At 45.8% G+C, this 56107-nt stretch carries 50 protein-coding genes and 1 other RNA gene; 35 read left to right on the forward strand and 16 right to left on the reverse strand.

Features of this window, described 5'->3' with window-relative positions; all coding sequences use genetic code 11:
• Window positions 1-110: 110 nt before the first annotated feature.
• Window positions 111-1802, reverse strand: a complete 1692-nt coding sequence (gene ribBA, locus QUB20_RS12370; protein WP_333246430.1) for a bifunctional 3,4-dihydroxy-2-butanone-4-phosphate synthase/GTP cyclohydrolase II — start codon at window positions 1800-1802, stop codon at window positions 111-113.
• Between the two features lie 170 nt (window positions 1803-1972).
• Here ribBA and QUB20_RS12375 point away from each other — a divergent pair, with 170 nt between their 5' ends.
• Together QUB20_RS12375 and QUB20_RS12380 are read left to right on the forward strand one after the other, a co-directional pair.
• Entirely contained in the window at window positions 1973-2551 is a 579-nt protein-coding gene (locus tag QUB20_RS12375) for a site-specific DNA-methyltransferase (RefSeq protein ID WP_333239317.1), read from the forward strand.
• Between the two features lie 139 nt (window positions 2552-2690).
• Window positions 2691-4043, forward strand: a complete 1353-nt coding sequence (locus QUB20_RS12380) for a DUF4339 domain-containing protein (RefSeq protein ID WP_333246428.1) — start codon at window positions 2691-2693, stop codon at window positions 4041-4043.
• Between the two features lie 322 nt (window positions 4044-4365).
• On the opposite strand, the gene QUB20_RS12385 is transcribed toward QUB20_RS12380, so the two are convergent.
• A complete protein-coding gene (locus QUB20_RS12385; protein ID WP_333239321.1) occupies window positions 4366-4518 on the reverse strand; it encodes a hypothetical protein in 153 nt (50 codons plus the stop codon).
• A 109-nt stretch (window positions 4519-4627) separates the two neighbouring features.
• Here QUB20_RS12385 and QUB20_RS12390 point away from each other — a divergent pair, with 109 nt between their 5' ends.
• Both QUB20_RS12390 and QUB20_RS12395 read left to right on the forward strand, forming a co-directional pair.
• Window positions 4628-4945 (forward strand): RNA-binding protein, encoded by a 318-nt coding sequence (locus QUB20_RS12390; protein ID WP_333208470.1) that lies wholly within the window; start codon window positions 4628-4630, stop codon window positions 4943-4945.
• A 409-nt stretch (window positions 4946-5354) separates the two neighbouring features.
• On the forward strand, window positions 5355-5966 hold the full coding sequence (locus QUB20_RS12395; protein ID WP_333056158.1) for a hypothetical protein: 612 nt from the start codon (window positions 5355-5357) through the stop codon (window positions 5964-5966).
• Window positions 5967-6305: 339 nt separating this feature from the next.
• Here the strand turns inward: QUB20_RS12395 and egtD are convergent, their stop codons facing one another.
• The 4 genes from egtD to QUB20_RS12415 all read right to left on the reverse strand — a co-directional run bounded on the left by egtD (window position 6306) and on the right by QUB20_RS12415 (window position 11018).
• Window positions 6306-7352 (reverse strand): L-histidine N(alpha)-methyltransferase, encoded by a 1047-nt coding sequence (egtD, locus tag QUB20_RS12400; RefSeq protein ID WP_333246426.1) that lies wholly within the window; start codon window positions 7350-7352, stop codon window positions 6306-6308.
• A 380-nt stretch (window positions 7353-7732) separates the two neighbouring features.
• The gene (gene egtB / locus QUB20_RS12405) at window positions 7733-9031 is read right to left on the reverse strand and encodes an ergothioneine biosynthesis protein EgtB (protein WP_333246424.1); all 1299 of its coding nucleotides are present in this window, start codon (window positions 9029-9031) and stop codon (window positions 7733-7735) included.
• A complete protein-coding gene (egtC, locus tag QUB20_RS12410) occupies window positions 9003-9791 on the reverse strand; it encodes an ergothioneine biosynthesis protein EgtC (protein ID WP_333246421.1) in 789 nt (262 codons plus the stop codon). Before egtC ends, egtB begins: the two co-directional genes overlap by 29 nt.
• Window positions 9792-9863: 72 nt before the next feature.
• On the reverse strand, window positions 9864-11018 hold the full coding sequence (locus QUB20_RS12415; RefSeq protein WP_333246419.1) for a transposase: 1155 nt from the start codon (window positions 11016-11018) through the stop codon (window positions 9864-9866).
• Between the two features lie 366 nt (window positions 11019-11384).
• Here QUB20_RS12415 and QUB20_RS12420 point away from each other — a divergent pair, with 366 nt between their 5' ends.
• The 3 genes from QUB20_RS12420 (at window position 11385) to QUB20_RS12430 (ending at window position 15416) form a co-directional block, all read left to right on the forward strand.
• Window positions 11385-11603 carry a hypothetical protein gene (locus tag QUB20_RS12420; protein ID WP_333056154.1) on the forward strand — a complete coding sequence of 73 codons (219 nt, stop codon included), beginning with the start codon at window positions 11385-11387 and terminating at the stop codon, window positions 11601-11603.
• Between the two features lie 1206 nt (window positions 11604-12809).
• Window positions 12810-14375, forward strand: coding sequence for a methyl-accepting chemotaxis protein (locus QUB20_RS12425; protein ID WP_333243687.1), 1566 nt, complete (start codon window positions 12810-12812; stop codon window positions 14373-14375).
• Between the two features lie 753 nt (window positions 14376-15128).
• Window positions 15129-15416: an RNA-binding protein gene (locus tag QUB20_RS12430; protein ID WP_333056152.1), complete on the forward strand. Its 288-nt coding sequence runs from the start codon at window positions 15129-15131 to the stop codon at window positions 15414-15416.
• A gap of 269 nt (window positions 15417-15685) precedes the next feature.
• Here QUB20_RS12430 and QUB20_RS12435 read toward each other — a convergent pair whose 3' ends face one another.
• On the reverse strand, window positions 15686-16132 hold the full coding sequence (locus QUB20_RS12435) for a hypothetical protein (RefSeq protein WP_333246417.1): 447 nt from the start codon (window positions 16130-16132) through the stop codon (window positions 15686-15688).
• 470 nt (window positions 16133-16602) lie between these two features.
• Entirely contained in the window at window positions 16603-19089 is a 2487-nt protein-coding gene (locus QUB20_RS12440) for a putative PEP-binding protein (RefSeq protein ID WP_333246415.1), read from the reverse strand.
• Window positions 19090-19161: 72 nt separating this feature from the next.
• Here QUB20_RS12440 and QUB20_RS12445 point away from each other — a divergent pair, with 72 nt between their 5' ends.
• A complete protein-coding gene (locus QUB20_RS12445) occupies window positions 19162-19848 on the forward strand; it encodes a ComF family protein (protein WP_333243700.1) in 687 nt (228 codons plus the stop codon).
• 267 nt (window positions 19849-20115) lie between these two features.
• Here the strand turns inward: QUB20_RS12445 and QUB20_RS12450 are convergent, their stop codons facing one another.
• On the reverse strand, window positions 20116-20670 hold the full coding sequence (locus QUB20_RS12450) for a 2'-5' RNA ligase family protein (protein WP_333056146.1): 555 nt from the start codon (window positions 20668-20670) through the stop codon (window positions 20116-20118).
• Window positions 20671-20797: 127 nt separating this feature from the next.
• Between QUB20_RS12450 and QUB20_RS12455 the strand changes: the two genes are divergently transcribed.
• The 16 genes from QUB20_RS12455 to QUB20_RS12530 all read left to right on the forward strand — a co-directional run bounded on the left by QUB20_RS12455 (window position 20798) and on the right by QUB20_RS12530 (window position 30438).
• A complete protein-coding gene (locus QUB20_RS12455; RefSeq protein ID WP_006632991.1) occupies window positions 20798-21064 on the forward strand; it encodes a YciI family protein in 267 nt (88 codons plus the stop codon).
• A 23-nt stretch (window positions 21065-21087) separates the two neighbouring features.
• Window positions 21088-21184: signal recognition particle sRNA small type (gene ffs / locus QUB20_RS12460), an RNA gene on the forward strand.
• A 23-nt stretch (window positions 21185-21207) separates the two neighbouring features.
• Window positions 21208-21588, forward strand: coding sequence for a phasin-related domain-containing protein (locus QUB20_RS12465; RefSeq protein ID WP_333056143.1), 381 nt, complete (start codon window positions 21208-21210; stop codon window positions 21586-21588).
• Window positions 21589-21786: 198 nt separating this feature from the next.
• Complete coding sequence (locus QUB20_RS12470; protein WP_333246413.1) at window positions 21787-22230, forward strand: hypothetical protein; 444 nt, start codon at window positions 21787-21789, stop codon at window positions 22228-22230.
• A gap of 15 nt (window positions 22231-22245) precedes the next feature.
• On the forward strand, window positions 22246-22815 hold the full coding sequence (locus QUB20_RS12475) for a Uma2 family endonuclease (protein WP_333246411.1): 570 nt from the start codon (window positions 22246-22248) through the stop codon (window positions 22813-22815).
• 96 nt (window positions 22816-22911) lie between these two features.
• The gene (locus QUB20_RS12480; protein WP_333246434.1) at window positions 22912-24258 is read left to right on the forward strand and encodes a DNA phosphorothioation system restriction enzyme; all 1347 of its coding nucleotides are present in this window, start codon (window positions 22912-22914) and stop codon (window positions 24256-24258) included.
• A gap of 87 nt (window positions 24259-24345) precedes the next feature.
• Window positions 24346-24621 (forward strand): hypothetical protein, encoded by a 276-nt coding sequence (locus QUB20_RS12485; protein ID WP_190660639.1) that lies wholly within the window; start codon window positions 24346-24348, stop codon window positions 24619-24621.
• Window positions 24618-26684: an AAA family ATPase gene (locus tag QUB20_RS12490; RefSeq protein ID WP_333246409.1), complete on the forward strand. Its 2067-nt coding sequence runs from the start codon at window positions 24618-24620 to the stop codon at window positions 26682-26684. The genes QUB20_RS12485 and QUB20_RS12490 overlap by 4 nt, the downstream gene beginning before the upstream one ends.
• Complete coding sequence (locus QUB20_RS12495) at window positions 26674-27330, forward strand: Uma2 family endonuclease (protein WP_333246407.1); 657 nt, start codon at window positions 26674-26676, stop codon at window positions 27328-27330. Before QUB20_RS12490 ends, QUB20_RS12495 begins: the two co-directional genes overlap by 11 nt.
• A gap of 12 nt (window positions 27331-27342) precedes the next feature.
• On the forward strand, window positions 27343-27663 hold the full coding sequence (locus tag QUB20_RS12500) for a nucleoside triphosphate pyrophosphohydrolase (protein WP_333246405.1): 321 nt from the start codon (window positions 27343-27345) through the stop codon (window positions 27661-27663).
• 67 nt (window positions 27664-27730) lie between these two features.
• On the forward strand, window positions 27731-28201 hold the full coding sequence (locus QUB20_RS12505; protein ID WP_333246403.1) for a DNA phosphorothioation-associated protein 4: 471 nt from the start codon (window positions 27731-27733) through the stop codon (window positions 28199-28201).
• Window positions 28202-28211: 10 nt separating this feature from the next.
• Complete coding sequence (locus QUB20_RS12510) at window positions 28212-29267, forward strand: endonuclease/exonuclease/phosphatase family protein (RefSeq protein WP_333246400.1); 1056 nt, start codon at window positions 28212-28214, stop codon at window positions 29265-29267.
• A 145-nt stretch (window positions 29268-29412) separates the two neighbouring features.
• Window positions 29413-29601, forward strand: a complete 189-nt coding sequence (locus QUB20_RS12515; RefSeq protein ID WP_333077086.1) for a DUF6888 family protein — start codon at window positions 29413-29415, stop codon at window positions 29599-29601.
• Window positions 29602-29611: 10 nt separating this feature from the next.
• The gene (locus tag QUB20_RS12520) at window positions 29612-29803 is read left to right on the forward strand and encodes a DUF6887 family protein (RefSeq protein WP_333291381.1); all 192 of its coding nucleotides are present in this window, start codon (window positions 29612-29614) and stop codon (window positions 29801-29803) included.
• Between the two features lie 28 nt (window positions 29804-29831).
• On the forward strand, window positions 29832-30068 hold the full coding sequence (locus QUB20_RS12525; RefSeq protein ID WP_333243736.1) for a hypothetical protein: 237 nt from the start codon (window positions 29832-29834) through the stop codon (window positions 30066-30068).
• A complete protein-coding gene (locus QUB20_RS12530; protein ID WP_333246397.1) occupies window positions 30061-30438 on the forward strand; it encodes a type II toxin-antitoxin system RelE/ParE family toxin in 378 nt (125 codons plus the stop codon). The genes QUB20_RS12525 and QUB20_RS12530 overlap by 8 nt, the downstream gene beginning before the upstream one ends.
• 83 nt (window positions 30439-30521) lie before the next feature.
• Here QUB20_RS12530 and QUB20_RS12535 read toward each other — a convergent pair whose 3' ends face one another.
• Window positions 30522-32114, reverse strand: a complete 1593-nt coding sequence (locus QUB20_RS12535; RefSeq protein WP_333246395.1) for a DGQHR domain-containing protein — start codon at window positions 32112-32114, stop codon at window positions 30522-30524.
• A 490-nt stretch (window positions 32115-32604) separates the two neighbouring features.
• On the opposite strand from QUB20_RS12535, the gene dndB reads away from it, so the two are divergent.
• From dndB to QUB20_RS12555, 4 genes are all read left to right on the forward strand, one after another.
• Window positions 32605-33717, forward strand: a complete 1113-nt coding sequence (dndB, locus tag QUB20_RS12540) for a DNA sulfur modification protein DndB (protein ID WP_333246393.1) — start codon at window positions 32605-32607, stop codon at window positions 33715-33717.
• A gap of 165 nt (window positions 33718-33882) precedes the next feature.
• Window positions 33883-34881 carry an HNH endonuclease gene (locus QUB20_RS12545; protein ID WP_333246391.1) on the forward strand — a complete coding sequence of 333 codons (999 nt, stop codon included), beginning with the start codon at window positions 33883-33885 and terminating at the stop codon, window positions 34879-34881.
• On the forward strand, window positions 34878-36563 hold the full coding sequence (gene dndC, locus QUB20_RS12550; protein WP_333246389.1) for a DNA phosphorothioation system sulfurtransferase DndC: 1686 nt from the start codon (window positions 34878-34880) through the stop codon (window positions 36561-36563). Before QUB20_RS12545 ends, dndC begins: the two co-directional genes overlap by 4 nt.
• A 130-nt stretch (window positions 36564-36693) precedes the next feature.
• A complete protein-coding gene (locus QUB20_RS12555; protein WP_333246387.1) occupies window positions 36694-37257 on the forward strand; it encodes a GxxExxY protein in 564 nt (187 codons plus the stop codon).
• A gap of 118 nt (window positions 37258-37375) precedes the next feature.
• On the opposite strand, the gene QUB20_RS12560 is transcribed toward QUB20_RS12555, so the two are convergent.
• Complete coding sequence (locus QUB20_RS12560) at window positions 37376-37519, reverse strand: hypothetical protein (protein ID WP_333291386.1); 144 nt, start codon at window positions 37517-37519, stop codon at window positions 37376-37378.
• A gap of 5 nt (window positions 37520-37524) precedes the next feature.
• On the opposite strand from QUB20_RS12560, the gene dndD reads away from it, so the two are divergent.
• Both dndD and dndE read left to right on the forward strand, forming a co-directional pair.
• A complete protein-coding gene (dndD, locus tag QUB20_RS12565; protein ID WP_333246383.1) occupies window positions 37525-39522 on the forward strand; it encodes a DNA sulfur modification protein DndD in 1998 nt (665 codons plus the stop codon).
• A gap of 266 nt (window positions 39523-39788) precedes the next feature.
• Window positions 39789-40190: a DNA sulfur modification protein DndE gene (gene dndE / locus QUB20_RS12570; RefSeq protein ID WP_015179042.1), complete on the forward strand. Its 402-nt coding sequence runs from the start codon at window positions 39789-39791 to the stop codon at window positions 40188-40190.
• Between the two features lie 180 nt (window positions 40191-40370).
• Here the strand turns inward: dndE and thiD are convergent, their stop codons facing one another.
• Window positions 40371-41180 (reverse strand): bifunctional hydroxymethylpyrimidine kinase/phosphomethylpyrimidine kinase, encoded by an 810-nt coding sequence (gene thiD, locus QUB20_RS12575; RefSeq protein ID WP_333246432.1) that lies wholly within the window; start codon window positions 41178-41180, stop codon window positions 40371-40373.
• Window positions 41173-41358, reverse strand: a complete 186-nt coding sequence (locus QUB20_RS12580) for a hypothetical protein (RefSeq protein ID WP_333291388.1) — start codon at window positions 41356-41358, stop codon at window positions 41173-41175. The genes thiD and QUB20_RS12580 overlap by 8 nt, the downstream gene beginning before the upstream one ends.
• A 120-nt stretch (window positions 41359-41478) precedes the next feature.
• Between QUB20_RS12580 and QUB20_RS12585 the strand changes: the two genes are divergently transcribed.
• Window positions 41479-42258, forward strand: a complete 780-nt coding sequence (locus tag QUB20_RS12585; RefSeq protein ID WP_333246380.1) for an MBL fold metallo-hydrolase — start codon at window positions 41479-41481, stop codon at window positions 42256-42258.
• A gap of 161 nt (window positions 42259-42419) precedes the next feature.
• Here QUB20_RS12585 and ftsZ read toward each other — a convergent pair whose 3' ends face one another.
• From ftsZ to QUB20_RS12600, 3 genes are all read right to left on the reverse strand, one after another.
• Window positions 42420-43694: a cell division protein FtsZ gene (gene ftsZ / locus QUB20_RS12590; RefSeq protein ID WP_333243773.1), complete on the reverse strand. Its 1275-nt coding sequence runs from the start codon at window positions 43692-43694 to the stop codon at window positions 42420-42422.
• Window positions 43695-44166: 472 nt separating this feature from the next.
• Window positions 44167-45267 carry a transposase gene (locus QUB20_RS12595; RefSeq protein WP_333246378.1) on the reverse strand — a complete coding sequence of 367 codons (1101 nt, stop codon included), beginning with the start codon at window positions 45265-45267 and terminating at the stop codon, window positions 44167-44169.
• 42 nt (window positions 45268-45309) lie between these two features.
• The gene (locus QUB20_RS12600; RefSeq protein ID WP_333246376.1) at window positions 45310-46197 is read right to left on the reverse strand and encodes an FtsQ-type POTRA domain-containing protein; all 888 of its coding nucleotides are present in this window, start codon (window positions 46195-46197) and stop codon (window positions 45310-45312) included.
• A 337-nt stretch (window positions 46198-46534) separates the two neighbouring features.
• Between QUB20_RS12600 and QUB20_RS12605 the strand changes: the two genes are divergently transcribed.
• The 4 genes from QUB20_RS12605 (at window position 46535) to QUB20_RS12620 (ending at window position 55865) form a co-directional block, all read left to right on the forward strand.
• Entirely contained in the window at window positions 46535-47866 is a 1332-nt protein-coding gene (locus QUB20_RS12605) for a P-loop NTPase fold protein (protein WP_333056118.1), read from the forward strand.
• Between the two features lie 682 nt (window positions 47867-48548).
• Window positions 48549-54023, forward strand: a complete 5475-nt coding sequence (locus tag QUB20_RS12610) for a WD40 domain-containing protein (protein ID WP_333291390.1) — start codon at window positions 48549-48551, stop codon at window positions 54021-54023.
• A 304-nt stretch (window positions 54024-54327) separates the two neighbouring features.
• Window positions 54328-55134: a TPM domain-containing protein gene (locus QUB20_RS12615; RefSeq protein WP_333246372.1), complete on the forward strand. Its 807-nt coding sequence runs from the start codon at window positions 54328-54330 to the stop codon at window positions 55132-55134.
• A 107-nt stretch (window positions 55135-55241) separates the two neighbouring features.
• On the forward strand, window positions 55242-55865 hold the full coding sequence (locus QUB20_RS12620) for a precorrin-8X methylmutase (protein ID WP_333152258.1): 624 nt from the start codon (window positions 55242-55244) through the stop codon (window positions 55863-55865).
• Window positions 55866-56107: the final 242 nt, after the last annotated feature.

Below are 56107 nucleotides of genomic sequence, written 5' to 3' on the forward strand. Positions count from 1 at the left end.
GCGCGAGCGGACTCGCGCCGCTCGCGCTCGACTATTATAATTTACTTGGGGACAATTAATCCACCCTGCCCCCTGCTGGGGTAGGGGGGGTTGGCTTCTACCTTCTGCCTTCAGGGAAGAGGAGCAAAACTGTAGATTTTTTGAGGTTCGAGCCGATCGCAAATTCCGGTTAATTCCGACAAAACGAATGTCTCGCGATCGAGCTGGACTTGCAGGGTTTTGAGCGGATCTGCACCGGAGGAAACCATGAATTCTAATGTTTGCAAATTCGGCTCATTGCTGATTTCACCCAGAATTTGGCCGATCGCCTTGACGTAAGGATGGTTTACATCCAAGTACCAGTCGGGGGCTGCGAGTCCGGCTTGATCGAAGCCGAGGTGAACGATGAGGGAGCCTTCTCCGAACAGGGCTATGCCCACCGGCCGCGCTTCTTCTTGCAGCAGCAAGTGCTGGTTAGCCGCCAAATGCCGCAGTTTTTCGAGGTGTTCGTACCGATTTTGAATGGCAGAATCTTCCTCTTTTCCTTCTGCTTTTTCGTTCCACTGAATCGCCACTGTTACTAAATAAGTTTGCAGTAGCATATGACCGAGTTTTTCGGCTTTTGTTGCCAGATAGATCGAGTTGTAATCTGTGGCTTCAATTAGTAAGGGGACGCGATCGGCTACTTCAATCCCGTAACCTTTCAACCCTGCAATTTTGCGCGGGTTGTTGGTAATCAAGCGAATTTTTTGAACTCCCAAATCGTTGAGCATTTGTGCTCCGACGCCGTAGTTCCGCAAGTCGGCGGGAAATCCCAACCGTTCGTTGGCTTCGACTGTATCGAATCCCAAATCTTGCAGCGAGTAAGCTTTTAGTTTATTTACCAATCCAATACCCCGACCTTCTTGGCGCAAGTAAACTATGACGCCAGAACCCACATTTTCGATCATTTTCAGTGCCGCTTGCAGTTGCATCCGGCAGTCGCAGCGCAGGGAACCCAAAGCATCGCCGGTCAGGCATTCGGAATGCACCCGCACCATCACGGGTTTGTCTTTAAATTCTGCCGGGTCGCCCTTGACAATAGCAACGTGTTCTGAATTGTCTTGGGTGTCGCGGTAGGCGTAAATCATAAACTCGCCGAATTGAGTTGGCAATTTGGCGACGGTTTCGCGGCGGACGAATCGATCGTGCTTGAGTCGGTAGCTAATTAAGTCAGCAATACTGATTATTTTAAGGTTGTGGGTTTTGGCGTACTCGATTAATTCGGGCAATCTCGCCATCGAACCGTCGGGGTTTTGAATTTCGCAGATCACGCCGCTGGGATACAGGCCAGCGAGTCTGGCGAGGTCAACCGAGGCTTCGGTGTGACCGGCGCGTTTGAGGACGCCACCGTCGATCGCCCGCAGGGGGAAAATGTGACCGGGACGGCGCAAGTCTTGAGGTTTGGTGTCCGGGTGGATGGCGACTTGGATGGTGCGTGCCCGGTCTTCGGCGGAGATACCGGTACTGACGCCGTTGACTGCATCGATGCTGACGGTGAAGGCAGTTTGGTTGTTGTCTGTGTTTTTGCTGACCATGAGGGGCAGTTCCAGGCGATCGAGCCTTTCGCCACTCAATGCCAGACAAATCAAACCCCGCGCGTTCACGGCCATAAAATTGATGTTGTCGGGGGTGGCGAATTGGGCGGCACATATCACATCGCCTTCGTTTTCGCGATTTTCGTCATCGACTACTACCACCATGTGGCCTGCTTTGAGGTCTACGAGGGCGCTGTCAATTGAGTCAAATTGAAAGGATTGAGTTGAGGTGTTGTTATTTGTCACTGAGCAGTTCAATCTATAAACAGTAATGTTATGGAAATAGAATCTATTTGTGATTGTAACCTTTTGTATCCGGCAGGGCGATCGGCCAATCCAGATGAGTTTGACAATATTTTTCCAGTCACTTACTATAATTATTGCATCTTGTCAACAAAATCTCTCCCCAATATTTCATGAGCTTGACTGAGATCGCGAATATTTTAGGTAAACCGTACTTCCAAGCTCATAATTGCCTAATTTATCTGATTCAAGAAGTTGTCTGGAACTACGGCGCAGGAGTTGCCGGCAGCAAGTTCTTTTCACCCCGCAATGAAAAGTTTCTCTGGTATGTGAAAAATCAAGACAAGTATACATTTAATTTGGATGAAGTGCGCGACCCAAATGTGAAATATCCGAATCAGAAAAAGAACGGCAAGATTAAAGTAAACTTAAAAGGCAAAAATCCGACGGATGTTTGGCAGTTCCCAAAAGTTACGTCGGGGAAAAACCGAGCTTCAAAAGAACGCACGCCTCACCCCGCTCAATTTCCTGTTGCTGTTGTCGATCGCATCATCAAGTCGGCATCGAATTTAAACGAAATTGTTTTAGCTCCGTTTATGGGTTCCGAGACTACAGCAATTCTGGCTCTGGGTTTGCAGCGACAAGTTATTGGATTTGAAATTAGGGCTGATTACTGTCAGATTTTCGCTAGTAGAATAGATGATTTTTTGATGGACAAGGAACTCAGAGAAGCACAGTTATCTTTATTCTAAAGTTGGTAAATTGCAGCAACTTAATTTAAATAGTCCCAGATCGGGCGATCGGTCTCAAGCGATCGGCGCTTAAGATCGCACAGCCCAGAACGATCGGCGCAATGGGACAATATTGATATCCCGTCAAATTATCCCAACCATGAATAATTGGCCGAAATTCCTCCCCGATCCTAGATCGTGCGCCAGAGGGTTTGCCTTAAGCATTAGCTTTTGGCTGATTGTTTCTTTACTGTGGCCCAACGCTTACTACTATTCCTACGGATTTAGCAGGACGTACTGGTACACCATCAGGAACTCTGACTGGGAATCCCCGATCGTACTTGCTTGGTTTTGCCAAATCTGGTTATTTGCTTTCTATCACTGGGGGTTAACCAAGCTTGCAGAGTGGGTGGAAATTCGCCGACACAATCAGCAACCGCCGACTGTATCAGCTTGGCACCACTGGAGGGAAGGTATTATCGCATTTCTGACGCTACCTGCTGCGATTTTGATGGGAATTCCGCCGACTGCCCTTTTTATGCTGCCGATCAGAAGCTTTTCGGGCGCCCTCGTTGCTGTAATTCTAGGAAGTGCGATCGCCTCTGCTTACCTGTATCACTTCCGCTTTGCAAAACTGCTTAAAATTATTCTTAAATTCTTAGGGATTTTCTATGCCTACCTTCTAAAGATACTTGAACTTTTTTTAGTTCCAGTATTAACTGGTACTCCGTTTTTTCTGCTAACTGTTGCGACGGCAGAAATCGTGCCAATACAGCTACTGCCGCTGACAACCTTTCTGTTAGTTATTTGCGTACTGCTAAGCGGGATAGTGGGATATGCAGCTTTGCAGTATTGGTCAGCGCATCTAGTTAATTGGGCCGCGACTTGGTGGCCCGCTGACTCTCCTGGTTACAGTCGCCTTCAAGCCCGAAAAGCCTGGAAACACAACAAAACAGCAACCAGCCAATCTTTTGTTCGGCACACAACCAGTTGGCACTTAGCAGCTAACGACACTACCAACCTAATTTACTTAAACCTCATAGCGATCGTACTCGGTGCGATCGGTTTTCTGCTGTTTGGAGAGTCGAAAGAATGGTCAGAAACACAAGAAGATATTTTAGGATCTGCCGTGGCGCTAGTGTGGGTGGCGGTGTGGCATTTCTGGGGGTGGCCGCGCGAAGTAGAAATTGCTAGAGGTAAGCCGGAGGCTAAAAAAAAGCGATCGCCCAATTCTAATTCAGCGCCTCCCAATCCGGTAGAACAAGAGCTAAATCAGCTCAAAGCCACAACTGGAATGAATCGGATGAAGTCAGTAAGACGATCGACCCAGCCAACTCCTGAAGTTGCTCAATGGTACGTCTTTCGCAGCGGTGAAGCCAAAGGGCCCTATACCAAATTGCAATTATGGGAAGTTCAGGAAATCACAGCCCGAACCAAAGTGCGGCGCGGGGAAGCCGAGTGGCAGCGCGCCGGTGAAATTCCAGAATTAGCGTCGTACCTCACTCAAAAATAAGACAGTACAAGTCACCGCACGTCGATCGGCGCTTAAGACGATCGCACTGCCCAGAAAGTAGCGCTATATCCCTTGATAATCTGGAAATAATCTGATAGTATATTAGCAAGTGGGGGTGGAACTACCTCACTATAAAAAGCCTTTTAAACAAAGGAAAAAGAAGCCTGCGGTCTAACTGTACTCAATTGACCGTCACGTTTTTTCACTAACCGAATATTCAAGTCAATGTCTAAAGTAGTCGATGAACTTTGTCAGTTATAACTGAATCTCAGGCGCTGTTCTCAATCAGACCCAATCAACCTGGTAACAGGGACTAAAAATCTCAGATATCAGGTCGATCGCGCAGCAAGAAACCAAGCGGAGGACGCCAAGAGTGTAAGATGTCAGTTATCACGAATACTTTCTGTTGGCGATTGCCCGACGGCACCCAAAATTGAAAATTATGCCAGCCAATTGCTGATTCTGCTGGCTTCATGTTATAGTGGTTTTCCAAGAATTAAATTCGGTTGCGTAGTTTGTTGGTGTTTATTTACAAGCGTCTCTCCGAATCTAAGTCTCTGCACCCTAATGATTCTGGAGATTTTATGTCGATTTACGTGGGTAATCTTTCATATGAGGTAACATCAGACGACCTCAACGAAGTATTTGCCGAGTACGGTACTGTAAGCCGCGTCCAAGTGCCAGTGGACCGGGAAACAGGCAGGATGCGGGGTTTTGCTTTTGTGGAAATGGCAAGCGAGGCAGAAGAAGCAGCAGCCATCGCAGCTTTAGACGGTGCTGAGTGGATGGGCCGCGACTTGAAAGTCAACAAAGCCAAACCTCGCGAAAACAACAACAACAGACGCCCCTCGGGCGGCGGCGGCTGGGGCGACAACGATCGCCCTGCACGCGGACGCTACTAAACTTTGAGACTGAAAATTTGAGTTTTGGTAGTTGACGGCAGGTGCGAATGCTGCTTTTTTTTCGGGTTGTTTGATCGACCCATCAAATAAAACTCCCAAACCTCTGGCATCAGTTTTGCCCCCTCCAAGGAGGGGGCTTTGTTTTTGGCGAAAAATCCCGCGAGGTACGTCGGCGGTGCAGTTCCCAGTCTAGTTCGTGATTCGTACCCTCTTAACTGCTTTTTTTAAGAGGCTGTCGGGATTTCGCGGATCGACTCCTGTAAACTATCAAACTACAATTAAGCAGCAAGAAAAGTTAGAATAACGGCAAAACTGAATATTGCCCAGAACAGCCAAACTATCTTTACCGAAGATTAGTCGAGAAAACCAGCCGAATATCAGCCAATATCTTGATTTTGCCTCAATAAAGATGTCCAAGGTCTACAGCACGGCGGAACTCATTAAAATCCTCGAAGAAGAGCGCCAAGCCTGCTTGCATGGGCGGCGTCTCAACTTGACTCAAACTTCTGCTACAGGCAACCCCGTGATTGACCGCTTTCTCAAGTCTGAGGGAGTTCAGAAGTTCACTGCTTATCAAAATTTTAAGGCGGCTGTGCACGAATACCAGCGGGAACATCAAGTTTCTGGGATTGTCTGGCGGGAAATGGCGGTTAAAGGCAATACTCTACGCTATCCGGCAGTGGATGACGAATTAATAGCTCTACCGGTTGATTTGATTACGTTGAAGGCAGCTAAGATTGCTATGTTGGAATTCTGGCAGCAGGTAACTGCCGGGATGGATTTGTATTTAAGCATTAACAGTGGGAAGGATTTTCGATCGATCGAGCCGGTTGATGTAGAAGCTATAGCCCAGCGCACAGAATGGGCCAATCTCTCCAAGTGGGAAAAGTTGGATTTTCTAGAAATTTTGTTGCAGTTGGGCTGGGGGAAGCCGGAGGAAGCTTATTATAAGCGGGGATGGCCAACCTCGGGCAGTGAGTACATTCACGCCGTCAAACCCGGACAGCGGCCGATTTGTTAATTGGTAATTAGTAATTGCTAAGGATCGCGAATTAAATAACTTACAATTTTAATTGTTATTGTGGGATGGGCGTCCCGCCCGTCCTTTTTGGACGGGCGTCCCGCCCATCCTTTTTGGACGGGCGTCCCGCCCATCCCACAAACTTGTGGAAGTTATTTAATTCTCATTCCTAACAGGATATCCTGAATTCAGAACCATCGACAACACAGAAATTGAGGAGACGGCAGTGCCGTGTCCCTACCCCAAAACGTCGTAGCACGGGCGAGAACCCGACGCCATCGCCCGATTTGCAGGGACAGGGCAGTGCCGTGTCCTGACTGTGCGTAATATCTGAAGAACTCATTTATTAACATCAGAAATTTGACAAAGCATCAAGCCAAACCACTGATTTGGATCAGTCCAAACTTGCACCGGCATTAAACCACGCTGCGACAGTTCTTTTTTTACAGTAGTGAGATTAAACTTGCGCGATATTTCGCTGCGGATAGTTTCTCCCGCTGCAAATTCAACCGTTAAATTGAGAGAACGCAACTGCACTGTTTGCGCTTTTTTACTTTTCAAGTGCATTTCAATTTGACATTCCTCTTGATTGTAAAAAGCCCAATGCTCGAACTGTGCTAAATCAAAATTTCCATCATATTTTCGATTTAAATGTCGCAGCATATTCAAGTTAAATGCTGCCGTTACTCCTTGACTGTCATCGTAGGCAGGCTCTAAAATATCCTTAGATTTGTCCAAGTCAATTCCCAGCAAAAAATACTCTCCCGGCTGCAATGCACCGACAATTTGCGAGAAGAATAAATCGCATTCTTGAGCGTTGAGATTGCCGAGGGTACTGCCGAGAAAGCAAATCATTCGGGTTGGCAACGGCGACGGTGCAATTTTAGCTAAGGCTAATTCGTAAGTGCTGACAAGTCCGTGAATCTGGAGCGACGGATAATCTGCCAACAGTTGACAAGCGCTGCTTTCTAGGATAGTAGGACTGATGTCGATCGGCAAATAATGCAGGGGATATTCCAGTTGACTGTAAGCATCAAGGAGAATCCGAGTTTTGGTGGAACTGCCACTGCCGAGTTCGACGATTTCGCAGGGGCCCGTTAAATTGGCGATCGCCCCCGCGCACCCCTGCAAAATAGCCGTCTCAGTGCGTGTCAGGTAGTATTCCGGCAACTGGCAAATCAACTCAAACAGGTTCGAGCCGCGATCGTCGTAGAAATACTTTGGAGGCAGGGATTTCGGGGTTTGAGTCAACCCGCTAACTGCATCGCTGCCAGCATTGATTTCTGCGGGTGTCAGTGCCGCAGCGCTCACCAGTCGCTCTAAGTGCAGCCGGTTTTCTTTTGTTGAGGCTGAGTTGGTTGTGTCGGACAGTCTTGGGGATTTCATAAAGTAATTTTTAGATGCACACATGGGTATAGCACGCAGTCGCGTTGCCAAATATCGCGATCAAGTCAGATTTTTCAGGTGACTCTCCGTTCTGTATTGTCTCACCCGATGGATCTCGCATCCACAATTAAAACTTAAAATTTATCCACAAAAATTATTGAATACTTAACCAAACTTGTTTTATTTGAGCTTGTCACATGGAAAAATGTTGGGAATTTTGCAAACAAATTTTGTCCCCAATTCCCTCTCCAGCCCTTTATCTGATGTTCGTCAAATAAGCTTTCTAAGGCAAGTATTAAGGAATTTGTTAATTTGAAAAATCCGCTGACTAAATTCCTTAATATGAACAAACTTGATGGTAATTATAATTACCTAGCAAACTACTTAGCGCAGCGAAAACCAGCAATAATTTGCCGCACGCCCGGATAATACCAATTCCGAAAGGTCGATCGCAGTGCCTGCGGAAAAGTCGCCCAACTCCCGCCTTTCAAAACCCGGTGTTCTCCATCAAAATAAACTTGAGAATATCCCCTGTAAGGATAACTTTCAAATCCCGGATAGGCATCAAAGGTTGAAGCAGTCCATTCCCAAACATTCCCCAACATATCCCAGCAGCCTGCCGCACTTGCTCCTTTGGGAAAGGCATCAACTGGCGAAGTATTGGCAATATTATTGCCGTGATTGCACAGGCTGCCGTTTGGCGGTTCTTCTCCCCAAGGATAGATGCGATATGTTTGATTTGTGGCGTCCCAACTCGCAGCTTTTTCCCATTCGGCTTCCGATGGTAAACGCTTGCCGATAAAGTTGCAGTAAGCTTCGGCTTCGTACCAACTCACGCCGCAGACTGGATGGTTGTTGAAAGCTGGATTTTCTGACCAGTAAAGCGGTTGAGAGACGGCTTCGCCTTGCAGCCATTTCCAGCCGTCCGCTGACCACCAATCAGGGTTTTGATAGCCGCCGGATTCCATGAAATCTTGGTATTGACGGCAAGTGACGGGATAGCGATCGATCGAGTATGCTTCTAAATAACACAGGTGGCGCGATCGCTCATTATCCAAAGCCTCAGCAGCATCGCTTCCCATGTAAAATTCCCCGCCCGGAATTTCAATCGCCGAATCGGTAATTGGGAATTGGGCATTGGGAATTGGGAATTTCGGCTGCTTTATTCCTCTCTGTTGTAGAGAATTAATCCGTGTATCCCTGTCCAAATCCGTGTCGTGCCTTTCTTCCTTCTTCCTGTGCATTTGCAACACGAAAGCAACAGTTTCGCAGTGCTGGCTTTCGTGCTGAATAATAAACCGCCAGAGACGTTCTTGCTCGTCGATCGGCGCTACTTCCAAATAATCTAACACCTTTTTTCTCACCGCGTCCAGATATAATTCAACTTCACGTAACGTCGGCAGAAAAACCCGTTGTTTTTTCGGCAAAATATCAGCAGCAAACAGTTGGTGATACTGAGGAAAGACTGGTTCCAACCCAGCACATCGCTGCAACAGCCACAAATCCTCAGTATAAGCAATGTGACCTAAGTGCCAGCCAACTGGACTGAAATCAGGATGAGCTTGACGGCAAAAAGTATCATAATCGATGTCTGCAAATAGCTTGAAAGTGCCGCTGCGACACTGCTGCAAATCGCGATAAATTGCCTCTCTACAAGATTGGATAGATTTCGATATCACGCTCTACTCCGGTACTGATAATGCTCTGGACTGGACACTCGTGCCAATTGCCAGCAAATAAAGGTTCAGAAGCAATAATGACAGAATTCGGGAAATTTAAATCGTCTCGCAGCCAATAGAGGGAAGGAGGGGTTTTTTGGGAAGCAAAGCGAGAGGCAACGAGCTGGTGTCCGTCGCTGATAATTATATTAGCTGAAAATTCTACTTGGTGAAAGTTTGCTAGCTCGGCCAAAGTTTTCAGCGAGTTTTGCAAAGCTGCTTGTATGGTCAGATTTCCGGCTGTCAATTCATTGACAAACAAGGCGAAGATATGCTCAGAATCTGTAGTACCGTTAATTGATTGATACAGCGTATCGCTGAGCCGATCGCGAATTGGTCTGTAAAGAGTTTGCCGAAAATTCTTCACGAAGCCGTTGTGTACGAACAGCAGGCGATCGTTCTGAAACGGCTGACAGTTGCTCAAATCTACAGCTTGTCCTGAAGTTGCACTGCGAACATATCCGATCGCGCATCCAGATTCAACGTATCGACTGATACTCGGAAGGTTAACGTCGCTCCAAATTGGCTGTACATTTTTATAAGTAAACGGGTCAGTATCTAGGTGCGGGTGATACCAACCAATACCAAAACCGTCAGCATTGAGTAGGCCAGAAGTCATTTCGCGGGGATCGTAACTCTGCACAATTAGGGAATGTTCCGGCTTGTACAGAATAGCATCGAGTAAAATCGGCTCACCGAGGTAGCCAAGCAAACGGCACATAAAATTTTTGCAGCAATTTGATTAGCATTTTGACATACTCCCCAGCCTGAAGGCGTGGGGATTCTTTACGCTTCATTGACGGACGCTACGCCCGGTAGTCTTACTCTGTCTCGACGTACATTTAGAGTCGTGCCGATGCCCCAGGCCGACTTTTTCTATATTTACCGAAGCGTTTTCATCTCGGTCGTGTTCTGTACCGCAATTTAAGCAAAGTATAGAACGCACAGACAAATCAATTTTTCCCCATTTATATCCGCAATCAGAGCAAGTTTGGCTTGTAGGTTCCCATTGACTAATAATTACGAACTCACGCCCAAACTTTTCAGATTTAGCCTCGCACAATACCCGAAATTTTCTCCATCCCTGTAGACTAATTGCCCTAGCAATTTTGCGGTTTTTGACCATGCCAGACACGTTGAAATCTTCCAAGACAATGGTTTGGTTTTCACTTACAACCTTGGTAGATAGTTTGTGCAAAAAATCCTTGCGACTATCAGCAATCTGATTGTGGAGCTTGGCAATCTGAATGCGGGTTTTGTTCCAGCGCTTTGAGTCTTTGGGCTGGCAGGCTAACTTGCGTTGCAGCTTGCGGATTTTTCGGTCTAACTTTTTGTAACTGGGACTTTGGGCTGATGTTCCATCACTCATTACCGCAAAAGTTTTAATTCCCAAATCGATGCCGATACTTTGGTTCTTGGCATCAACTCGATTGGGTTGAATTTCTACGACAAAGCTGAGTAAATAGCGGTTCGCACAGTCTTTGATTACCGTGATCGAACTGGACTCGGAGGGTAGCTCCCTCGACCAGATTGGTTTAACAATACCGATCTTGGCTAGATAAACTCCATCTCCTGTGATTGAGAAACCTCCGCGAGTCAACCTTGCAGACTGGCTGTTTGTGCGCTTTTTGAACTTAGGATAGCCGACTTTGCGTCCTTTTCTTTTGCTCTTGCAAGACTCAAAAAAGTTTTTGAATGCTGCTTCTAAGTCTGCCACTGACTGTTGCAATGGAATTGCAGAGACTTCGCCTAACCAAGCTCTTTCCTCAGTCTTTTTTGCCTGAGTGATAACAATCTTTTGGAGTTCAGCCGATTTAGGCTTCTTTTGAGATTGTTTGCAGATTGCAAGAGCATCGTTATACACAACACGAACGCAACCGAACAACTGAGCTAAGCTCTGCTGCTGTGGGCTTGTTGGATAGAAACGGTACTGATATCTTGCTTTCATGCTTACTACGATAACATAATAGGGTGGCAATTGGGTAGCTAAATGACCAGAGAAAGATTAAGTATTCGCATTGCCGTGAGTCGGCTAGAGAAGCTGCGGAGAATTGCCAAACAGAAAGAAAAAACAATGACCCAACTTATAGAGGGCTGGATTGATAAACTTAAAGAGGAAAAGCCGTCAAGCGAAGGACGGGGCTTTAGACCCAGTTTTTCGGTAAGTCATTAGCCGAAAAATTGCCCGTTAGCGAAGCCCTCGAAGAGGATCGCCCATCTTCAGCGCTGGAAGGTTTTTTGTAACCCGCTGCCAGCATCGCAGTACAAACGATACAGTTAAGGTAGAACCCCTGCAACACAAGGAGACTCTTGAATGTTCATCGACGAACTCATCCCAATGGCGAAAGAATTGATCGAACAGCCGATCGCCTTCGCGGGCGGATTTTTATCTGGCCTGCTTCGACTCAACCTTCACGAAGATCCCGTTAAAAGCTGGATCGACGAGCAAGCTGGTTCAACTTCCTACACTACTCCCCCAGCCGAACCCACCAACGGTAAAAGCAGCGGGCCTCAGTCAATCTCGATCGACTAAGGAAAAGCAGTAACATCCTCCCAACGCCAAACTGATTACAGTTATGGCGTGGGCTTCCAAACTTCACACTTTGGCTTTTCGCGTTTTTCCCTGACGGGATTTCCACACTTGGCTAGATTGAATTGCTCACTTCCCGCTAGTAAGTCTGCACAGACACAAGCGATTCCCGTATAACCTTTTTCAGATAGATGAAGTACAATAACACCAGTGTGTAAACCAGTTCCAAATATCTTGCTGAGAAAGTTGACGAAATGCAAACTCTATCGCATTTCCTAATTATTGATATTTTTTTTGTTAATCAAACTGAAAATATTTTTAAATTTTGATCCTAATTTTTCAGGTTTATGATAAATCAGGCGAAGGGGCGACAAGTATATTACTTTCGCCCTTTTTATTGATTACTTTATTTAATTATTTTGTCTGTTTCTATGATTATTCTCCATCACTCCCAAAGCATTTTTCCATAATCTCGGTAAGTTACCTGAGCATAAAATCCTCAAATATAATTGTATCATTTTCCTTATTAAATTAACTTATAAGCTGTCGCGCATTTAAATTCTATATTCGGGGCAGGCTAGAAGCCCAACCCTACTCCCCACAAGAGTTTGATTGTTTTTTGACATATAATTTAAATGCCGCAACAGCTTATAGCGATTCTAAGTGAATTGTGTAATTGTTCTAGGGGCAAAACTCACGCCCGGTTGCCCCAATCCGTGGGGGGTAGGCACAGGCACTACCCCTACATATTTGTACAACTGATGCGAGGATTGCTATAAGCTGTGGAGCATTTAAAGCAGTAACGAGGCTTGTATGGTGCGTCAATCGATTTGAGATTTGAGATTTTAGATTAAAGAATTGACTCCCCGGATAAATGCTCTTTCTTGAGGATTTTCGATTTGAGATGCTTTCAATTGATTCCACAGATAAATCACGTGGCGGGTACCACCTTTGAAATTCGTGGTCAGGAGTTAACACTTACGCGCTTATGCGGGAAACATTTCTGTAATGACCCACCCTACTATCGTCTTTTAAATGCCGAACAGCTTACTCATCAATTCATTACTACTTTTAACAGGCAAAAACTCAAATGTAAACTTTTAATAGGTAATTCATCTACCTGATAGAAGCTATAATATACAAGATATGTCCATAATTGCAGCGAGGATAACTGTAGTAGAAGTAAGCAGAAATAGTATGTTGAGAAAAATGAATTTACAAACCAGACTAATCAGTGCCTTTCTGACGATGGGACTTTTAGTATTTTTAGTAGCCTGGGTAGGATGGAGTTCAACATCCAATCTCAGTCAACACATAGAGACTCTCGGTAAAAATAAATTACCGAGTATTGAAGCATTATTGAAAATTAACGAGGGACAAACCCAAATTGAGTCATCCGAAAGAGCGCTAATTCATCCCGCACTCAGTCAAGCAGAAAGGCAAGATGCTTTAAACAGAATGGACAAGGCTTGGCAGCAGATTCAAAATGGCTTTAAAGCATACGAAGTGCTTCCTCGTACCTCAGATGAAGACGCACTATATCAACAAATGCTTAAGTATTGGGAGGAGTGGCAGCAGGAAGCTCAAGAACTCCTGCTAATTAATAAAGAATTTGAAACACTGGGAATTTTCAATCCTTTGGCTTTGCAGATTGAACTACTTAAGCAGGGTAAAAGTAATTCGCCGGAAATGGCAAGAGCAAACACAGCTACTAACCTTTTGAATAAACTTAGTCAGCAAGCTAAGGTGATTCGTGTTAGATTTATCAAATCTGAACAAGCCACTTTAGCAGTAGCTGAATCCAACCGAAAGGAAGCAGACGAAGCTTATAAAAGCGCAGAAAACGATCGTAAAAAAACTCAAATAGCTGTAGTATTGGGCATGACATTGGGGCCGCTAATAGCGATTATTTTAGGCATATCTTTAAGCATAGCGATCGCCAAACCTTTAGATCGAGCGCTCAAAGGTATTATTAATATGATTGTCAGTTCTTCTACCGAGATAGCGGCTACAATTGAGCAACAGGAACGTATTGCTGTACAACAAGCTGCTTCTGTTAATCAAACAACCACCACAATGGATGAATTGGGCGCATCATCGAGGCAATCAGCTATGCAAGCCGAATCAGCCCTTGAAAATGCCAGTAATGTCTTAAATATGGCTGCCGAAGGCAGTAAAGTGGTGCATAAAACCCAGCAGGGAATGTTGAGTTTGACGGAAAAAGTCGGAGCAATTGCCGCTCAAGTTTTAAACTTGAGCCAGCAAACCAATCAGATTGCTAATATTACCAATTTAGTCAGCGATTTGGCTAGTCAAACTAATATGCTGGCGATTAACGCTACAGTGGAAGCAGTACGCACGGGAGAACAAGGAAAGGGGTTTGGGGTGGTGGCGACGGAAATTCGCAGACTGGCAGATCAAAGCAAAAAATCGTCGGATCAGATTAGTGATTTGATAAACGGTATTAAGAATTCCATTAATAAAACAGTGATGGTAACAGATGAGGGCAAGAAAACTTTAGATAATAGCCTGAAATTGACTGAAGGTACGGCGGATAATTTTAACAATGTTGCTAATGCTATTAACAGTGTTGTTGTCAGCAGTCAGCAAATTTATCTTAATACCAAACAGCAGGCGATCGCTATTGAGCAAGTGGTAGATGCGATGAATGTTCTGAATAAAGGAGCAGCGGAAACAGCCAGCGGTATTACCCAAAGTCGAATTGGCACTCAAACACTTAACAAAGCGGCTTTAAATCTCAAATCCTTAGTTTAATTGAGAAAAGAAAGTAATATCCTAAACTGGGGATGAAGGAGATGGACAGAAAATTTGTCGCATTCCTCATTTCCACTTGGCAATTCCAAATTTTGCCCAAGGATTGAAGGTGACATCTCCCCGTTTAGGAAAGGGCTGTCTAGATGCGTATAGTAATTCTCAAGTGAATGAGGTATAGATTTGAATTTTAGATTAAAGAATGGCAGAAGTGGGGAATTGGTAATTAATTGCCAAGTACCTCACGAAAGTTGACAACCGCTATATCAACGCTCGTGGCCCAGAGCAAGCTAATATACTATAGCTTGTTAGTCGCTTTGTTTCCGAAGATGCTTGGTGATTCGTCGCCCACCCATCAGTGATCTGATTAAAATCAAGTATTGTTCAGGGGTGGGATTCCTCGTCGCCACAAAACTCATATCCTCACTCATTCGCAGGGCGAGTGAGGAGATGAGTTTTGATTAAGCTAACTATTGCAGCCAGTACCAAGGGTTGGTCAATCGATTTTAGATTTTAGATTTTAGATTTTAGAATTGAAGCATTGACTTGCGCGAGATAAATACGTTCGGCAAGTTTCTCGGATACAGGTTTTTTATTTATCCACGCATAAATCAGGGGGCTTGTATCCTGGATGCTTTCGGTGAGTGCGGCAAACCCTTTTAGTCAGAGTCGATCGCCCAGTTGTATGCTAGATAGCACTTGACAGTTAAATTAAAAGGTTATTATGTATAGCACAACAAGTTCAGTTCGATCGACATGACTATCTACATTGGAAATCTGTCTTACCGCGCCACCGAAGAAGACCTGAAAGCAGTATTTGCAGAATACGGCACAGTCAAGCGAGTTGTCTTGCCTACCGACAGGGAAACTGGTCGGATGCGCGGTTTTGCATTTGTTGAGATGATGGAGGATGCCCAAGAAGACGCTGCAATTGCCGAATTAGACGGTGCAGAGTGGATGGGGCGCCCCTTGCGAGTGAACAAAGCTAAACCGAAAGAAGAGGGAAATCGAGGCGCAGGGATCAATAGAAACGACGGATATTAGTCTGGGATGCGGCGGTTGACATCCTCTCGAAACCCACCTGATGCACCAGTGCGCCAGTAGCGCCGAATTGCAAGCAGCAGTTGATTTTGGGGATGCTATGTCAAATCCGCTGCACAAAAATATCGATTCTTTATGGGCTGCACTTGATTCATCACTTTTTGAGAAAGACAGAATTTATGCACGCTAGTGTAGAAACCCGATTTCTTCCCGGATACCTCGCTGCTAAAAGCAAAATTTATCAGGAGAAACCGGGTTGATGAGCATTAATCTTAGAAAGAGTAAACTCGCCCTTTTTCATCAATATAAACTGATCGGTCTTGCGTAGTGCGGGGATCTGATCTGGTGATGCGAATCGTCACAATGTTTGTCTGCGAGTCAACGTTATAGTCGTATTTCAAAGTTGTGGTTGCTGTTGTGGCATTAATCGGAATATTGGCAATGTCGCCGGTACGATTGCTGAGGCGAACAGTGATGTTTCTGCTGGCTCCGACTGGCAAGGATGACAAGCTGCCACCTGATTCACCGTATTCTAGGTTCAATCCCGTTTCATTTAACAGTCTGAGGGTAATGTTGCGAGTATTGTCAACCTGCGCTTGAGGTTGCCAGAATCCGGGTTTTGTCCCGCCGTCAGTTGCAGGTTGAGATAATGCTGGATGGGGATGCAGAAAGCCGAGAGCGGCAAGTATTGCTGCGGTTGCAATAATTTTTGATTTCACTGTTTGTACCTCCGGGTCATTCGATTTTAGATTTTAGATTTTAGATTTTGGATTGACTTGCGCGAGATAAATGCGGGGGCTTGAGGATTTTCGATTTTCGATTTGGGATTGATTCCACGGATAAATCACGTGGCGGGTACCACCTTTGAAATTCGTGGTCAAGAATTGGTTATATTTCTATCCTAGCTTTAAAATCCGATGTTAGTGGAAGGAAGAGGGAATAAGGAAGAGGGAAGAGGGAAGAGGGAAGAAGCAATAAAAGGAATAAAAGCCAGGGTTTGAGAAATTAAGAATTTCCTAACCGTCGGGCGCGGTTGCTATATCTACTCAGAAACCGGGCTTCTGTAGTTGTTAATAGTCCTGGACGCACGGGTTGTCTAGAAAGCCGATGGCTGAGCGGGTGGCTGCTTGCCAAAGCTATGATTTAGAGTAGAAACCGGATTTCTGAGGTAAAGTGGGTGCGGGAGTGGTTAATTGTTAATTATCGATCGAGCGGCTTCTAGCAGCAGGCGCTGTTCGGCGCGGACGATCGCCCTGCTAGTTTGTTCTGCTGCATCGACATTGACCGAAATAGACGAAATTCCCCACCGCACGAAGGATTCAACTGTATCGGGATACAATGCGGGAGCGTCGCCACAGATCGAGCAAGGAATGCCGACAGCCCTGGCTTGTTTGATTAATTGTTCGATCGCCCTCATCACTGCTCGCTCGCGCCCGTTAAATGCACCTGCTACCTGGTCGGAGTTGCGGTGAATGCCTAACAGAAATTGGGTTAAATCGTTGGTGCCGATGGAAATTCCTTGAACCCCGGCTTTTACGTAATCTGGTAATAAAAATAACACCGAAGGAACTTCCGCCATAATCCACAGTTGAAATTCGGGCGAGCGGTTTTTCCAAACAGTTTCTAAGCGCTGGCGGCAGTAGATAAACTCCTCAACCGATCGCACGAAAGGCAAAATTAAATTAACATTTGTATGACCTGACTCGCAGACTTTTTGAAGTACGCAGAGTTCCCAATCAAATAATTCCGGTTCAAAGGTATAACTGAAACTGCCGTGGTCGCCTGACTCGCGTAAATCGAGAGAGCGATAAAATATTGGCTGCGGGGAAACGGCAGCAGCAAATAAGCTGAGGCAATCCGCCATGCGATCGACAAATTCCGATTGGCGGCCGTCTTGTAGCCAAACTTTGGGGTTTTGACAGTCCAAAGCTTCTAATGCCATTAATTCCGATCGCAGCAATCCGATGCCGTCTATTGGCAGATTTTTGAGGCGGTCAATCGAACTTGTTTGGCTGACATTAACTAGCAGTTGAGTCGCCGTTGGTGGGCCCCAAACATATTGAGTAGACTCAGATTGTCGAGATTTAGGCTCGGAATTAGACGATCGATCGGAGGTAGAAGATTGGTGCTTGGCTATTGACATTTTGGCTGCTGTACTGTATGTATCTGCCTTTTTTGCTGTGTCCAGAAGTCGGCGGCTGTCTGCTATCTCGATCCCATCGGGTTGGGCGAGGGCAAAAACTTCTCCGCTATCGCCGTCTACCAAAACCGAATCGCCCGAGGCGATCGCCCGCGTGGCCCCGGCCACTCCCACAACGGCGGGAATCCCCAATTCTCTCGCTAAAATGGCGCCGTGGCCTGTCATACCTCCTTGTTCGGCAACCACCCCAGCAGCAACCTTCAGCCAAGGCAGCCAATTCGGATCGATTGTCCGGGCTACTAAAATGCCTCCGGCTAAGAATTCCGCGTTTTCTGGGTGGGAATTAGTCATAACTTGGGCAATTGCTTCGGCTTTTCCTGATGCTGCTGCCACACCTCTGAGTATGGCAGGAGTTCGGGCTCTTGCGATCGAGTTTGGCTGCGGGAGGGATCTCGGATTTTCCTCTACCGGCGCGACTTTTTCCCCTTTCACAAGACGAACTTGAGTGAAATAAAACTGAGGTTCGCCGCTGTTTGCTGTCTGGTTTAGCGTCCACTCTAAAATTAAATCTGAGTCAAATTCTGCGATCGCTTTTTTACTCAAATCAATGATTTCTTGCAGTTGCGATTCCTCTAAAACGTATTCTGTTTGTGCTTCCTCTCCCAGCGCTAAAACTTGCACGCAACAGTCAGCAAAGTCAGGAATTATAAATGGAGAATCGGGAATTGGGAAAGCAGCAAACTTGCCCAGCAGCAGTTTTTTTTTCGGTTCACCATCGCCGACTTTGAGATTGTAGGCTAATGTTTTGTAACCGATCCGCTGGAATTTAACCGCCGTTGTTTCTGGCTGCACTTGATAGTAATCGGGGATGGTTTCTCCCCTAGCGAGGGACAATCCCAAACCGCTGGTGGCTTGGATTTCCCACTGTGCGCCCGCCTTTGTTTTCACCTCGCCCGCGGCGATCGCTTCTTGAAGTGGCTGCACCAAAACTGCTGGATTGATTTGCTGTACCCGCAGGCCGCACCGCTGCCAGTAAAATAGACTTCGGGCTCTGAACATTTCTGCCCAAGCTCGTTTGAGTCCGGCCCCAATGGCTTCGGGTTCTGCCCGTACTGCCTGAGATTCCAAAATGCCGACTGTTTTCGGGTTCCAGGAAGTCAGGGAAGGGCGAAAAATTAAGGCTGTGGAGTTTAAGTTTGACTGTGAGTTGAGTTGAGAAACAGCAGACTCTAGGGTGGAGAGCAGTGAATCGGGCAGTTTGCCGGTGAGGATTTGGTGGCGGATGCTGCGGGCGATCGATTGCAGTTGTCTGGGTTCATCGACATTCAAGTGCAGGGAAGAGTGTGGCCAGTCAGCAAACAGCGGTTCTAGGCAGTCGATCGACTCTAAAAACTGCCAGAATGTAGTAGCCGGCACGACAAAACCCGGTACAACGGGATGATTTTTCTGGAGCAAACAGCTCAAGTAAAATGCTTTTTCTCCCACTGCATCTCTGTCTGAAGGTTTAATTTTGTCTAACCAGTAGAGGTTTTTCACGCTGCGAGCCTGTCCGTGGAAACAGATTGAATTTGATAGTTTTTCCCATTAATCACTTACGACAATTTTAGGATGAACAAGCGACAATGGACGGGATTAGTCAAATCTTTTCTCAATCTATTTCTTAAGTCTAACTGTCCTCTTTGTCAGCGACCGGCCGCCGGAGAGTTTTGTCCCTACTGTGACAAGCAGCTTCAGCAATGTCAATTAAGCGATCCGGGTCGATTTTGGCATTCACAGCAGCGTGTTTTTGTGTGGGGTGAGTATGGCGGGGCTCTCAAACGGGCGATCGCAGCTTTGAAATATGACGGCAATCCGCAATTAGCGAAACCTCTCGGCGGCTGGCTGGCGGAAGCTTGGCTGAGTTTTCCCGAATTAGCTATAGACAATTTAACTGTTGTACCGATTCCCCTGCACAAAGAAAAGCTCAAGCAGCGCGGTTTTAACCAGGCGGAACTTTTGGCTGAAAGTTTTTGCGATCTGACTGGTTTGCCTTTGCAGCGGCACGGTTTGGATCGGGTGAAAAATACTCAGGCTTTATTCGCTCTGACGCCGCAGCAGCGCCAAGCGGAAATGAAAAATGCTTTAGGTTTGGGGAAAGATTTCCGTCGTCGCCTCCCGCGCGATCGAGTGCTGTTAGTTGATGATATTTACACTAGCGGTACTACGGTTAAGTCGGCAATTAAAATTTTGGAACAATCGGGAATTTCGGTTTATGGAACTGTGGCACTTGCAACTCCGAATAAGATTAATAGGTAAGCTGTGACGGCATTTAAATTTCAACAGATTTGTAGTGAGGACTAAAGTCATCAAATTTGTTGACTCACTTGTGACCTCAGAAACCCGGTTTCTACGAATAGTTCTCGTTCCTCGACGTAAAAGTCGTAGAAACCGGGTTTCTCGCCCCTCGCGAGTCAGCCATGAAACTGTCCGAAGTGTTGATTAATGATGATTTACTAACAATATTTTTTGGGAAAAAGGAACCGCGAAGACGCTATTGACGCAAAGAAAGAGAAGGGAGAGAGTTTAGGCGGAAAGCGGGAATTGATTGCTGATGTTCCACCGGCTGCCGTCGTGAAGCAGTAAAGTTAACGCCGAAGCGGTAAACTCAAAGTGGAGCGATCGCCCTGCAAATTCCAACCAAGCTGTTTGAAAATTCTCCTTAGTTAAATCGCGAAATGCTACTGTCATGTGCGGTACAAATGGGCGACTTTGAGAAACTCGATCGACAATTCCCAAATTTGCCTCCAAATAACTCATCAAAGATGAGTGAATCTCCAGCAATTCGGGCGATTTGAAAACATCAGCGTAAATGACGCGGGGCGTGAAAGCAGCAAAACCAGATAGAGTAACGGGAATGGGCCGCCGATTTGCAGAAAACTGGTTCAAACTTTCCTCTAATTTGGCAACATCCTCCGCTAACGAGTGAAAAGGAGGTTGCAGCGTGATGTGCGGCGGGGAATTCAAAGCACCGCGGCTGTTGTAATGTTCCGCAAAATATAGTTTAATCTCAGTAATGTGTTGTTCAATATCGGGAGGCGGCACTAGGGCAATAAAAAATCGCTGTTTTGACGGGTTCATGGGATAACATCGCAGTGAGGAAGAAATGGCGGAGTATGGAAAATCGAGTATTTACTCAAGGCTTGTACCAAAAACTCCATTCCCAATCTACAATCCAAAATCCAAAATCTAAAATCTAAAATTTAAAATGCCTTGGTTTGTCAAAATTGAGCAAGGAATTGTCGAAAAGCCTGTCTTTGACCAATACGTGCCAGCTCACAGAGCTTATGTCCGAGAGTTGATTTCTAAAGGACACCGAGCGAAAACTGGCTACTGGGGGCGGCGGGGCGGCGGTATGTTGCTGTTTGAGGCGGGTTCGATGGATGAGGCGAAGGCGATCGTCGCTGAAGACCCGCTGGTGAAGAACGGTTGCGTTATTTATGAAATTTATCACTGGTGTGTGGTTGAAGAATAAATAACTGTGTTATACTCATAAATGAACTGGACCCACGCGATTCCAACGCCCAAATCTTGTCAGGACCGGAAGGTAGCAGCAACACGGGATGCTTGTAATAGGCGTGGTCTCCGGTTCACCCAGTTTTTTGAGGTGTAGCTCCTATGCCTGGTTTCGGAGATATTTTACAGAAAGCAGTTTACCTTGGTGTCGGGCTAGCTTCCTATGCTGGTGAAAAAGCTGGCAGCAAGTTAACTGAATTACGCACTGAAGCCCAAAAGCTGGCAGACGAATTGGTGAAGCGGGGCGAGATGTCCACGGAAGAAGCTCGCCGCTTTGTTGACGATATGGTACAACAGGCTCAGCAGCAGCCTCCCGTAGCCTCGGCTGGGAACGAAAAACCCGCTGAACCTCGGCGGATTGAAATTGTTTCTGAGGAAGAAGATGTCTCGGCAAAAGATGCTAAAGAGACAGGCGGCGTAGACAAGCTCCGCGAACAAGTGCAGAATTTACAAGAGGAATTGCGGCGGCTGAAGCGGGATTAAGCAGGAAAAAGCTCGCTCAGCAAAGCAGGAAGGGAACTCAGGATAATAATCTTGAGTTCCCTTTTTGAATATTTCCCCTGTCAGATGTGGACGGATATCCGGCAATAGGTAATAGAATTGAAAATAGGTGCGATCGCTTCACTTGAGGCTGGCTGCACTTGTTTGTAAAATATTTTGTAATAGCCAACTGTCAAATTCATGGAAGATTGGTCTAAAGATTTTTTTGGAGTAATGGAAAATGCTGTTTCTGAAGTAGAGCATTTTTTCAGCGAAGTGGGCGAAGAGTTTGTCGAAATGCTGGACGTTTTGGCAAAAATGTCGGAAGAGTTTACAGAACAAGTACAAAATAATCTGATTAATGACATTGATGGTTATTTCAATGAATTTGACGGTTTATTTAATGAATTTATCGAACCGATAATTGAAATTTGCCGCGACTTCGACCCGGAGTTTGATGAGATAGATTTGTCGATGGTGACTTATGTAGACCCTTCACCGACGCAGCAGCCGGCTTGTCGCGGTTGTCGCAACTATCACGGTCAAGTTTACGGGGGGAATTTGTTGGTTTGTGCGATGCACCCTACTGGTGTGGAATCGGAGAGTTGTGCTGATTGGGAAACTGACAGCGATATGAATTTTTAGAGGGGTTAATTGCTTATGGTAACGTTAATTCAATCTCAGTCAAAAATTTCTCTGGAAGAGTTTTTGGTGCTTCCAGAAACTAAGCCGGCTAGCGAGTATGTTGACGGTCAAATTTATCAAAAAGATATGCCGCAAGGAAAACACAGCACATTACAATTCGAGTTTCCATCTGTTATTAATCGAGTTGGCAAGCCGCAGAAATTAGCTTATGCGTTTCCAGAATTGCGCTGCACTTTTGGCGGACGTTCTATTGTTCCAGACATAGCAGTGTTCGAGTGGCCTCGTATTCCTTTTACTGTTAATGGAAAAACAGAAAATAGGTTTGAAATTGCGCCGGATTGGATAATTGAAATTTTATCACCAGATCAAAGTTCAACTCGCGTGATTAATAAGATTCTGTTTTGTCTCAAAAATAAGACTAAATTGGGTTGGCTGATTGACCCGGAAGAAGAATTAGTAATTGTTTTTAAACCACAGCAGGAACCTGAGATTAAAGAGAATGAAGATATTTTACCCGTGCTGGATGTGTTGTCTGGTTTACAATTTTCGGCGACAAATTTGTTTGAGCTGTTAACTTTGAATTAAAAATGAGTTACACTTGAATCCGGGTAATTTTGCATCTAACGGCATTTAAAGGTGAATCGCTCAACGGCTCATAATTCGCAATTTGGGTTTCCGAGAATGCCGCCCTCGCTGCAATTGCGACAGTATCAGCGAGTGGCGGTTGCTAATTGGTTTGCGAATCAGGGACGCGGTACGCTGAAGATGGCGACGGGTAGCGGCAAGACGATTACTGCGCTGGCGATCGCCACTGAATTATACAATAAAATTAACCTGCAAGTCCTGCTCGTAATTTGCCCTTACTGCCACCTGGTGAATCAGTGGGCGCGCGAATCGGAGAAATTTGGTTTAAAACCTATTTTGGCTTTTGATAGCGCCCGCAGTTGGCAAAATAAGCTGGCTGCGGGTTTGTATGAAGTGCGCTCTGGCGAGCGAGCATTTCTCACAATCATTACTACCAATGCTACCTTAATGGGAGATAGTTTGCGATCGCAACTGCGCTATTTTCCAGAAAAAACCCTGATTATTGGAGACGAAGTTCACAACTTAGGCGCGCCCCGTTTAGGAGAAAGTTTGCCGCGCAATATTGGACTGCGACTCGCCCTTTCCGCCACCCCAGAAAGGCATTTCGACGAACAGGGAACAGAAGCTATTTTAGATTATTTCGGCCCAGTTTTGCAGCCGGAACTCACCTTAGCAGATGCCATCCGCCAAAAAGCCTTAGTACATTATTTATACTATCCAATTTTAGTAGAATTGACCGAAGCCGAAACCCGCAAATATTCCCGCTTAACTCAAAAGATTGGATGGGCGCTTTGGGGTGATGAAAAAGTAGAAGAAAACGATGCTTTAACAACTTTATTAATGCAGCGAGCTCGGTTAATTGGAGCGGCGGCTAATAAATTAGTAGCGTTGCGAGAATTAATGATTCAGCGTCTCGATACAGCCCACACTTTATTTTACTGCGGCGACGGTGCGATCGAAGGAGGTGCGCGCCGAAATAACAACCGCCAACTAACAGAAACCGCGAAGTTATTGGGTTCAGAATTAGGCTACCGAGTTAACACTTATACGGCGGCAACTCCTTTAGCAGAAAGAGAACGATTGCGTCAGCAATTTGAGAGTGGAGAATTGCAAGGTTTGGTAGCGATTCGCTGTTTGGATGAAGGCGTTGATATTCCAGCAATTCGCCATGCTGTAATTTTAGCAAGCAGCAGCAATCCGCGCCAGTTTATTCAGCGCCGGGGACGGATTTTGCGGCCGCATCCGGGGAAGGAAAGGGCAACTTTATTTGACATGATAGTTTTGCCTCCCGATTTGGGTCGGGAAACCTTAGAAGTCGAGCGCAATTTGCTACGAAAAGAGTTGAAACGGTTCTTGGAATTTGCCGATTTAGCTGACAATGCTGGGGAAGCTAGAGTGAAATTGCTTCAAATTCAGAGGCGTTACGGGCTATTAGACATTTGACATTTATTAAGGTTCGGTTTATGTTTGAGAATAGAGAATTATTTGATCGCAGTTTTAGTTGCTACTTTTAATATTTGCAAAAAAAATATGACGGAAAATCTGAATGAAAATCTGATTATGGCATTTAGATATGAAGATAGTGCGATCGCAGCCGTACCGACAAGCATTTTAGCAGAAAAGCGTTCTTCTTATCAAACTCATCAGGAATTCAGCGACGTACAGCAACCAATTACTAGCGCGCCACCGGAAGTTAGACAAATTATTGAGCGGGTATTGGAAATTGAAAAAGATAAACTGTACATGAGAGCTCCTCGCCACATTAACGATGACATTTTAAAAATCATTAAGGAAGCAATTGTATGAAGTTAATCTCAATTACTCTATGCAACTTTCGTCAATTTTACGGCAAAAGTCCCGAAATTAAACTAGCTTGGGGCGGGCAAAATATTACAGTAATTCACGGGAATAATGGCGCCGGAAAAACTGCCTTAATGAATGCCTTTACGTGGGTACTTTACGGAAGATTTAGCGCGGCTTTTGCGGCAGAAGAACAATTAGTAAACAAGCGCGCTTTGGCTGAGGCGGAAATGGGAAAAGCCGTAGGTTGTTGGGCGGAAATTGTGTTTGAACATGACAGCACGCGCTATCAAGCAAGACGCATTTGTCGTGCTTATAAAAGTGAAAATACTGTAGAACATGGTAAGGCTGAATTGTTTCTGAATGTAGCAAAAGATAACGGTCTGTGGCTGAAGCCGGATCAGCATCCCGATGATATTATCGGGCGGATTTTGCCGGAAAGTTTACATAAATATTTCTTTTTTGATGGGGAGCGAATCGAGCAAATTGTCCGCTATGACAAGAAGGCAGAAATTGCGGAAGCTACTAAGGAGTTGCTGGGAGTTGAAGTGTTGAATAGATCGCTCCGGCATTTACTAGAAGCAAAAAAATCTCTAGAGACCGATTTAAATATAATTGGGAATGCTGAAACGAAGAAACTTTTAAAAGACAAGCAAAAAATTGAGCAAGAAGCTGAGCAACTTTCGAGCAGACAAGTAGAAATCGAGCAGGAATTGGTCAACCAAGGGGAGTTAAAAAAAGCAGTTAATGGTAACTTATTGGAACTTAGCGGTGCTGCGGATTTACAAAAGTTGCGAGACGAATTGGAAATGCAGAAAAGTTTATTGAAGCAACAAATTGTACAGGCTACAGATGCTCTCAAACGCTCAATCTCTATGCGGGGTTATGGGGTATTTCTGTCAGAGGCTGCGGCTGAATTTGAAGTAATAGTCGGGGGTTTGCGGGAAGGCGGCTCGTTGCTTTCGGGGATTCAGCGGCCGTTTTTGGAAGAGTTATTAGCGCAGCAGCGGTGTATCTGCGGTGCGGAATTAGTGGAGGGTTCTGAGTCTCGCCAACAGGTTAGCGGTTGGATGGATAAGGCGGGTGTTGGCGATGTGGAAGAAACAACTATTCGGATTAGCGATCGGGTAAATGAAATTGATAAACAAGTGGCTGATTTTTGGGAGGAAATTGACCGACACCAAGGCAATATCAGCCGCGACAGAACCGAACTTTCGCGGGTGGAAAATCAGTTAGACGATATTCACAACAAGCTGCGAAATTTTCCTGACGAGGATGTCAGCCGCTTGCAAAAGCGCTTGGATGAAATTGAGGCAAAAATTGGCGATTTGCACCGGGAAACAGGCTCTAATCAGCAGCAGATTGAGAGTTTGAATGTGCAGGTGTCGGCTTTGGACAAGCAAATCGATAAGCAGCAACTGAATGAGCAAAGGCAAGTATTAGCCCAGCGCCGGATTGCTGCGACTCAGGATGCGATCGATCGCCTAACTGAAGTGCGAGATCGCTTAGAAAAACAGTTTTGTTCTCAGTTGGAAAAGCGGGTGCAAGATATTTTTAGTCAAATTTCTTTTACTCCTTATATCCCAAAACTGAGCGATAAATACGAACTGACTCTAGTAGAAAATACCTCTGGTAAAGAATCATTGGTGGCCGCTTCTACGGGAGAAAATCAAATTCTCAGTTTATCGTTTATCGGGGGAATTATTGAGGGCGTGCGGGAGTGGAGTCAAAAGAATACTTTGATGGGCCCGGATAGCAGTACGTTTCCAATTGTGATGGATTCTCCCTTTGGCAGTTTGGACGAGATTTATCGCAAGCAAATCGCGAATAAGCTGCCGAAGTTGGCGAATCAATTGGTAGTTTTGGTAACAAAAACTCAGTGGCGCGGAGAAGTTGCTCAAGAAATGGAAAGTTGCACCGGCAGGGAATACGTGCTGGTGTACAATTCTCCGAAAGCTGATTGTGAAGAAGATGCGATCGAACTTGGCGGGACGCGCTATCCTTTAGTTAGGCGCAGTCCGAATGAATTTGAATATACGGAAATTGTAGAGGTGGATTATGGCTTCTAATTCGGCAATTACGCAGGTTTTGGAAACGGATATTTGGGTGAAGGCGACGTGGGAAGAGTTTCTAAATTTTGCTGAGGATTCAGCATGGGAAAAGGGCAAGTTTTATTACTATCAAGAACACATGAGGATAGAAATGTCACCAGTAGGGCCATTGCACGGGCGTCAAAATTCAATTATGGCCTGTGTAGTTATTCTGTTTGCAACATTGAGAAAAATCCGAGTAGTTCAGTTTACTAACACCAGTTTTCGCAAAGCGGGTATCGGCGAGTTTCAGCCGGATTTAGCTTACTACATTGGTTCTGATTTAAGAGTGCCTCCTGATGATAGCAATTCTGCTGTTGATTTAAATCTATACGATCCGCCTAATTTGATAATAGAAATTGGTGCATCTTCTTTTAACGATGATTTAGGCAGTAAGCGGTTGCTTTACGAAAATGCAGGAATTAGTGAATATTGGGTTGAAAGTGCAAACACGCGGGAGGTTTTTGCGTTTGCGATTAATGGCGGAGGTAGCGGGAGAATTCAAGAGTCGCGGGTTTTACCGGGGCTGGAAATCCGGTTAGTTGAGGAAGCTTTGAACCGGAGTCTGACGCAAGATGATGGGGAAATTAATCGCTGGTTGATTCAAACTTTTAGTCAAGGTTGAAGGGAGTTTGACGTGGAAAAGCAGTATCATAAGTTGGTTCGCGATCGCATTCCTGAAATTATTCGTAAAAGCGGGAATGAATGCGAGTTTGTAATTTTGTCGGAGGCAGAATACCGTCAAGCTTTGCTGCAGAAATTGATTGAAGAAGCAGGGGAAGCAGCTTCCGCCCACGAGGAAGATTTGGTGGCGGAATTGGCGGATTTGTATGAGGTGATAGATGCGGTGATGGCGAGTTTTGGCATTTCGGGCGATCGACTTTTGGCGGAACAAATGAAGCGGCGGGAAGCAAGAGGAGGTTTTGCACAAAAAATTATGTTGTTGCGGACATGGTGAAGTGCGCCTGTGCGGACTGTTGGATATTTGCGAGATGTATTATAGTTAGAAACTAGATATTATGGCAATGGCTGCTAACAAAATTAGAATTGCTAAAGATAAAGCGGAGTTAGTCAAATCATTAACTTTATCGGATAACCACACTGGCCCTTTCCAGACTTACGCCGATGTCATCGCCTTCGCCGCATCCTTGGGAAAGCAGCGGAAAAAACGATCGCCTTTGGGGGAAATTTCTAAACGAGAACCAGGGGCGATAGATGTTGATATTTTTGTATCCAGGGGTTACGATATGGCGATTAAGTTAATTGCGATCGCCGAAACCAAAAATCCTCAAATTCTCTCCCATCTCAACGAAAAATTGGAAGCAGAACGCTTGCAAATTTTTGAAGAATATGCTAATGGTGGACTGGAAATATTGCGAGAAGAGTTGCGGGGTGCGGCGGATTATACCGATCGCCTGTTGTTGGTTTTGATTTCTGAAAGAGACAACCAACATCGGTCAAATGAAGAATTCGATTTAAGCAAGTTCTTATTTTAATAGGTGCCCAATGAAGTATGTACTAGCAGAGATCGTAAAGAAAGGGCTTAAGGAATCTGCCAAATTTTTCGCTTACGGCTACTCAGTATTCATGATCTGCTATTTCATTCTCAAACTAATCCTTTGGGATAGAATAGGAGTTATTGCCTTAATTACCACTTTTATTCCCTTAATTTTATTCCCAACTTTCCTGCTTCCCATCATCGGATTGTCAATCATCAAAAAAAGATGGTTCACTATTATTTCGGCAATCGCCTGCATTATCCTAATAAGTTGGCTGCACATTAAATACTTTTCTCCCACACCAATAAACATCACAGATTCGCACCCCAGCATCAAAATTTTATCCCATAACGTCCATTGGTATAAAACTCAGTCGCCAAGTTTAGCTAAACTGATTCAGAATCAAAAACCCGATATTATATTTTTACAAGAAATCGTTAGTAAACATACCGAAAGAGCTTTCACCTGGTTAAAAGCAGACTACCCCTATCAAATTGGCAATCCCCCTGTAGGAATTCTCAGTAAATATCCGATTGTCTCCAGCGAAATACTGCACTTAGCCGGCCATCCAGAAACGCAGCAGCGGGCAATTATTAAATTTAACGAACAAGAAGTAGTGATTTATAATATGCAAGCTACCGGGCCGTGGTTGACCAGAGCTAGAAAATTGCGTTTTTTCAAACTTCCTGTTTACATATATGGCAAACGATCGCCTGAAATTCAAGAATTAGTGCAGCGAGTTGAGCGAGAAACTCTGCCAGTCATCGTCGCGGGCGATTTTAATATGACAGACGAAACTCAAGACTATTACAGGGTAAAGAAAGTCTTGCAAGATTCTTTCCGAAAATCTGGATTTGGGTTTGGTTTTACCTGGCCTCACGGTTGGGAACTTAACTTATTGGTAAAAAGGTTAAATTGGAGATTGAATTATCCCGTTTGCCGGATTGATTATATTTGGTATTCAAAGCATTGGGGCGCTAAATCTAGTTCGGTTTTGGAGGCAACGGAGTCCGATCATTTGCCTGTAGGAGCCGAACTTATTTTGTTAAAGGAAGCGGTATAATGTATATAAATTGAGAGGTAAACTTTGGTCTACTATCGAGCGGTAGTAGTGTTTTATAGACAAAAATTGCTAAAAGTGATAATATAAATATACAACTTTCCTTGAGCTATATGTTAAAATAAGTATTAGGTTGAGTGATTGACAAATGCCTACTGCTGCCCAGCTAGAGAGTTTATATCGCATCAGTTATCAACTGACCTACACGATGCTTCAGCCTATACATCTGATTTGTGTTGACGATCGCACTCGTAACGTATACATATTGGCTGGGTACGATGAAGAGCTTGAGTTCCAAATTTTACCCAACGGGGAGTTTGCTGATGAGCCAAGTTAACTATAACGCTATGTCGAATACTGAATTGAAACAGTATTTTCTTAAACATCGTGGAAATCGAGCCGCTTTTCAGGCATATTTAGATAGAATCAATCAGCATCCGCTGAGGATTATTGCAAGTCCCGGCGATCCAGATTTCGATGAGAAAGTTCAAGCCGCAATTCGCCGCAAGTTAGAAGTGGCAAGAAATAGCAATAGTTAGCAATCTAATAAAATTGATAGGCACACCCATGCAAATTAACCTCACCATTACCGATCGCCTAGAACAGCAACTTCTTGAGAAAGCTAGCCAACTCAACCTGCCCATTGAAACCCTGATTTTAGAATCGCTGCGCCAACTGTTTCAAGAAGATGAAGAAGAGCTATCTAAAGAAGATATCCTCAACAGTCTTCGGATTGCGCTTCAGGAAGTAGAAGACGGTAAAGTTCACCCGATCGCAGAACTTTGGGATGGTATTGATGTCTGAACTACCCAGCATCCAGGTTCTGTTTGCAGATCAATTCAAGCGCCAACTCCGAACCCTCGCCAAACGCTATCGTCAGATTCAAACCGACTTGCAACCTCTCCTACAGCAGTTGCAAGCAGGCGAATGTCCAGGCGATCGCATTTCTGGTACAGGCTACACCGTCTTTAAAGTAAGAGCCAAAAACAGTGACATTAGTAAAGGGAAAAGTGGAGGCTATCGCATCATTTATCAAGTCACATCAACCACTTGTTTCATCTTGCTCATCATCTATGCCAAATCTGACCAAGAAACGGTTGCTGTAGAAGAAATTAATGATATTATCGATAACTTCCGCAATCAGCAACAATCAAAACTTAGGAATGAGAATTAAATAACTTCCACAAGATTGTGGGACGGGCGGGACGCCCATCCCACAATAACAATTAAAATTGTAAGTTATTTAATTCGCGATCCTTAGCTAAGCACTGGTGGCAATCCTACCTCTTGCGGCTGCACAAATCGGCCGTTAAAACTAATAGCTTTATCCTCAAAAGTCCTCGCTTCCGCTACCGCTTGCCGCAAATGAGCTCGATCCATATCGTCCTGAATTCCCCCCACCAAATATACAATTAACTTCGTTGCTAAATCCTTTCCAGAAACTAGCACTCGCTTTTTGTTCGGATCGTACAAAATCCCGTACCAGGCAGACTCAGGATTGTCCATGTGGCTAAATCCTTCATCGACATCGTACCTGCGGAGTTTGTCGAAAATAGATTTCAGGGAAAGTTTCTTTCTAAATACTAGAATTCCCAAAGCATTAGCTAAAGCAACTTGACCGACGGGACGGAACAAAATATTTCCCTCGCCCCCTGGTTTCTCAAAACTAAATCGGCGCAATTCAGCCGTTTCTTCACCGCTTTCTATTCTTTGATAGCTGGGTAAAGTTGCTAAATGATCGAACAATTTTTTAAACTCTTCAATTCCCTCTTTTAGTTCTTCATCTTCGGGACGCATGGGAATTAAACCTTTTCGTTCCGGCTTCCAATGGGGGAATTTGTATTCTAAATACCGTTCGGACATATCTTGCACCGCTTGCAATGTAGTTAACACAGTTGATTTTGCTGCGACTGTGGCGCTGTCCCAATTGACGCGGGGGTTTCTGTCATCTTGTTCTTTTAATAAGGGATGGGTGACGGCAATTTTTCGGGCCGCGATCGCAAATCCGTTGTCCTCGTTCAATAATGCTAGCTGGCCCTGACTCAGCGTTACCGCCATTAGGTTAACGTGCACAAAGATCGATCGCACGCGCCGTTGTGCTTGCTGTCGCGTTTCCCCCGCTACCGCCGCCGGGATAAACTCAATCCCGATTTTTTCGTGAGCTAATTTATACACTGTTTCGGGATCGATTTGATACTCTTCTGCTAAATCTTCCAGAGTAATTGCAGCGCCGACAGGTTTTTTATTTTTGTTGTATCTTTGCAGGATTCCGGTTTTAATTAAACTCATTAAACCTTGAACTCCCATCAGCCGATGCTGGCCGTCTAAGGCAAAAATTGAGACTTTTTGAGAGACATTCAAAAGCCCTAAGTTCTCGTTTTTATCAAAGGATGTAAATTCAGTCGCCGATTTGGTTGCTACGCCATTTTTATCCCATTCCTCGGCTAAAGGATTATCTACCCACGGGGGACTGACGACTACTAAAACTGCGGGGAATTTGTGCGATTTTCGGGCTGCTAAATATTGAGTTAGGGTGGCTTGGCGCGACCAATCTAAGGGACGCTGGATAATTTCGTCAATGGTTTCGTCGTCGCGGACGATGTTGTTGGTTTGGAGGTCAAATTTTTGGCGGAAAAGCGGCATCTGGGAGGCGAAACGGACGCGAGAGTCTAACCATTCTAGGGTGACTGAACCGATGTATGCTTCGCTGTTTCCCATCTGGGTTTTTTGTACGAAAATGCGATCGTCTTTTCCTAAATAATTATCTAATAAAAGTGCGATTTCCTGTCTGTCGCTATTTTCTTTTTCTAAAATCTTTATAGCGAGTTCATCCGCTGGGTTGGTGTTCATCGGCGGTTTTTATATAATTAGGCTATTTTTTCAAAAAATATCATGTATTAAAGTTTATGTCAACACTTGTTTTTAAAAAAACCTTGTGAAATACTTAAAATACTAATAAATTCAACGTTATATATCATTTAATGTTTCATTTGTCAATAGCTGAGGGGCGATCGGGCTTCATGCAGATGCGTCTGGGTCTCACGCGCCACCGTCTGAGTCCGCCAGGGGTTGAAAACCCGCCACCATCCGGGCCCGACAGGGGTCTCACGCGCCACCATCGGGGCCCGCCAGGGGTTGAAACCCCTGTCTCATAGCGAAAGTCCTCTGAAGAGGACTGAATATGGATCAATTTCGAGGTTTATGTTTAGTCGGTTTTAACCGACTTTCGCTATGAGACGGGGGTTTCAACCCCCGGCGGAATATCGGGGAAGCGAGTGAATTGACGATGGCACTTGCCCCTGATTTCTTCATACTTCGCACCTGCAACCAACAAAAAAATATGTCTACTCCTTCCTTTGAATACATTTTGCCGGTAATTCGGGGCATTCAAGCAGGCCGCGAATATTACGTGTCGATGTGTCCGGTGCGTTTTTTGCCGAAATTGTTTCCCTTTGAATCTGAAGATTTGCCGCCGTCTCTGCGGGCGAAACGCGCGCTTAACAAAGCTAGGATTCCCGAAATAGCTGATTATTTTGTTAGGAATCCTACAAATTATACTTGTGGGGCAATTGCTGCTTCGATTGATGCGGATATTACTTTTGAAGCAGTGGGAAATGAGGCCGAAGAACGGAAAATCGGTCGCTTGCGAGTGCCGATGGATGCTAAGTTTACTATTAATGACGGACAGCATCGGCGGGCGGCTTTTGAGATGGCTTTGAGGGAAAATCCGCAGTTGGGATATGAGACGGTGGCGCTGATTTTGTTTCTCGATGTTGGGTTGGAAAAATCGCAGCAGATGTTTGCTGATTTGAACGGTTTTCAAGTTCCTTTGGAGGCGTCACTCAGTCTACTTTACAACCACCGGGACGATCGCGCTTTTGTGGTGAAGGCGGTTGTTAAGCAGGTTGAGGTTTTCCGGTGTTTGACTGAGATGGAGAGGGGGAGTTTGAACGGGCGATCGCACAAATTGTTTACGCTGAGTGCGATCGATCGTGCTATCATGGCTTTGCTGTCTAATATTCACAGCAGCGAACAGGCAAAACCCTCTGGTTCTCGCACCAAAAAAGAACAGAAAGAGGAAGAACTTGCTCAAAAAATACAACTGGCGGTTAGTTATTGGAATGCGGTTTGCAGTTTTATTCCAGATTGGCAATTAGTTCTGCACAAGCAAGTTGCGGCGGGGGAAATGCGCCGGGATTGCGTGCACTGTCACAGTGTTGTGCTTGAGAGTTTGGGGGAAGTTGGGGCGGCTTTGCGATCGGTTTTTCCTGAGAGTTGGGAGGAACGTTTGAGCCTTTTGCAGCAGGTTGATTGGTCGATTTCTAATCCTGATTGGGAGGGTGGGATTTTGTTGAAAGGGGGGATTTCTAAGTCAAGGGCGAGTATTAGTTGGATGACTGATTATTTGAAAAATCGGTTGGGTTTGGAAACGGCCGATGCACGCCGACAGTGATATAATTATCTCCTGTTTAGGCTAGAAAATTACTTTTTAGTCTGCTGACACTGCTTAAATTGTCTAGTTTCTGCGTTAGGATTGTGCCTTGCGGTGCTTAACTTTTTGTTGAAAATAGTGTAAAATTTTAGGTTGGATTGTATTTAATCATAGCGGGAGGAGGAAATGACTACAGGACAAGAGTCAGAAAATAAGAATTTAGCATACTATCGCCATTGTTTTTCTCAAATTAAGGTAGGCAAGAATAAACAAGGAGGTAACGCTCTAAATCAGCCAATACTCCTACTGTCTGTAATTGATTTAATTACACTAGGCTTACTTAATGAGAACAATATTACTGTTTCCGATCAATTAATTAACACCTTCAAAAGATACTGGTCTGTCTTGAGTTCTGACAGTTTTGAGGAGATTGATTTTGCTATTCCATTTTTTCATTTAAAAAACAAGAAACCTAAATTTTGGCACGTTGAATTTAGCGAACAATACACGGGAGGACGCCCTCAAACCATCAACTCTTTAAGAAGAGATGTTGAAAGAGCAAAAATAGATGATGAATTATTTGATTTATTGCGAGACTATAATGCAAAAAAAGAATTAATAGATATACTGATATCTGCCTGGTTTTCCTCAAGCCAAAAACAGATAGAAGATGTTTTAACAATAAATCAGTCTCTCCAAGATTCTACCTGGAATGAATTAGAGAGTATTGAATCTAGTGATACAGATGCACAACCAAAGGTGTATTTACGAAAATCTTTGTTTAGAGAGGCTATTTTCCGTAAATCCGTCGTGCATTTGTATGATTACCGATGTGCTTTTTGTCGATTGAAAGTTACACGTTCGCTTAGTCAAAGTATTGTAGATGGCGCACATATCAAGCCCTTCTCTGAGTTTTATGATAATAGACCAGATAATGGGCTCTCACTCTGTAAAAATCATCATTGGGCATTCGACCGAGGATGGTTTGCTGTTGACGATCGTTATCAAATTATAGTTGCTAGCGATCTACAAGAGGACTCACCATACCCTAGATTAATGAGAGAGTTTCACGGAGAACAGATTCTTTTGCCAAGTTTAGAGCAATATTATCCGAGAAAAGATGCGCTGCAGTGGCATCGCAAAAATGTGTTTACTTTACAATCAAAAGGGGTCTCTAGAAAATGAATGAATTACAACAAATGTCACTATTTCCGCCCCGCAATATTGGCGATTTAATTGCAGACATAGAAATATTAAAAAAGGAAATTCAAGAGCTTTATTGTCAAGATGAACTCCCACTTGTAATCGGTTGGAGTGGCGGCAAAGATAGTTCGGCAGTCCTACAGCTTGTCTGGTATGCGATTGCCGAGTTGCCAATTGAGAAACGCCACAAAAAAATTCATGTTCTAACAAATGATACACTGGTAGAAAACCCTATAGTAGCTGCTGGAGTACATAATTCTCTAAAACGGATGAAAGTTGCAGCCCAAGAACAGGGAATGCCAATAGAAACTCATTTAACTTATCCAGCCGTTCAAGATACCTTTTGGGCGTGCTTAATAGGTAAAGGATACCCAGCACCTAGAAACCGATTTAGATGGTGTACGGAACGATTAAAAATACAACCAACCGGTTCTTTTATTCGTGAAATAATTAGAACTAGCGGCGAGGTAATTCTTGTTCTAGGTACTCGCAAGGCTGAAAGTGCTAAACGCGCCGCAAATATGGCTAAACATAGGGAGTGGCGGGTAAGCGAACGCCTTAATGCTAATCCCACTCGCCCTAACTCTTATATTTACCTTCCCATTGAAGACTGGCGAACAGATGAAGTGTGGCTTTACTTGATGCAGTGGGATAATCCGTGGGGAAATAACAATAAAGATTTGCTAACTATGTATCGAGGTGCGACAGCAGATAATGAATGTCCTCTAGTTGTTGATACTTCCACCCCTAGTTGTGGAAATTCTCGCTTTGGCTGCTGGGTTTGCACAATGGTAAGCCAAGATAAATCTATGGAGGCAATGATTCAAAACGATGAGGAAAAAGAATGGATGCAGCCTCTACTCGATATTCGCAACGAATTAGACATTCCAGACGATCACCCAAAAAGAGACTTCCGCCGCATCTACGGTAGAGTAGAACTGTTTGAACGCAACATGGGCGACGACACTACCTCCGTCGAACCCATCCCAGGGCCCTACACCAAATACTGGCGAGAACACTGGCTGAGACGAGTCTTGGAAGCACAAACCCACATCCGCAAAACCGCCCCCCTAGAAATGCGCGACATCACCTTAATTACCCCGGAAGAACTTAGCGAAATCCGCCGAATTTGGCTGGAAGAAAAGCACGAATTCGACGACTCTTTGCCCCGGATTTACGAAGAAGTCACCGGCGAACCTTTTGAAGATTCCCGTCCCGCCGCCGAAAGAAAACTCCTCGGTAGCGATGAATGGACTGCGATCGAAGAGATTTGCAGCGAGGACAAAATGCACCTCGAATTGATGGCAAAACTCCTTGATACAGAACGCCAATACTACACGAAGCCCCGCCGTACAGGCATTTACGGCGATTTGGACAAATGCTTTGAAACCAGTTCGCGATCGAAGGAAGAAGCGATTGGTAACGCCCACTATCAACGCAATTTAAAAAAAGCGGTGGAAGATATTAAAGCAAATCCGACGGAAAAAATTCAGCAATTCAAAGATGCGATCGCCCAAACCAACAGTTCCGCCAAAAACGATACCGTTGATATTGCCAAACTTAAAGAAGAACTCGAAAGCAATACCAATCAAAGCAGACAGCTATCTTGGGCGGATATTAAATTTTCACCGCCCAATTCAGGAGAGGAAAAACCTAGCGATTAGCACGCGCTAGCCTGCGGTTAACCCCAAACTTGTTGACAGCCACCCCGCCGAGCGATCGCATATAAGGGTTTTTCAACTAACCGCAGCATTAACAAACCACCATCGTTTAAATTACACAATTTTTACGACCATGCTTGACCCCAATATTCCCCATCAGGATCTTACATACAGCATCATCGGCTGTGCAATGAGAGTACACCGGAGGACACAAAAAGGTTTAAGAGAAAAACATTACCAAAGAGCCTTTGATGCAGAAATGATTGAATCCGGTTTAACAACAGAAATGGAGTATCCCAGACAAATTTATGACGGTCAAGTTTGGATGGGAATCCTCTATCTAGACCATTGGGTGAATGAAGGTATTGTAGTAGAAGATAAAGCCGTAAATTATCCAATGACCGATAAAGACAAAGCTCAAATCATAGCTTACTTAGCATCGACAGGAGCGAAAGTAGGTTTATTTATCAACTTTGGTCGCAGTAAATTAGAATATCACCGCATTCTCCCACCAAAATCCGTACAAGGTTGGCAACAACACATTCAACCATACTTGTGGCGGCCGAAAACAAATGGCAGAGGTTGGACGAGAGGAAGTGCAGGAACCTATGAAGAAACAGATGACGAACTCCCATTACCTCCCAACATTCAGTCCCGGAACGAAGAGGAAGATTCAACCGATGTAATTGATTGGTAGCAAGGGAGGGAACGGTTAGCAGCGGATTTTGTAACGGATGTAGCGGATAATTAGTGGCTGATTACCAAATCCGTTACTAGCCACCAACCAACCAACCACCCATCCGTTAAATCCCCTACTAACCGCCCCCCACCAACCATTCATCCGTTAAATCCGCTACCAAATCCCTTGCCAATAACCGCCCCCCACCAACCACCCATCCGTTAAATCCGCTACCAAATCCGCTGCTAACCGCCCCCCCACCAACCAACAACATATACATCTACAATGCAATTCCTCGAACTCGTCCTCAAAAACTTCGGCCCCTATGCAGGCACCCAAACCATCAATCTCCGCCCCGAAAAAGACGGAAATCCCTGCCCAGTCATTTTATTTGGCGGCATGAATGGCGGCGGCAAAACCACCCTCATGGACGGCATTCGCCTCGCCCTCTACGGTGGCCGCGCCCAATGTTCCACCAGAGGCAATTTAAGCTACAGCGACTTTCTCAATCAATGCGTCAACCGCCACACACCCCCATTAGAAGATACCCGCGTCGAACTAACATTTGAACAAGTCCAAGACGACAAATTAGCTCAATTTAAAATAGTTAGATACTGGAAAAAATTAGATATCAAAGACACCTTAAGCATTCTCATATACAGCGAGATTGTCAGCGATTGGTGGTCGGACAAAGCAATTACTAACACTTGGGACGAATACATCGAAACCCTTTTGCCAGTTGGAATATCCAACCTATTTCTGTTTGACGGCGAACAAGTAAAAGAACTTGCCGAACTCGAAACACCGCCAGAGTTTGTCGTCGGGGCGATTAAATCTCTTTTAGGTTTAGAATTAGCAGAACGCCTCGCCGTCGATTTAGAAATTTTAGCCGGCCGCAAGCGGAAAGAAATTGCTGGCAAAAAAGACTTGGCTGCTTTAGAGAAAATCGAACAAACTTTTAAGGAAATTACTGATAAAATAGACTCAGCTAAGCAAGAACAAGCCAGCTTTAAAAACGAATTTGATAAAGCTCAAAAAAATCAGAAACAAGCATCAGAAAAGTTTATTTCTGAAGGCGGGAAAATTGCCGCCGATCGCAGTCAGCTAGACAGCAAGCTAAATGACTACAGAAATCAGGCAGAAAAAACCCGTCAAGCCATGATGGAATTGGCATCAAACACGCTACCACTAGCCCTAATTTCGCCCTTGCTAAGCGAAGCAAAAACTCAAGCCGAAACAGAAGCCAGCCAGCAGCAAGCAAAGATTGCCCAAAATGTTATCAAACAAAGAAGCGATCGCCTTCTCAACTATATCGCGGAAATCTCCTTAAATCCCCAACAGCTAGATAAAATTCAAGACTTTATCCGCCAAGAAAACCAAGAACTCGAACAGCAAGCGGGAACAGACGTTTCGCCCTGGATGAACGCCGACAACAACAGCATCCAGCAACTAGAAAACCTTCTTAGCTACCAAATCAAAGCCCAGCAAATTCTAGCCCGCGACCAAATAGAAGAAATCAAAAACATCGAATCAGAAATCGACTTCACAGACAGAGAACTCGCAGCCGCAGCTTCCCCCGAAGCCTACGAAAAACTAGAAGAAGAAGTCAGGAAAGCCCAAAAAGCAGTCGCTATCGCAGCCGCCGCCTTGGAATCAGCCAACCGCCGCGTCGATGAATTAGAGAGAGAATTAGCCAAAAACCAAAAAGAACTAGAAAACTACAGCAGCGAATACATCACCATCAGAAACAGCCAACACGTCATCGCTTCGATCGCCAAAGCCCAAGCCACCCTGAAACTCTTTAAAGAAAAACTCACTCTCAAAAAACTCAACAAACTCGAAATAGAAATTACCGACTGTTTCCGCTACCTGTTGCACAAAACCGACCTCGTGCACAGAGTTGCGATCGACACTCAAACATTTAGCCTCTCCATTTACGATCCAGAAGGCAAACCGGTACCCAAACACCGACTTTCTGCCGGGGAAAAACAATTGCTGGCGATCGCCTTTTTGTGGGGATTGGCTAGAGTATCCGGGAGACAATTGCCAGTGGCGATCGACACACCCTTGGGCCGCCTCGACTCCTCCCACAGAAACAACCTAGTCGAACGCTATTTCCCCTCGGCCAGCCACCAAGTCATCCTGCTTTCTACCGACACGGAAATTAGAAAAGTAGAATACGAAAAACTCCAAGAATTAGAGGCGATCGCCCACAGCTATCTCCTCAAATACGACTCCGCCAAACACCAAACCACCGTCGAAAAAGGTTACTTCTGGGAATAAAAATTCGCGCTAAAAAATAGCCGCAACCCCCTTGACTTTGCTGGGGAGTTGCGGTAGTATATATAGCATAATGGGATGGTTGCGAAAATTTTATTTTTGCGACCATCCCATTATTAAGGATAAATCCTACTAAAATAAGAATACCAAAAAAAACCGATTTAATCAAGTCGCGCCGTGTAAAAAAATGTTAATTATTTCGGGTTATCTAGAGGCTTTGCTTCCCCAATATTAACACTGTTTACAATATACCAAAAAATCTTAAACCTATGGAACCACCAGTCGATCGCATCCGCCTCTCCCAAACAGGCAAAGACCAACTATCAAAACTGAAACGATCGACAAAAATCGATCAGTGGAATATTCTATGCAGGTGGGGATTTTGCCGATCGCTCGCCGAGCCCAGCATCCCATCGCCAGTACCAATTCCCAGCGACAGCAACGTCGAATTAAGCTGGGATGTCTTCGGCGGTGACATGGCTGATATCCTGATAATGGCCCTCAAGCAGCGGTGTCACCAAGACAATTTAGGCACAGAAAAAGAAACTCTAGCGAAACAGTTTCGCCTGCACTTGCACCGAGGGATTGGTTATTTGGCCGGCGATCCGAATATTAAGAAAATTGAAGACTTGGTGGCGATCGCTCTTTCGCCTGAAAAATTAAGAAATTAACTGATTTTTGACTGTTGGCGGTTCACTCATGTGATTGGTTATATCAATTCCGGTTGGATCGGAATGATTTAACCGCAGAGTACGCAGAGAACACAGAGGAAGAGAAGAGAGAGAGGAATAATTTCGATGAATCGTGGATTTGATATTATTAGCAGACTCCAACAAGTAACAAATAACTTATTACTTCTGTAACAGGGGGAAAAAATGACCTACTGGCCCTTGGCCTTCTCCAATATCCAAAGCATATTTGAGAGCAGTAGTAACATAATTCTTAGCTAATGTCACCGCCGTAAACAAATCTTTACCTAATGCTAAATTAGCGGCGATCGCAGCACTCAAAGTACAACCAGTCCCGTGAGTATTCCCAGTATCAACATTCTCAGTCTTCAACACATCCAAGCGCGTACCATCAAACCAAACATCAATCCCCCGCAAATCTCCCGCCATCCCGCCGCCTTTCACCAAAACAGCCTTTGCGCCCAAACGATAAATCTGCTGCGCCGCCGATCGCATATCGTCTAGAGAAACAATCTGCAAACCGCTCAAAATCTGGGCCTCAAACCGGTTGGGAGTCACGACAGCAGCCATTGGGATCAAAACATCGCGCAAAAATGCGATCGCCCCCTCATCAATCAATCGATCGCCTGATCGTGAAACCATCACCGGATCGACAACCAAATTCCCTATTCCCAAAGCTTCCACCTGTGAAGCCACCGCCACCATAATTTCCCGATTCAGCAGCATCCCAGTTTTCACAGCCTGCACCCCAATATCTCCAACCACCGCCTCAATTTGAGCCGCCACAGCCTCTGCAGACAAAGCATCAACTCGCATCACCCCCAAAGTATTTTGAGCCGTCACGCAAGTCAAAGCACTCGTACCGTGCACGCAGTGAAACGCAAAAGTCCGCAAATCCGCCTGAATTCCGGCCCCGCCGCCACTATCGGAACCAGCCACAGTCAAAGCCACAGGAATCCTCGATTTAATCATCTTCTTCCACCCCAGATAAACGCCAACTTGAACCAGACAAATCCCAATCATATCTGTGGCACGGGCGTCCCGCCTGTGCTTCCGTGGCACGGGCGTCCCGCCTGTGCTTCCCCGTGGCACGGGCGTCCCGCCTGTGCTTCCGTGGCACGGGCGTCCCGCCTGTGCTTCCCCGTGCCACGGGCGTCCCGCCTGTGCTTCCGTGGCACGGGCGTCCCGCCTGTGCTTCCGAAGGGGTTAAAATTCCCCAAACAAAATTAGCTATGATTAAACCAATTGTAAAGAATTATTGCAAACCACTGTGAAAATCACCCGAATCGACCTCAACTCTTGGATCTTCCACATCGCAGGCCAAACAATCCTCGTAGATCCCTGGCTAATCGATCCCCTCGTATTTTACGGTCAACCCTGGCTGTTCACCGCCTACCACAACACCCCCGTCGCCTTCACTCCCAGCACCTTACCGCCGATCGACCTCATCCTGATTTCCCAAGGATTAGACGACCACTGTCACAGGCCCACACTCGAACAGCTCGATCGCACAATTCCCGCGATCGCCTCACCCACCGCCGCCAAAGTCCTCAGCAGTTTAGGCTACACTAATATCACATCTTTAGCAAATTGGCAAGAGTTAAATTTTAAAGAAAAGTTACAAATTACTGCCGTACCCGGAGCCGAAATCGGGCCCGGACAAGAAGAAAACGGCTATTTGCTCAAAGATTTAAGCAGCGGCGAGACACTTTATTACGAACCGCACCTGCCGCCATTAGACAAAGTTAAACAGAAAATAGACACAGTAGACGTAGCGATCGCCCCAGTCATCGGTCAAATCTTCCCCTTCCTCGGACAAGTCATCATCGGCCCTGCGGAAGCCCTCAGCCTCGCCCAAACTCTCAAACCTCGGTTTTTCCTGCCTACAGCGGCGGGAGACATCCGAGCCACAGGCATTTTACCAATGTTAGTGCGATCGATCGGCAGCATCCCCGAATTTCGCGATTTACTAGCAAAATCCGGTCTCTCCACCCAACTCCTCGAACCCGAACCAGGACAAACCCTCGAAATTTTAGATTTTAGATTTTAGATTTTAGATTTTTTAGATTTTAGATTTTAGATGCTCGATATTTTCGATTTTTTAGATGGGAGATTGGAGATTCAATGCCAAATCCCCAATCGCCAAATCCCAAATCTCAAATCCAAAATCGCCAAATCCCCAATCTAAAATCTAAAATCTAAAATCTAAAATCATCTTGGCGGACGACGGTTGCGTAAAAACTCAGGAATATCCAATCCCAAATCCTGCGGCGGTTTCGCTTTCGGATCGGGCGTCTGTTGAGCAGGAGTCACCGGCACAGTTGCAGCCCGCCAAGGAGCATTAACATTTTGCGTCCGCCCCGGAGTCGGAGGCGCCGGAACTTCCCCCGAAAAACCAGTAGCGATCACAGTAATCTTAATTTCGCCCTGAAGCCGCTCGTCAATCACCGCTCCAAAAATAATATTGGCATTCGGATCGACAACCTCGTAAATCGTCTCAGCCGCCGCATTCACCTCGTGCAGCGTCATGTCAGTACCGCCAGTGATGTTAAACACCACACCTCTAGCGCCCTCAATAGACGAAGCTTCCAGCAGAGGCGAAGAAATAGCCTGCATCGCCGCCTCCCTAGCCCGCGACTTGCCAGAACCCACGCCAATGCCCATCAAAGCCGAACCCGCATCCGCCATTACTGCCCGCACGTCAGCAAAGTCAACATTCACCAAACCGGGAATAGTAATAATGTCAGAAATACCCTGAACCCCTTGGCGCAGGATATCGTCAGCAACTCGAAAAGCCTCTTGTACAGGCATTTGTTCGGAAATCACAGACAGCAGCTTGTCGTTAGGAATTACGATCAGCGTATCCACCCGAGTTTGCAAAGCCGCGATTCCTTCCTCAGCTTGGCTGGTGCGCCGCCGTCCCTCAAACGTAAAAGGCCGCGTTACTATGCCCACAGTTAAGGCGCCCATTTCCTTAGCGACCTCAGCCACGATCGGAGCCGCGCCCGTGCCCGTACCGCCGCCCATGCCGGCTGTGATAAATACCAAATCCGCATGATTCAGAGCATTAGCAACTTCATCGCGGGATTCCTCCGCAGCCTTTTGACCGATCGCCGGATTGCCCCCGGCCCCCAAACCGCGCGTCAACTTCTGTCCGACTTGCAAGCGTTTCGGAGCATTTGAGAGAACCAGAGCTTGGGAATCTGTATTCACACACCAAAACTCGACACCAGAAACCTCGCTGGCAATCATCCGGTTAACGGCGTTGCCCCCACCACCGCCGACGCCAATTACTTTGATTTTGGCGGCACTGCTGGGCATTATGTCTTTGGGATTGACCATAGGATCGATATCAATACTATCTACATTTACATAACCAGACTTGCGTCTAAAGGGATTGGCGGAATCTGCAGCCACCGGAAAATTTTTTACTTCTTCCGAAGGGGGACTGTCTTGGTCAGACCCCTGTCTATTATTAAGCTTCATTAGAGTCGGGGATGGTAGATTAGAGCTTGTTAACTAAACGCCAATTCACAATCAACTATAGGCTAAGTTGCGCGAAAAACTAACACAGATCGATGCTTAATGTTAGCAATCTCGGATTTTGCCGACCTCGCTAGCCTAGACCTCGCTTGACGCCATCAAGGTACTTGACCGGATTAAGGCAATTGTAAGCTGCGTCAGAAGGAAAAAAAATGGATACTAGGCCCAGACGCGGGGCGCTATCCAAAAACTGTGCTGATTTCAAGCCCTATCGATCCTGATGGGCAAAAATTCTGCCTATCGATCGATACCTTCTACCTTCTGTTGACAGAGGATCAATTCTGGGCGCGAGTGGGTGCGGGAGTGGAACTCTGCTTTGTCAAACTTACCCAAACTTTGCTAAAGCCACCTTTAGCCGCAATTCGGAGTTGACTTCCTGCGCTGTTGGGTGGTCGGCCATCCCAAGATAAGCAGGCTATCCCCCAATAGCCTTGGGTTCCCAATTTAAAATATTTAAACTGGCATTGAGATCGCGATCTATTGAGGAGCCACAAGCAGGACAATCATAAGTCCGAACGCTTAGTGGCATATCTTTTTTATGCCCGCAATTCGCACAAGTCTTAGAACTGGGGAACCATCGATCCACCAGCACTAAATTCGCTCCATACATTTTGCACTTATAATTTAGCTGCCGCCTGAATTCGTAAAACCCTAAGTCGGATATTGCCCCAGCCAACTTGTGATTTGCCATTATTCCGCTTACGTTCAAGTCTTCTATATTGATTGACTTGAAAGTTTTAGCTAAATAAGTCGTTAACTTTTGAAGGAAATCTTTGCGAATGCAAGCTATTCGTGCGTGAAGTCTGCCGAGCTTGTTGTAAGTTTTGCGCTGATTGTTTGAGGCTTTTATTTGTCTTGATGCCTTGCGCTGCAACCGTGCAAGCTTGGTTTTCGCTTGCTTTAATGGCTTTGGTGCATCAAACACTTGACTGTTTGACAGGGTAGCAAAATATTTAATACCCACGTCAATCCCTACAGAGCTTTCGGGTTGTTGAATTGGTAAAAGTTCCGCATCAACACACAAAGAGACGAACCAGCGATTTCCTTCTTGTGAAATGGTAAAAGTTTGAGAGACAAAACCGCATTCCAGTGGCTCGTGAAGTCGAAAAGTTCCCTGCGTGGGAATCTTAATGGTGTTGCCAGCAGTTAGTAAAACTTTTCCATTAGACGAATCAACCGTGAATGATTGCCCATCCCGGCGGCTGGCAAATTTCGGATGATCGGCTTTTCCCAAGCGATACCGACTGAACGCATCTTTCAAGTCAATCAAAGCGTTTTGGTAAACACGAGAAGACAACTGGTTCATCCAAGCGCATTCAGGTTGTTTCTTGACGTGGTTGGTGAGAACTTTCTTGACTTCGTTGATGACCTTTGAGTCTGAAAAATTGCCCTCACCGTACATTTGGACTCGCAAGCTCAATCCCATGTTAAATACTACACGCCGGAATCCTGCGTGTTTTGCCATCAAGGTTGCTTCCCTATTATTCAATTTGAGCGCTCGCTTGACGGCAAACATGGAACTTCCTCTCAACAATCAACTTTAGATAAGTTTAGCAAACTATTTAGCAATTAAGTCCGACTCCAAACTGCCGGGGAGTTGTGGCAAATGGACGATCGGCGAAGCAGGATTTTTTAAGTCAATGTAGGCTATGAGGCTTGAATCTATCTGTTTTGGCAATTGTCGCATTCGGTCTAAAACCTTAAGTTGCTCCGCAGTCTTGGAACTGTACGGCCCTAAGTGTACGGTACCGATCTCTGTTTTCAAGATCAAGTTGTTCGGGTTTTGCCAATTAATCTCAAACACTTTCACCGTCAAGCCGCTGAGTCCTTGGTAAAACTTCGGCCAAGACGCGCGATACTGTTCCAAAGGCCCGATGACTTTTAAAGTTGGCAAAGAACGCTGAGGCTGCGTTCCCGGAATGCTGCCGGGCCCGATCGAACTATTCTGCGATCGTACAGCAGTATAACTATCCGACGGCATCCAACCTCCGCGAGCGTCCAGCCACCCCACTTTTTCCTTGTCACTGTTCGATCTCAACACCGCCGTCGGCTGCGCCACCGCCACGGGCAAGCGTTCTGCCACTTCTATAGTCAAACTCGGTGGAAACAAGTTACGAGTCACCTTCGCTTTGGCGATCGGCCCGGTGGACTCCAGCTTTTCGGCCAGGGCCTGCGGTTGAATCCCCCACAGCGACTGCGGGTAAGACAGCGGCACTAAAGACCGCACCGCCTTATCCGATAGCCACTGATTGCCCTCCACCTTCACTTGTTCCGATCGGGCAATCAACCAAGCCGGCTGAGCAATCCACCACAACAAACCTCCAGCCATTGCGCTTGCTGCCAGCATTTGCCACACCACAGCCGCCAATCGAGCGCGACGGATCTGCCGCAACTTTTGGCGCCTGCGCCCTAACTCTGTTTGAGAAACCGCTCCAAAACTAGCCATCTACCTCTTGACAATATAGTAATTAACGATTAGCACAAATTCAAAACTGTTTAATCTTTCTCTCTCGAACCCTGTTTTCCCCTACCATTTAACCAGATATCCGCAAATTTACCCATACTCCTGCCAATATCAGTAATATCACTGATCCCGCTAAGTAATAAAAAATTATTAATTAAAAATTCCCAATTCCAGCGCCGGGAAAACCCCTTACCAGATCAAGGTTCTTTGGGTATTTAGGGCATTACCCCACAGGGCAAAAGGTTACAAATCAAACTAAACTCAAGTAAAGAAAGTTTAGACTTTCGATTAACTTTTTAACTTTTATTCGGCTTCAATTGTGATCGCACTCGAATTAGACAGATTCTATAAAGCCTGCAACCCCAGCAAGACCCTTGTTGCGGGAGACCCAGGGGATTATCAATACTACATTGATTTTGGTTCCGTGCGTGGCGGCAAAATCATTGAATCTTTACAGCGAACCATTACCCGCATCTCCCCCAACGAGCCAACCTGTCAGCTATTTACAGGGCATATCGGTTGTGGCAAATCTACGGAATTGTTTCGACTAAAAGCTGAGTTAGAGCAAGAGGGTTTTTGCGTCGTCTACTTTGAGTCTTCCCAAGACTTAGACATGGGGGATGTAGATATCAGCGATATTTTGCTGAGCATTGCCCGCCAAGTCAGCGAAACTATGGAATCGGCTAAAATCAAACTCAGACCGAGCTATTTTACAAATCTGTTTGCAGAAGTGGCAGAATTTTTGCAGACTCCCATAGATTTGTCAGCGGAAGCCGAGTTATCTGTAGGCATTGCTAGAGTGACTGCTAAAACTAAAGACTCTCCCAAACTGCGATCGCAACTTAGGCAATATCTCGAACCCCGCACCAACAGCATCTTGCAGTCGATCAACGAAGAACTCCTCAACAAAGCTAACGCCGAACTCAAGCAGCAAGGTAAAAAAGGGCTCGCAGTCATCGTTGACAACCTCGATCGCCTCGACGCCTCCCTCAAACCCAGCGGACGCACACAGCCAGAATACCTGTTTTTAGACCGGGGCGAACAGTTGAAAAAACTTAATTGCCATGTTGTCTACACGATTCCCTTGACTTTGATTTTTTCCAACGACTTCGGCCGCCTCGCCAGTCGATTTGGAGTCAAGCCCAAGGTGATGCCCATGGTACCAGTGCAAGTGCGATCGGGCGAAGACCACCTCGAAGGAATGGCACTGCTGCGCCAGCTAGTATTAGCCAGAGCTTTCCCCGCAGTTGCTCCCCATCAACGCATTGATTTGATTTCCCAGGTGTTTGACTCTCCCGAAACTTTAGACAGGCTTTGTCGGATTAGTGGCGGTCACGTTCGCAATCTACTGATGCTTTTGTATAGCTGTTTGCAGCACGAAGACCCTCCCTTCTCTCGCGAATGCCTCGAAAGCGTCATTCAAGAATATCGCGATGACCTTTTGGGAGCCATCAATGACATGGAATGGGAATTACTGTTTCAAGTTGTCAACCGACAAAGTGTAACAGGCGAAGAAGAGTCTCAAATTTTGTTGCGAAGTATGTTTGTCTTTGAATACCGCGATCAAGAAGGTCGTTGGTTTGGGATTAATCCAGCCCTAGCAGAAACCCGAAAATATAAGGAGTGGCTGCAGCGCAGTGAGCCAAAATAGTTGGGATTTTTGAGATAGCTTCGTGACTCTAAAAACCCTTAACTACGAGGGATTTAGAAAGAATTTAACTAAAAATTCATCGCTCAAAACTCCGAAATCTTACCATCCAATACAGAAATCAGTCAGCGGTTTTTTCCACTGGCTAATTTCTGTTGAATGCTGGCTATAGGCGGTGTATTTTATTGTCCTCTAAAACTTTGCCACCACTAAGGACTTTGCCCACTCTCAACTCTCATATCTGCAATGTCAGACCCCCTATGTCTGTTTTTAGCTGTTGCTCTTAATTTCACATAATCCCATACCGGAGTACATTTTTTTTGCTGTTATGCTAAATGCCTGCTACAGATATATCGAAGTTGTTTACTAATAGCTAGCCGTCGGTATGATCGTGAACTAAGCAGTTGGCTATTTATGATCTGTAGTCCTTTATATATCGCTTAATCAAAAAATCTAAGATAACCTTAAATTTTTATTCGCAAGTCTAGCATTCTCTGAGATTGAGAGGTATGATATCTTTACATTGGATCTAATAAATATGTAAGTATTGATAGGACAAGTACGGAAAACTACGTATTTATACAGAGATAAAGCGTCAGACAGAGACGGGGATGTCTAAGTAGAGACGCTTTCAGTCACGATGGGCGAGCGTTAGGTAATTGATTAATGCAAAAGAGGTGCACGCATGACCGATCTAATTAAGGTACAAGAAACTGCAAACTACAACGAGCGCTCGCTCAAAACTCTGGTCAGGTCAATCACAATGTCTCAACACCAATTCTCGCTAATTTTGGTGCGCTGCAACTACGAGCAGTTGCGGCAGCAAATAGCGCAGCGGCTGCGAGAAGTGTCCCCAGTTCCAATTCAAGATATCGTCCTGCCAGCTTCAGTCAAAACCCTCTACACTACCCTGCTCTCAAGCTCTTTCCAGGAGGGGTACTCGCCTGTGGATGCCGCCTCGGCTTTGATGGTATTCGGTTTAGAAACAGTAGTAGCGATCGACGAACTGATGGCTTCTACCAATCAAGTGCGAGACGAATTTCGCAAAAATTTTTCCTGCCCAGTGATCTTGTGGGTAACAGATGACATCGTGACCAAAATGATTCGTCTGGCCCCGGATTTCAAAAGTTGGGCCGCCGCCACAATTAAATTTGAAATGGGCGTTGACGAATTAATTAATTTCCTCGCTAGGCGGGCCGATACTATATTTAAAATAGGCGAACTCAATCCAGAACTCGCCAGCAGCAACGTCAGCACCATCGCTAATTGTGAGACCTGCCAAACCCCGTCCGAAAAACGCGGTCTGGAGCGGGAAATCAGCCCCGGAGAAAACTTTCTAACTTTTAACTCTGGGCCCCAAAACCGACGACAATCAGATGTCCACTCGTACTCGCCGTTGAGTCCCGGCAATACCTTCGATTTGGCGATCGGCTCTTTGCCACGCCGAGAACTAGAATTAGCTTTAAGAGATTTACAAAATCGCGGTGAAGAATTAGAACCCGCCCTCAAAGCCAGCCTGCAATTCGTTCTCGGTCGAGATTACTATGTCAGCGACCAAACCGAAACTGCCTTAATTCACTACCAAGAAAGTTTAGTCTTTTGGCAGCAGAAAACGGGCCACAGGGAACTGGAAAACTTGGAACATTCCGAAAACCCAGAAACCTTCTCCTCCTTGTCGAATCCTGTGCCCAAAATTTTATTTTTAGAGAGAGAAGGCATAGTGCTGTTTCACATAGCCCTGTGTCACCGCTTGCAAGCAGCCAGAAACCCCGTAGCCAACCGCCAGCACTGGGAACAAGCTTGGATTAGCCTGGAACAATCTAGAAACGCTTTCTCCCTGGCCTCACGCCCAGAATTGGTAGCTGAGGTGACAGCACACCTCGGAGAAGTGCTGCAGCGCCTGAAAGCTTGGGGAGAGTTGCAAGCATTAGCTGAAAATTCTTTGCAGTTGCACTTCACTTACGGTACTCCCAGCCAACTAGCTCAAGATTACGGCTTTTTGGCTGAAGTTGCCCTGCAAGAGTCGAGGTGGAGTCAAGCCCGCCAGCTAGCCGAGTTGGCTTTGGCGATTTTGGATCAAACGCCTAATGATTTGAGATTGCTGATTGAAGATTTGAGATTGGGGTTTGAGGGAAATTATCCAGAATTTGTGGGTACTAACGAGTTAAGTAACGAACCCAAATCTAAAATCCAACATCCTAAATCCGACAGGAGTTCGTATCTTTTACTTTTAGCGCGAAGTTTGCGACAGCTAGGGCAGTGGGAAGCGGCGGTTCATTCTTTGGAGTTGGCTCAATCTCAAAGCGAGCCGAAGTACGACCCCCGACTTTACATCGATATTTTGACGGAATTGCAAGCGGTTTATTTCGAGCAGGGAGAGTATCTTAAAGCGTTTCGGATTAAAAAAACCCAGCGTTCGATCGAGTATCAATACGGATTTAGAGCTTTTATTGGAGCCAGCCAATTGCAGCAGCAGCGCCAAGCAGTCAATCCTTCAGGCCCCTCAGCTCAAAACCAAGCTGCCATCGCAGCCTCCATGACAGCTTACTCGCGCCAAACAGATATCAATAGCTTGCTAGAAAGAATTAGCAGGGACGACCATAAATTAACTATTATTCACGGGCCCAGCGGAGTCGGGAAAAGTTCTCTAGTCAATGCCGGCTTAGTACCAGCTTTGAAAAATATTACTCCGGGTGCGCGGGATACATTGCCCGTAGTAGTCAAAGTTTACACCGACTGGCTGGTGGAGTTAGAAAATGCTTTGAACAGCGCACTGTACGACAAACAAGCCGAAGAGGAAAGTAAATTAATCTCGAAAGGAGTACAGGAAATCCACAAAAGAAGTTGCTCGGTTATTCCTGCTCGCAGCTCGGAAGTCTCTTCTTTTATTATAGAACAGTTGCGCGAAAATGCCACAAATAATTTGTTAACTGTGCTGATTTTCGATCAATTTGAAGAGTTTTTCTTTGTTTCAACTTCTGTGGCACAAAGACAACTTTTTTATAATTTTTTGCGTTTGTTTTTGAACTTGCCTTATGTCAAAATAATTCTGTGCTTGCGCGAAGATTATTTGCACTACTTACTAGATTGCGATCGATTCCCAAATCTTGATGCTATTAACAATAATATTCTCGACAAAAGCATCCGCTACCAACTGCGGAGTTTTTCTATCAAAGACGCGCGGGCTGTCATCGGACACTTAACAGAACGGGCAGAATTTTATTTAGAGCCGGCACTGATCGATGCCTTCGTAGAAGATTTAGCAGACGAACTGCAAGAAGTGCGACCAATCGAATTGCAGGTAGTAGGAGCGCAACTGCAAGAAGAAGGTATTACCAGTCTAGCACAATACCAGCAATTGGGGGACAATCCCAAAGCAGAATTAGTGAAACGATCGCTCGAAAGAGTCATCTCTGACTGCGGGCCCGTTAACGAAGACGCAGCTTGGAAAATCTTGTTTTCCCTGACAGATGAAAGAGGCGTAAGACTGATAAAAACCAAACACGAACTCTCGTTAGTTACAGGCCCGCAGCCAGCCGATGCCCGCGAAACCGAATTATCGGCGATCGGCAGAAACCGAATTTCCCTACCGCGACAGTTCGCTGCATACCCTGAAAGCCGACCCAAGAAAACCGACAACCTGGACTTAATTTTAGACATTTTAGTTGGTCACGGTTTGCTATTTTTGCTACGGGAAGCGCCCGAAGACCGCTATCAATTGGTACACGACTATTTAGTGCGACCGATTCGCCAAAGATTCGGCTTAGAAGCGAGACTCCACAAAGCAGAAGCGGACAAAAAAATGAGTCAAGCACAGCTCTACCGAGCCAATACTTTTCTCAAACAACTGCTGGGAGTAGCAGTGATCGGCGTCATGCTGCTCACCAGTTCCACCATCGCAGCCGTAAATTTTTGGTGGCGGGCTGTGGGTCAAAAACAGCTAGCTGTCGCTCAAACTCAGCGAGCCGAAATCAGTACCCTGACAGCAGCTTCGGAAGCACTTTATTTCTCAAATAACAAATTTGACGCCATGATGGAAAGTTTGAGAGCTGGTAAAAAGTGGAAACAGATCGAACACTCCCAACAAATGTATACTCTCAAAGACACCGAAATCCTGATTTCTGCAGCCCTCCAGCAGGCAGTTTATGGAGTCAAAGAACGCAACCGCTTGGAAGGACACGGCGATGTAGTTTGGGGTCTTAGCTTCAGTCCAGACGGCGAGACAATAGCTTCTTCCAGTGTAGATAAAACCGTCAAACTTTGGCGGCGCGACGGCAGTTTGCTGGCAACTTTCAAAGACCACACTAACAGTGTCTCCTGTGTCGCGTTCAGTCCCGACAACAAAACCATAGCGTCGGCAAGTTTAGATAAAACTGTCAAAATTTGGCAAACTGACGGCCGTTTGTTAGCTACTTTCAAAGGGCATACTAATAGCGTTACCAGCGTTGCTTTTAGTTCTGACGGTCAAACGATCGCCACTGGCTCTACTGATAAAACTATCAAACTTTGGAAAACCGACGGCACGCTGCTGCGAACGATCGAACAATTTGCTCCCGTAAATTGGCTAAGCTTCAGCCGCGACGGCAAAATAATCGCTGTGGCGAGCGATGACGGTAGTGTGAAACTGTGGAGTTCTGACGGTAAGTTAATCGCTAATTTATGGCACAGCGAAAACAGACAACCCTCGAAAATTTACACCGTCAGTTTCTCCCCCGATGGTGAAACGATCGCCAGTGCGGGTGAAGATAAAACGGTGAAAATCTGGAGCATCGCTGCACTCAAACACCCACCAACAGAAAATTCAACACCAGCAAAAAAAGGTGAACTGCTAACAACTTTGCGGGGACACAGCAAGTGGGTATTCGGTGTCAGTTTCTCCCCCGATGGTCAAACACTTGCTTCGGGAAGTGCAGACGGGACTGTCAAACTCTGGAATCTTGCTGGTGTTGGCGACAAACGCCCAACCGATGCTAGCAACATTAAACCAGAGAGTCGCTTACTGAGAACTTTTGAGGGACACGCCGATCGAGTTACTCAGGTGAGTTTTAGCCCGGAAGGCAAAACCTTGGCTTCGGCAAGTTTTGACAAAACTATCAGGCTGTGGCGACTCGATGACGTGCCGCTCAAAACCCTCGACGGACACCAAAACCGGGTGCAAGGCGTTACTTTCAGCCCCGACGGCCAAAAGCTGGCTTCTGCTTCTACGGACAACACTATCAAACTCTGGAGCCGCACGGGGGTTTTGCTGGAAACCTTGGAAGGACACACTCAGAGAGTCGCCAGCGTCAGTTTCAGCCCCGACGGCCAGCTACTTGCTTCTGGGAGTTACGACAAAACGGTGAAAGTCTGGAGTTTGACAGAAGATGGCATGAATAATATTCTCCCTTGTCCTTCGGCTCCGCTATTCCCGTGTTCGCCTTCTGTGCTGTTGACTCTCGACGGCCACGCCGACAGCGTGATGAGCGTGAGCTTTAGCCCCGACAGCGAGGTTCTGGCAACGGCTAGCAAGGATAAGACTGTGAAACTCTGGACTAGAAACGGCAGGCTGATTAAGACTTTGACGGGACACACAGGCTGGGTGACTGGGGTGACTTTCAGTCCCGACGGCTCGATGCTGGCTTCTGCAAGCGATGATGGTACTCTCAAACTCTGGAATCGGGACGGTCGTTTGCTAAGAACGTTTGAAGGAGCTCACAACAGTTTTGTGTTGGGGGTTGCTTTTAGCCCTGATGGCAAAATGCTGGCTTCGGCTGGTTACGACAATTCGGTGAAATTGTGGAAGGTAGATGGGACTTTGGTGGCGACGCTGCTGAAGGGTTCTAGCGACAGCGTGACTAGCGTTGCTTTTAGCCCGGATGGTTTGTTGGTTGCTTCGGGTAGTTACGATCATAAGGTGAAACTGTGGAGTCGCAGCGGGACTTTGCTGAAAACTTTGACGGGTCACAAGGATAGTGTGATGAGTGTGAGTTTTAGCCCGGATGGGAAGGTTCTGGCTTCTGCGGGCCGGGATAATCGGGTGATTTTGTGGAATTTGGATCTTGACGATTTGCTGGTGAGGGGCTGTGACTGGGTGGGAGATTATCTGAGAACTAATCCTAATGTGAGCGATCGCGATCGGCGTCTGTGCGACGGGGTGGCGTCTAAACCAAATCAATTTTAGATTTTAGATTTTCGATTTTTGATTGGGGGATTCAGTCGATTTTAGATTTTAGATTTTAGATTTTCGATTGGGGGATGCAGTCGATTTTCGATGTTACTCACCTCCTTGAGGAGCTCGATCGCTAATTTCTGGGCCCTTCCCCCTCTCCTTCTCCCCCTCCCCTTTCTCAAAAACTCTTTCCCCCTTCCCCTTGCTCTCGGCTTCCTGTAAAGTAAATAATTGTAAAGAAATATGAGTTTTCTCTTATCCTCTGGTTAAGACCGCCAGCTAGCATTCACAATTAAGACCCGGATTATAAGTTCCTATGTCACAGCTTTTCCCGCGAAAATTTCTAGCCTCTGTTGCCGCATTTTTTCTGGCTTTGTCCGTGTGGACGATCGCACCTGCGGCCCACGCTTTCAATAATCCCGATTTGTTGCCGTCAACTCAGACGCCGATCATTGATTTAGCTAAAGCCCTCACGGATATTGAAGAACAAACTTTGGCAAAAAATTTAAAGGCATTTGAAGCCGAAACCGGCTGGAAACTGCGAGTGCTGACTCAGTACGATCGCACCCCCGGTTTGGCTGTCAAAAGCTATTGGGGGCTAGATGACAAGAGTGTGTTATTAGTTGCTGACCCGCGAGGGGGCAATTTGCTCAATTTTAATGTGGGCGACTCGCTGTATCCGCTGCTGCCGCGCACTTTTTGGGTGGAACTGCAAACCCGCTATGGTAATCAATTTTTTGTGCGGGACAATGGCGAAGATCGAGCGATTATTGAATCTTTGGAGTCGATAGAAGGCTGTTTGCGTCAGGGCGGATGTCGCGTGGTTCCCGGTTTGCCGAGGGAACAGTGGATTCTGACGTTAATTACATCGGTGGTTGGCGGCGTCATCTGCGGGTTTGCGGCTCAGCCTCGGAAGCCGGGACAGGTTGTGGCTTGGCAGTGGGCGCTGATTTTTTCGCCGCTGTGGGGCATTCTGTTTTTCGCTTTCGGACTTGGGCCTGTGGTGACTCGGACTTCTGACTGGTTGCCTTTGGTTCGGAATGTGGCCGGTTTTGCGATCGGAGCTTTGGTGGCATTCCTGACTCCGGTGTTGGGCAAATCTTCTTCGTCGTCGGAAACTTAGTTGGCAGTTGGCAGTTGGCAGTGGGTAGATTTTACTCAACAGTCAACGAATGACTAAAAGCTGGTAAGCTGATACCTGACAACTCAGAGGCGACAGCTATCCAACAAATGGAATGGCACGTAAGCGATGCCCAGAGTCTGGGATTAATCGATAACGAAATTGGCGACCACGGTTTTTCAGCGGCGGAGTACGAAATAGTCCGCCGCGTGATTTATGCGACTGCTGATTTTGAGTACAAGTCTTTAATTAGTTTTTCCGATCAGGCTTTGCAGGCTGGGGCGGCGGCTTTGGCTGCTCGGACTACGATCGTGGTAGATGTGCCGATGGTGCAGGTGGGCATTACGCCACAAATCCAAAGTACCTTTGCGAATCCGGTTTACTGTTCGATGGAGGCTTTGACGCGCCCCCAAAAGGAAAGGACGCGGGCGGCTTGGGGGATTGAAACTTTGGCAAGACGCTATCCTGAAGGGATTTTTGTGGTGGGCCAGGCTCAAACTGCTTTGTCGGCGATCGTAGATTTGATTGAATCTGAGGAAATTCGACCAGCTTTGGTGATTGGGACTCCTTCTGGGTTTGTGGGGGTGGATGTGGCTAAGTCGCGGCTGCACGATTCGATGATTCCTCACATTCGGATTGAGGGCCGCAAGGGTTCTGCGGTGGTGGCTGTGGCTATTGTTAACGGGCTGGTGGATTTGGCTTGGCAAGCTTACGGCCAAGAGGGGAACAGTTGAGCGAGAAGTCAGCAGTCATTAGTCATTAGTTATTAGTCGTTCTGGATTATTTCGATCAGTCTTGCGGTTAATTAACCAACTTTCAAACGATCGTTGACTTTCACTGCTGCGTCGGCCCGCTAGCAAACCTTCAACTCCAATATGTTCGTCTAAATCAACCCATTCATACCAATTTTATATGAAGTTGCATAGAATAAAGATAGTGTTTAGAGGGCATCAGTGATGACACGCCAACTGATTCT

It is taken from the genome of Microcoleus sp. B4-C2 (assembly GCF_036705265.1).
Classification (GTDB): domain Bacteria; phylum Cyanobacteriota; class Cyanobacteriia; order Cyanobacteriales; family Microcoleaceae; genus Microcoleus.

Bases quoted from the DNA above. Each gene is read 5' to 3' on its own strand.
- QUB20_RS12375 (WP_333239317.1), top strand. From the start codon at position 1,973: ATGAGCTTGACTGAGATCGCGAATATTTTAGGTAAACCGTACTTCCAA.
- QUB20_RS12380 (WP_333246428.1), top strand. From the start codon at position 2,691: ATGAATAATTGGCCGAAATTCCTCCCCGATCCTAGATCGTGCGCCAGA.
- QUB20_RS12385 (WP_333239321.1), bottom strand. From the start codon at position 4,518: ATGAAGCCAGCAGAATCAGCAATTGGCTGGCATAATTTTCAATTTTGG.
- QUB20_RS12390 (WP_333208470.1), top strand. From the start codon at position 4,628: ATGTCGATTTACGTGGGTAATCTTTCATATGAGGTAACATCAGACGAC.
- QUB20_RS12395 (WP_333056158.1), top strand. From the start codon at position 5,355: ATGTCCAAGGTCTACAGCACGGCGGAACTCATTAAAATCCTCGAAGAA.
- egtD (WP_333246426.1), bottom strand. From the start codon at position 7,352: ATGAAATCCCCAAGACTGTCCGACACAACCAACTCAGCCTCAACAAAA.
- egtC (WP_333246421.1), bottom strand. From the start codon at position 9,791: ATGTGCCGTTTGCTTGGCTACCTCGGTGAGCCGATTTTACTCGATGCT.
- QUB20_RS12415 (WP_333246419.1), bottom strand. From the start codon at position 11,018: ATGAAAGCAAGATATCAGTACCGTTTCTATCCAACAAGCCCACAGCAG.
- QUB20_RS12420 (WP_333056154.1), top strand. From the start codon at position 11,385: ATGTTCATCGACGAACTCATCCCAATGGCGAAAGAATTGATCGAACAG.
- QUB20_RS12425 (WP_333243687.1), top strand. From the start codon at position 12,810: ATGAATTTACAAACCAGACTAATCAGTGCCTTTCTGACGATGGGACTT.
- QUB20_RS12430 (WP_333056152.1), top strand. From the start codon at position 15,129: ATGACTATCTACATTGGAAATCTGTCTTACCGCGCCACCGAAGAAGAC.
- QUB20_RS12445 (WP_333243700.1), top strand. From the start codon at position 19,162: ATGAACAAGCGACAATGGACGGGATTAGTCAAATCTTTTCTCAATCTA.
- QUB20_RS12450 (WP_333056146.1), bottom strand. From the start codon at position 20,670: ATGAACCCGTCAAAACAGCGATTTTTTATTGCCCTAGTGCCGCCTCCC.
- QUB20_RS12455 (WP_006632991.1), top strand. From the start codon at position 20,798: ATGCCTTGGTTTGTCAAAATTGAGCAAGGAATTGTCGAAAAGCCTGTC.
- QUB20_RS12465 (WP_333056143.1), top strand. From the start codon at position 21,208: ATGCCTGGTTTCGGAGATATTTTACAGAAAGCAGTTTACCTTGGTGTC.
- QUB20_RS12470 (WP_333246413.1), top strand. From the start codon at position 21,787: ATGGAAGATTGGTCTAAAGATTTTTTTGGAGTAATGGAAAATGCTGTT.
- QUB20_RS12475 (WP_333246411.1), top strand. From the start codon at position 22,246: ATGGTAACGTTAATTCAATCTCAGTCAAAAATTTCTCTGGAAGAGTTT.
- QUB20_RS12480 (WP_333246434.1), top strand. From the start codon at position 22,912: ATGCCGCCCTCGCTGCAATTGCGACAGTATCAGCGAGTGGCGGTTGCT.
- QUB20_RS12485 (WP_190660639.1), top strand. From the start codon at position 24,346: ATGACGGAAAATCTGAATGAAAATCTGATTATGGCATTTAGATATGAA.
- QUB20_RS12490 (WP_333246409.1), top strand. From the start codon at position 24,618: ATGAAGTTAATCTCAATTACTCTATGCAACTTTCGTCAATTTTACGGC.
- QUB20_RS12495 (WP_333246407.1), top strand. From the start codon at position 26,674: ATGGCTTCTAATTCGGCAATTACGCAGGTTTTGGAAACGGATATTTGG.
- QUB20_RS12505 (WP_333246403.1), top strand. From the start codon at position 27,731: ATGGCTGCTAACAAAATTAGAATTGCTAAAGATAAAGCGGAGTTAGTC.
- QUB20_RS12510 (WP_333246400.1), top strand. From the start codon at position 28,212: ATGAAGTATGTACTAGCAGAGATCGTAAAGAAAGGGCTTAAGGAATCT.
- QUB20_RS12515 (WP_333077086.1), top strand. From the start codon at position 29,413: ATGCCTACTGCTGCCCAGCTAGAGAGTTTATATCGCATCAGTTATCAA.
- QUB20_RS12520 (WP_333291381.1), top strand. From the start codon at position 29,612: ATGTCGAATACTGAATTGAAACAGTATTTTCTTAAACATCGTGGAAAT.
- QUB20_RS12525 (WP_333243736.1), top strand. From the start codon at position 29,832: ATGCAAATTAACCTCACCATTACCGATCGCCTAGAACAGCAACTTCTT.
- QUB20_RS12530 (WP_333246397.1), top strand. From the start codon at position 30,061: ATGTCTGAACTACCCAGCATCCAGGTTCTGTTTGCAGATCAATTCAAG.
- QUB20_RS12535 (WP_333246395.1), bottom strand. From the start codon at position 32,114: ATGAACACCAACCCAGCGGATGAACTCGCTATAAAGATTTTAGAAAAA.
- dndB (WP_333246393.1), top strand. From the start codon at position 32,605: ATGTCTACTCCTTCCTTTGAATACATTTTGCCGGTAATTCGGGGCATT.
- QUB20_RS12545 (WP_333246391.1), top strand. From the start codon at position 33,883: ATGACTACAGGACAAGAGTCAGAAAATAAGAATTTAGCATACTATCGC.
- dndC (WP_333246389.1), top strand. From the start codon at position 34,878: ATGAATGAATTACAACAAATGTCACTATTTCCGCCCCGCAATATTGGC.
- QUB20_RS12555 (WP_333246387.1), top strand. From the start codon at position 36,694: ATGCTTGACCCCAATATTCCCCATCAGGATCTTACATACAGCATCATC.
- QUB20_RS12560 (WP_333291386.1), bottom strand. From the start codon at position 37,519: ATGTATATGTTGTTGGTTGGTGGGGGGGCGGTTAGCAGCGGATTTGGT.
- dndD (WP_333246383.1), top strand. From the start codon at position 37,525: ATGCAATTCCTCGAACTCGTCCTCAAAAACTTCGGCCCCTATGCAGGC.
- dndE (WP_015179042.1), top strand. From the start codon at position 39,789: ATGGAACCACCAGTCGATCGCATCCGCCTCTCCCAAACAGGCAAAGAC.
- thiD (WP_333246432.1), bottom strand. From the start codon at position 41,180: ATGATTAAATCGAGGATTCCTGTGGCTTTGACTGTGGCTGGTTCCGAT.
- ftsZ (WP_333243773.1), bottom strand. From the start codon at position 43,694: ATGAAGCTTAATAATAGACAGGGGTCTGACCAAGACAGTCCCCCTTCG.
- QUB20_RS12595 (WP_333246378.1), bottom strand. From the start codon at position 45,267: ATGTTTGCCGTCAAGCGAGCGCTCAAATTGAATAATAGGGAAGCAACC.
- QUB20_RS12600 (WP_333246376.1), bottom strand. From the start codon at position 46,197: ATGGCTAGTTTTGGAGCGGTTTCTCAAACAGAGTTAGGGCGCAGGCGC.
- QUB20_RS12610 (WP_333291390.1), top strand. From the start codon at position 48,549: ATGACCGATCTAATTAAGGTACAAGAAACTGCAAACTACAACGAGCGC.
- QUB20_RS12615 (WP_333246372.1), top strand. From the start codon at position 54,328: ATGTCACAGCTTTTCCCGCGAAAATTTCTAGCCTCTGTTGCCGCATTT.
- QUB20_RS12620 (WP_333152258.1), top strand. From the start codon at position 55,242: ATGGAATGGCACGTAAGCGATGCCCAGAGTCTGGGATTAATCGATAAC.